Origin of the sequence: Sporosarcina sp. P17b (assembly GCF_002743115.1) — a bacterium.
GTDB classification, from domain to species: domain Bacteria; phylum Bacillota; class Bacilli; order Bacillales_A; family Planococcaceae; genus Sporosarcina; species Sporosarcina ureae_C.
This window is the reverse complement of sequence record NZ_PDYP01000014.1, coordinates 1-57,671: the sequence shown is the minus strand read 5'-3', so window position 1 is coordinate 57,671 and position 57,671 is coordinate 1. Positions and strand designations below refer to the sequence as shown.

Below are 57,671 nucleotides of genomic sequence, written 5' to 3'. Positions count from 1 at the left end.
AATCACGCGTGAAAACATGGCGGTTGTATTGGTTCGTGCGTATGATTCAGTGAACAAGACAAACCTACTAACATATGTTCAAGAACAAGAATTTGATAGAGATGTAGTGGATTTGAACAAAGCAAAGGCTGAGGCACGTACGGCAATTGATGTACTCGACTTCTTCGACATCACAAATCCAGCTGCGCCAAACTTCAGACCAAAAGAAACAACTACACGTGGACAGTTCGCTTCATTCCTATATAAAACTATTCAAGTTGAAGTACCTGGAACTGAAGAACCAGAAGCACCAGAAGTATCTGAAATCACTTCTGTAACAGCAACTGGCGAAAAAGAACTTGAATTAGTAGGTAAGAACTTACACACGTTGAAAGCAGAACAATTAAAGATTGAAGGAAATGAACTGGCTTCATTCAAAGCGAATGCAGACGGTACTAAAGCGACAATCGAATTAAAAAACGAACTAACGTCGGGTAAAGAAATGATTCTTAACTTGACGACTAAATCAGAAGTTGAAGGAGAAGACGATGTAGTCACTCCGTTCAAGTTCACGTATGAGTTGAAAGTAGAGAAAGTTACAGCTACTACTACTCAAGTGAATGCTAATACAGCTGACCAAAAATTAGCGTTCAACGTTGATGGCAAGCCGGTTGATATGAAGAAATTGACGGATGCTGGTTATAAGGTTGCGTTCCAATCTACTAATACTGATGTGTTCTCTGAGCAGGCAACTGGTACGTTGAAGAAATTGGCTACTACCGATAAATTCTCGTATAAAGTTATCGTGACAGATAAAGATGGAAAAACTATTGAATCAGAATTAGTAGACGTTAAGGTAGTAGACTTTGCTAACACACCTTCTGAGATTAGTAAGATTTCAGTTGAGCAAGATGGAGTAACTGTAGAGAGTGGAAAGATTTCACTTGAAAATGGTGTAACAACATTGAAAGTTGAAGAAGCTATTGCGTTAAGCGGAGCGACACTTACAAATCCGACTGCGACATTTACTTCTTCTAATCCAAGCGTAGCAACGGTTACTTCAGATGGTAAAGTAACACCAATCAGTACTGGAGAAGTTACGATTGTAGCTAAAGTAGGCGATGTTACGAAGAATGTAAAACTTACAGTAGGTGTTGGTAAACGAGTTGCAAGCAGTGCTACATTATCATCAACTGAGTCTAAATTAATCAAAGGTGCAACGCAGGGCACTAATGTAGTAGTTAAAGACCAATATGGTGACTTGTATGCTGGGGATGTAACAGTTGAGTCAAAAGACGCTGAAATTGCTACTGTTCCAGCAGCTACTTTAACAGTGGCAGATGGTAAAGCTACTGTGAATGTTAAAGGGATAAAAGCAGGAACTACAACTGTTCAAGTTAAATCTGGAGATACAGTTCTAGGTAATATTGCAGTTGCTGTATCGGATGATGAAACAGTAGCTACTAAAAAGCTAGAAACAGTATCTGCTTCAGACGATTTGACAATTGATGCAATTAAAGGTTCAAAAGACGGCACGGTAAAATTAGCTTGGAAACAGTACAATAGCCAAGGATTTTATGTGAACGACGATAAAATTGGTGCTGGATACGAAGTCACTTCGTCTAATCCAAGTGCTGCAACAGTTACAAAAGATGCAGCAACAGGAGTACTTACTGTTGTAGCTAAAGAAGCAGGAACTACGAATATCTTGATTAAACAAGGAGATATTACAAGAGCGACTGCTACAATTACTGTAGTGAACTCAACGCCTTCAATTTCTTCAGTAGAGTTTAAAGAAACTAAACCTGTCATTACTGCAGGAGAGTTTGATATTTCAGTAGTGACTGGTGATGGAATTAAATTGACATCTTCCGAGGCAACAGCACTTATTGCCCCTGATAACTCCATTTACATGTCTAATGAAGGACAAGCAATAACATTAGGTACGATTGCAACAAGTTATTCCGGAAACCTTTCTGAAGTCACGAACTTAAAAGTAGTTGGCGGAAAGATTACCGGTAAAGCTAATGCAGGTGCACAAGGTACAATCGTAGTAAGCGTGAAGAAAGCTGGACAATCAAGCGCGATTGCAACTAAGCAAATCGAAGTTAATGTTCCAGCCGCTAAATAATCAAACTTAAATAGCTATAAACTAGCAATCATGCAACATCAAGCCCTAATCCTTGGAGTTATTCAAGGATTAGGGCTTTTCTACGTTTAGTCAGCCACTTATCAAGGGTACAAGTAAAGTACAGATAATTAGGGAGGAGTGAGGCCATGAGTTGGTTAGAAGGTATTAATTTTACAACTTCGCTAGTAGTGCTCATCATATTAGCGATACCGATTAGCATTGGCATATTTCTATACTTTTTTGACCGTAGTCAAAAGCAACATGCGATTTTACGTAACTATCCGATTTTAGGTAGAGTGCGCTACATGTTTGAGAAGGCGGGTCCTGAGGTTAGACAGTATTTATTCAATGACGATAACAGCGGCAAACCGTTCAGCCGTGAAGAGTATTTACATATGGTGATGCCTGGCAAATATTTAAACAGTGTCATCGGTTTCGGTTCTAAACGGGATTTTCAGGAACCGGGTCATTATATTCGCAATGCGATGTTTACGAAGCAAAATGAAGAAATGCGTGTGGATAATGATAATCTATTGAGTACGATGCGCTATGAAGTCGACACGGATAATTTATTCTCGCGTAAAGAACATCGCGAAGAAGTAACAACATTACCTTGGCTATTACCTGAAGAAGACGCGATTGTACTAGGACCGAATTGTGAGAATCCATTTGTTGTGCGTAGCTTGCTTGGGCAGTCTGCCATGAGTTATGGAGCACTTGGCGATCATGCTATTACTGCACTTTCAAAAGGGATCGGGATGGCTAAAGGTGCTTGGATGAATACAGGGGAGGGGGGCGTATCCGATCATCACTTAGTTGGTGGAGCGGATATCGTTGCACAAATTGGTTCAGGTTTATTCGGATTCCGAACAGAAGATGGCCAGTTCGATATTGAAAAGGTGAAAGAAAAAGCAAGAATACCACAAATTAAAGCATTCGAAATCAAGTTGGCGCAAGGAGCGAAAATGCGCGGAGGACATGTTGAAGGGGAGAAGGTGACGGAAGAGATTGCGGCTATTCGTGGTGTGAAACCGTTTACTTCTATTAATAGTCCGAACCGCTTTAAACAGTTTCACGACTATCCGACGTTATTTTCTTTCATTGAGGATATCCGTCATGCGGGTGGTAAGCCTGTTGGTATTAAAGTAGTCATTGGTGGTAAGCAGGATGCAGAAGAATTAGCATCATATATAGCTGAAACCGGTATGGGTCCTGATTTTATCTCACTTGATGGAGCGGAAGGTGGATCAGGAGCAACTTATCAAGATTTAGCAGACAGTGTGGGCTTACCACTTCGTTCGTCTCTCATTCTACTTGATGATGCATTGCGTAAGTTTGAAGTGCGTGATCATGTAAAAATTATTGCTTCAGGTAAAATCATCACACCTGATAAAGCGGCCATCGCATTGGCTTTAGGGGCAGACTTAATACAAGTAGCACGTGGTTTCATGATTTCAGTAGGCTGTATCATGGCGGAACGATGTCATACGAATACATGCCCAGCTGGTGTTGCGACGACAGACAAAAGTTTACAGCGCGCTCTTGTTGTCGAAGAGAAGAAGTTCCGTGTGACGAACTACATTTTAACAATGAGAGAAGGATTATTTCGTGTAGCCGCGGCTGCTGGTCTAGATTCACCTACTAAATTCGAACGTCATCATGTGATTTATAAAGATGAGCGTGGCAAAATCCACTCTATCGAATAAAAAAACGACCTGATGAATTCTCATCGGGTCGTTTTGCTTATTATATTCTTCTGAAACTATTGAATTTAGATTTCCAGTATGGATTGTTCAAGTTGACAACTTCGGATTTCTTCCCGCCAGCATGAACAAATTTATTGTTACCAACATAAATACCTACATGCGAAATGCCTTTGCGGTATGTGTTATGGAAGAATACTAGATCTCCAGGTCTTGGTGATTTGATTTTTGAAGATTGTTTGAATTGCCCAGTTGTCGTTCTAGAAATAGACTTACCATTTTTCTTAAATGAATACTGAATGAATCCACTGCAGTCGAATCCTCTAGTTGAAGTGCCGCCGAAACGGTATGGAATTCCACGTAAATTCATTGCAGTTTTTACCACACCAGAACCTCCGCCCTTAGTAGGGGAAGCTGCTGCTACTGCTTTACCTGTAGATCTTTTCAACAGTGAACTAGACACATATCCTTTTTTACCGTTAATTTTCACCTTGTACCATAATTGCTTACCGACATATTTTTGATGTGTAAGTTGAACGCGAGTACCTTTTCGTAAAGTGAATACTCTTCTATGTTTTGTTCCTGCATCTGCACGGACGTTTGAATTATGTAACGTTATGTATGTACCGCTCTTTGCTGTTGCTTTACTAGCGGCATCGGCTGTTCCGCCTGTAAACCCCATAATCATGACTGACGCCATCAAAATTGAACACAAAAGCTTTTTCATGAATGACTCTCCTCCAGAATAATGTTTGTCGCTTTCTAGCTGCAAGTAATATCTTACACGACAGTTGAAGAGTGAAACATTACGTTCATATTAAGAAGGCATTACAGAAATGAAGTTTTGTAAAGGATTTGTAACAAAGCAAATAGCCCCCTTATATTTAAAGGAGGCTTGTCTTGAATATAATTAGTCTCTAGGAAATTCAGAAGGATCTTTTTCTGTAATTTGTTCGACACGTACTGCATCGTCCACTTCTGAAGTAAGATCATTCGTCTGAATAATAGGGTCTTGATTGTTTACAGACTGGACCTCTGGATGAGCGGCATTTTGCAAAGGCTCATACCCTCCGTAAGAAGGTTCAGAATTAATGTTTTCAATAAATGGATCTGCTGTTCTATTATGATTGTTAACAGGTTTAGTCGCACTAGGGGGTATTCCGTCTGTATTAAAAAGCTCATTTTTTGAATATACGCTGAATGCCCAGCCTTCATCCACATACAGCATCATGCCGCCATGCTGAACTTCTTCGTAGTAGCGGTCTACTTGAATCGTATCCATACCTATACCGTACATCATTTGTTTAATATGATTTTCACCGGTTAGGAAGTCCATAAAGCGGTCAGTCCACGTGTCGTATGCGGAGTACACATCCGCGCCTGTTCTACTGCGCAGCATGGATACATCGTTTTCATTTTTAGCGATAACATAAATGTTATCATCTAGATAACCTGTTTCTTTAAGTTCCTTGATCTTGTCTAGAAGGTCAGCATCGTTATAATATACACCAACAAATGTTTTGCTAATTAGTTCATCCATTGTATAGCCTCCTTCTTTATAGTTGCTATACATTACATACCCGTTTGGCGTTCTTCAAAAACATAGCAGACTTCGAGAATGTATTGAAGTGCAGAATAGTAATATGCTTTACATTAAAAAAATCGATCAAGAGTTAGATTCTCTTGATCGATTTTTGTATTATTCTATACGTACTTTCTGCTGTCCAATCTCTTTCCCATAGCTATCATATGCTATAAACGTTGCATCTGAACTTAATTGGAAGTCCTCTATTTCATACTGTTTTTTATTCAGCATATAAATCCCTTGTCTTCTATGTGTAAGTTCATAATCTAAGTTTCCGTCTTTTGAAGAGAATCGAACGATTACTTTGTTGATTGGGCCGCATGCAGTCAATAGTTCCGTTGACATACGGATGTCACTGGCTGTCAGTTTGACTGATGGAGATTGGAAAATGGACGCGCTGAGTGAACATGTTTCGATTGGTGTCCCACAATTAATTTCTTGTAAGATGGACTGATAGACAAGAGGTAGTTCGATACTATCTTTTATGAAGAAGTATTGACCACCTGTGTCACGAGCTATTTGCTCCAATAGCTCGGTGTCTAAGTTTTTTCCTAGGCCAATTGTGTAAATTTTGATGCCGAGTTCTTTCGCTCTTTCCACTTCTTTCAATATCGGTATTTTAGATGATTTGCCATCAGTTAAAAGAATAAGCGTTTTTGGCTGGGACAGTGTGAATTTACTGAAAGCGACTTTTAAACCATTTGCAATACTTGTACCGCCACTTTGTTTTACTCCAGGTGCCAAAGAGTCAATAACAGGTTTTGGTGCACCTTTGGCTAAAAACATACCGCTAGTGGTGAAGTGTGTAGCGATATTCATGTCTGCTTGTAAAGCTGTAATGAATTCCTCTGTTTTGGAAACACGCAAACGATCAGGATCATTCAGTTTCATACTACCTGAGGAATCTATTAGAAAACCGATTTCAGGTTTTTCATTCGTACACGTCATATCTGTAGTTAACGGAGGTGCATAAGAAACAGGTTCACTAAAGCTCTTTCCTAATATCGACAGCATCGCACTATCGGTAACTGAAGTATTTGCTATCGCTGTCGCAAAAATTTCATTCCGCATTAGAGTGGTCGGTGTTATGAAGGATGTATTCGCAACTCCATTACTGAACCTTATGAAAGAATTCTCAAAAGGCAAGCTGTAGAGGGAATCCAACTTTAAATAACCATTAAAGTCTGTAATGCGTGCTCCGCCTGGTCGTGCAAGTGTGGCAGTAATATAGGTAATCCCATTATTGAAACTCTTTCCCTCTTCAACTTTCAACTGAATTTCTGCTCTAGGTACATACGTAATGTTTTCTGAAGCTGTAGAAAGTGGGCAAGTTCCTACTTTACTTACAGGCGTAACAGTAATCGTATCCACTTTTTCAGAAGTTGTACGGGGGGCGATTACTTTTATCGTTACTTCAGGACCGTCTGAAATTGCATGTGGATACCAAGAGTTCGCAGCAGCGACTACAGCAGAAGCCGATGCCACTACAGTTTGGGCTTCTGCAAATTCACGGTCGGGATCTTCTGGATCCTGTGGCTTAAGTTCCGGTTTAGGCACAGGGTCAGGTGTTGGCGGAATTATTGGCTTATCTGACTGTTGAATAGGTGCATGCACTTCAATCCTTGCACCTTCTTTGGAAGTTACTTCGAATTCAAGTTCTTGTTCATAAGGAATCAGTTCGCCGTTACAATCACGGAATGTAAACGTAATGAACGTTTCATCTATGCCATTCGCAGTCAAAGTTGGTTTATCTATATCAACTGTTACGGTTCCTTGTGGTTTCCCCGTAGGATTGCCTGGAAGGGAAGGTTGATTAGGACGCTCGAATTCTATTTCATCTTCCTCCACGAACTTTAGAGGTTTTGCATATTGTGCATTGTCTTTACCGTTTGCTTTAGATGTGAGACCTTGCATATGCCGCCCTTGATCTTTGAACATGTTGTGCATGATATCGACGGCCTCAGCACGTGTTAGATTTCTCTTTGGTGCAAAGTCTTGGTAACCATTCTTACCTGTTAATCCATTGGCTAGATCATGTGTGTAAAGATAATACACTGCTTCTTGTGCAAACAAGTCTTTACCTTGATACGCAGCGAATATCTTCGCCGCATACGCTCGTTGTAAAGCGGAGTTTCTAGCAGTACCACTGTTTAATCCACGTAAGGGCAAGTGGTGTTTAGCCAAGTAACGATAATTCCCCATCGATTTATGTTCACCTTTTCTTGAAAGGAACGAATTGGGGGAGTTGAGGTCAAAGCGTACGAGCATCGTTACGAGTTGTGCTTCTGTAATAGCTTGTTCCGGCTTGAACGTCCCATTTGGATAACCGGATGTTAAACCGATTTCTGATGCCCATTCAATAGCATCCTTAGCCCAGTAGCGATCATTTACATCTGTAAAAGAAGTCTTTGCAGATGCTTGTTGCGGTAAAAGGGCAAATAGAACGAGCAGTAGACCCCATATATACGGATTGCGTGCTTTCAATAGAGTGGTCCTCCTTTCTTATTGGAAAAAGATATCGTCTCGATAATTTTGTTTCAAATCATTCTCCAAAAAATCAAGGAAACGAGAAGTTAGCAATGCTGCTTGCGCTCTAGTTAGAGGTTGCTTTGGATTGAAATAGTTTTGTTCATTACCTTTTACCAATCCAAGTTCAGTTGCTACATAGACACTGTCTTTTGCCCACGCAGAAATCTTATAGTCGTCGACATAATGTGTTTTGAATCCTGGACTTGGAGCTCGACCTTCCATCCCAAGGGCACGGACGAGAATAGCAATAGCTTGTACACGTGTGATAGGACTGTCAGGTTGGAATAAATCCGGTGTAACGCCAGTGATGATTCCTTGCTCCACTGCACTTTCGATATACATATAGTCTTGATCTTTTGTGGACAAATCTTTAAATATAGGAACGCGCGGAACTTTACTTTTTTTCGGCTCTTCCAAAACACGAAGATCGACTGCTTTTAAAATACCAGTAGTGTATTGATAACGCTGCATAGGTGTGTTTGGAGAGAAGAATTGAGAGTTCTCATCAAAAATACCGAGTGAATACAGTTTTTCAATCGAATCTTTTGCCTGATGTCGATCGAGGTCACGAAACTTTGGTACAATCAGGCGTTCAACTAATGGCAAGTTTTTCTTCTGTAATTCCATCTTACCTTTACCAATGCCAAATGGAATATTGTACGTATACTCACTTACCATATCGGATGAACTGATGACGGAGTGTCCACCTGTGAAGCTCGATATGGAAGGATCGAACGGTTCATATACCATGACTCGTGATTTGCTGTCAGACGATTTACTTGTAACAAAAGCAGAACCATTAGGTGTGATGATTTCCGAGTCCATCAATTGTGTCTCAGTAGCACCCCAAAAGTTCTTATAGCCCATATTACGCCCATTTAAATGAACAGTAATGATGTCTTCATTTTTGGTTGTACCGTCAACATATTTATAGATTTTTCGACCAACCATATTACCTGAATAAAAAGTGGAAGCGGGTAGGTTATCAGCAACCATTCCTTCTGAATATTGATAATCAGCAAGAGTATAGGTGTTTTTGCCAAAAGTTACTTTTTCAGAATAGCCTTTTACTTCAAACTGTGAAGTGGTTTGCCCTTTACCTTCGTGTTCATTAACATTGGCTACATAGTTCACGCTTCTTGTAAGTTTTGCATCTCGATACGTAGCATTTTCTTTATCACCAGACAATGTAAAACGATACGTGCGAGTAAGTGTATTTTTATTCGCTTTTTCCGTCACAACAGCTTTCCCGGTAAACGTAACGGGTTCACCTGTCAGGAAAAACACTTCGCTATACTCATATTCGTTCATGACACCACCGTTTACGTCAATTGGACTTGCTGATGCAGCAGTAGCATTCAGTGAAACGACTAGTAGAACAGAGAGGAATAGAATACTAGTACTTATTTTTGTAAAGAATTTCATGTATACAACACCTTCTTTTAGGCAGTAAGAGAATTCCCTCACTGCCTGATTTTAATCTACTAGAATGATTTTTCCTTTGACAACACTTTCAGCAATAATAAATAGTCTGTCGTTAATTTCTAAATCACTAGGTTGAATTACGACACCGTCTTTAATGAAAGTAGCTTGTTGAATATTCATTTCTTTAACTTCTGCTTGATCAGCCCATGCACCTTTCATCCATCTGCTTACATTACGCACACTGATTTTTGTAGGAGTGACCTTACCATACGGCGCAGGATCTAATTTAGATAAACGTCCAGCTAGTGTAATGTTGGCTGGGATCTTACTGCCATCTGTTAATTGAATAGCAGTCACTTGATTATCGTCAGAAATATAGAAGTATGCGTATCGGTTCATGTAGAATCGTAGATCCATTTGTGGAATAAGGGTAGTAAATTCTCCCTTATGTTCTTCCACCGCATACGTTTCATTATTGAAATTAAGATCTTTTTCCTTCATAGAAGACCAAACGTTGTTCTTTAGTTCGGATGCATCTGATAAGCGCAACTTATAACCGAGAACTCCAGAAATCTTACCGAAATAGATAGAGTGATCGGATAGATTGGGGCTGTTTAATCCATCATTACTAATATGTATGATGTTTGCGTACTGCGTTTTTATCGGACCGGACGCAGCTACAAAAGCTGTCCCGTAAGCACCTAATGATTCGGGTGAGACAAGGCGACCGTTACGGATCAAAATAGAACCGTCATGATAGCGGAAGCGCTGTGAGTCCATCAGTCTGATTTCTTTTGTTTTCCCATTAAAGCTTTGTAACGGTTCGTAAAAAGTTCGTTCTGCGTTCTTTTGTATAATGATACGTTCTACTTGCTCTTTGCCATTTTTATTTACTGTAGCTAAATAGACTTTCAAGTTTGCATACTTCCGCAACTGATTATGGGGAACGGGTTTGTTTTCAAAATAAATAGGTGTTTTTGTTGAATAATAATAGCTGGTAGTACTTTTAGGATTGTTTTCATACCAGTGCCAATTCTGGAATTTTGTTTCGTCACGAACAATAATTTTTCGATTGATTGGATCAATTTGGTGAAGAGTTCCTTTATATAAGCCTGCCACTTGAACACCAGGCTCTAAAATATCCAAAAGCGTAATATAGTTCGAATTATAGACCGAGAACTTTATATTTACGCGATCTCCTTCATATAAAGAGCTGCTAGTAGTTAGTTTGCCTTTCTTAAAGAACTGCGTTTCTGAATTAATATAAACATTTTTCACGCGTCCATCATCCAGTGTAATCGTCAAGCCTTTTCGATCTCGGTCCATATAGGTGACCATACCGCTATAAGCTTTAGCGTTTGGTTCAATAACAGCTCCTGGAGTATCCGTTTTAGCATGTAGAGTTTTAAAGTAGAGGTTTTGTATATCGGCTTCTACTTTCATACCTAACTTAAAGGCGTCGATTTTAACTGCTATCGTATCGACAGATAAGCGCGTGTACTTATCGACGGTATACGTTGCTGTGCGTCCTGCATCGTTTTTGATCGTGACGCTGCGTAATTCTTTCTTTGTAGTATCTTTATCTACTAGTACTTCCTCATAGTTCGCCTTGACAAATGTGCCGGTAATTCGTTCACTTGCTTCTGTTGAGTTTGCTGAACCAAAGAGGCATCCGATGATTATCGCAATGCTCCATGTATAAATAGCAAACCATCTCTTATTCACTATTTGTCCCACCTCCAAGATTTATCGCATCAATTCTATATCGGTTAAAGGATATAGAAATGAAGAAAAAAGACTCATATTCCCATCTAGTCTTTTCGCAATACAAGTGACTATAAGATACAACCCTATTATCGAATTCTTTGTCAACGTTTTACAAATATGATAGGATACACATTATAGTTAATAGAAGAAAGGGTCGGTTTATCATGAAAAAAAGACAGATGTTAGCGCCGCTGAGTCTATCACTTCTACTATTAGGAGCTTGTAATGCGGATACTGAAAAAGAAACAAATGTGGATAAAGAACAAACCGAACCAGCTAAAGATGTTGTTAAAGAACCAGTAGATAAATCTGATACAACAGCTAGTAATGATGAGTTAAAAGAGGAATTCGCCAAAGAAGAGGGCGTATCTGAAGTAAGTTTGATTATTACAGAAGATGCAGGTGGCTTTGTCTTGTTGGACTTTGAAGTAGCTGACGACATGAAAAAAGAAGATGCAGAAAAGGTTGTCAAAAAATACAACGAACGCCTTGAAAAAGAGTATCCAGAACATAGCATTGATATCCAAGCTCGTAAAAGCGGAGAAACCTTTGTGCAGGAAACGAAAGAAGTTAAATAATGAATATATGAATACCGTCCTATCTGAAGGGCGGTATTTTACATTTCAAAAATCCACAAATGTCGATAGTCCTGTTAAATATTGATAGAAATAAACACATTGCAAAGAAAAATCTCTGCAATGTGTTAAACTAGCTAATGCGTTCTGATAGGGCGCATATTCATGAGTAATCATCTGGCGCTGTACAGATGGTTACTTTTTTATTCTGCTGGATTAATTATTTGAATATCCGAATTTTGTCTAACAGCAACGGAATCCGTGATTTTTGTTGCAGTCGTATAGAATATGAATGCAATGACAATTCCAACGATCCATGCGATGTCTAGACCACCCAGTGCCTTGGAAAGGGGACCTTGATATATTTCAGTATTAATGAAAGGGACTTGGCAAAGGATGGTGAATAAATAGATACCCATCGTTTTATAATTCAGTTTCCCAAACACTCCGTCTTTCTTCATATACTCTTCACGATGGAACCGTCTTTTCAATACGTAGAAGTCCGTTAAATTAATAACGCTCCACGGGATGATAAAGAATAGTACAAAGCCAAGATAGATTTGGAAGTAGGACATGAAATCCTCTGCACCTGCAGTTGCGGCAAAAATAACGATCGTTCCGATAACCGCAGATACTATGACGCGTAAACGTCCGGAAGTCCGAAATGTCCAAAAGTTACTGGCGATAGATAACACGATTATACCTGCTCCATAGATGTTCAAGGAATTGATGACCAATACTCCTAATGAAAGTAAGATAACAATTACATAACCCATCACGCCCATGTCCTTGATTTCTGCCATAACATTCCCATTGACGACCATAGTTGCAATGGCTGCACCGATCAACATCAACCATGCAGAACTAAGAAAGCTTCCTCCAGCTGTATAGAAGAACGTTTTACGAGCGTCTTGTGAACGCATGAAACGTGAGTGATCGGATACATAAGGACCGTATGTGATCTGCCATGTAACGCAAATGGAAATAGCTAAGATAAATAATGTCCAGTTAAATGTACCTTGACTCAACAAGTTCATAGACAATTGACTGATGACTAATCCGGAAAGGACTATGAAAACGAGGGTATAGCCAATAGTGTAAAGCTTCATCGATTTTTGAATGATGTTTTGTCCGTAAATCGCAAGCAACACCATGGGAATCAGACTGACAATTACCGTGATATTGATATTAAAACCAAGTGTTTCTTCAATGCCTTGTGCAACCAATATAGTATTCATTGCACCATAACCCAAATACATCGTTAAAATGATAAGCATGGGCAAAATGACTCCAAAATAGCCAAATTGTGCACGGCTCTGCAATACTTGAGGAATTCCGAGCTTTGGTCCTTGTGCCGAATGCAGCCCCATGATGATAGCACCAATTGCATGTCCAATAAGGATTGCGAGTGCTGCCCACCAGAAACTTAGGCCGATAATGACAGCGAGTGCACCCGTAACGAGTGTAGTAGATACAGTACTTGCAGCGAACCAGGTGAAGAACAGCTCTTTTGGATTCCCCTTCCTTTCACTTTCAGGAATAAACTCGAAACCTACTTGTTCAATCGTCTTCTGCTTTGTACCCATTCAACCGCCTCCTTTGATAGTTGGTGAAATAGAAAATATGCATTAATTTATAGAATAAATAGAGAGATTATTAACTCATTTAATTATTGACGGTTGGACGAAGTGTTTTCCAATACTCTTGTTGAACATTAATCACTTCATCAATAGCTTCTTTCTGATTGGAATATAATTTATCAGGGTAGCCCTGTGTACCTGCTGCAAAAGGATCGGTAACATCTGTTTCAATTTGACTTAGGCGCTCAATGATTTTCAGTGTACAGAAGGGGACATATGCATTACTGTAGCCGCCCTCATGACAGAATACGATTTTACCGCCGCAATGTGCATTGGCTACACGTAACATAATATCCGTTAATTTGCCGAATCCATCAGCTGTCATCATCATGCGGCCGAGTGGATCGAACATACCTGGATCTTGGCCGGCAGAAATAATAATTAATTCAGGTTGAAATTCTGCTGCAATCGGTTCAATGATAGATTCGAATGCATGAACATATCCCGCATCGCCTGTTCCAGGGGGAAGTGGGATGTTGACGTTGTATCCACGGCCTTCTTCTATTCCAACATCTTCTTTTTGACCCGTGTTATTCGGGAAGCTTAAGTCTTGATGAATAGATAAGAAGAGAACATTTGAATCTTCATAGAATGCTTGCTCCGTTCCATTTCCGTGATGTACATCCCAATCGAGTACCAATACTCTTTTGAGACCATACTTTTCACGTGCGTACTTTGCGGCGATCGCTACATTATTGAAAATACAAAAGCCGATTCCTTTATCGCGTTCTGCGTGATGGCCAGGTGGTCGAGTCATTGCATAGACGTTATCTACTTCGCCTTCCATAACAGCATCTACTGCCCGCAACGCACCACCAGTAGATAATAGGGCGATTTCATAAGAACCTCTGCCTACGATTGCGTGGTCTCCTGCATCTCCACCAGTTGTGTCGCTTAAATGCTTCACTTTGGTTACATATTCAGGTGAGTGGAAAAATTCTATTTCATCTCTAGTGGCAGGACGTGGCTCGATTTGTTCCAGCTTCTTCATGAGTCCACAGCGTGAAAGCAAATTATTCACTCGTCTTTTAGTCTCGGGATGTTCCACGAATACATCGGTTTGCATATAACCACCTGATGGTAAATACAGTGTACCGCTACCGTTATCATGCCAAAAGTAGCTTTCATCGAAGATATATCCTGTTTTCATATAAATTCCCTCCAGATAAAATGATGTAGTGATTGAATAGTCATTTATGAATGATTATCAGTCATAAATAAGAATAATTAGAATACGGTAAGCGTTTTCATTTGAAAATCCAAGTAATTCGTTTCATGCTAGAATAACAAGTGACGACGAATTTATGTGATGTATGAATTGTGACGTATTCGTGACGTTCAATCTCTTGTGTACTCACATTAAATGAATATGAGTCATTTGTCAATGGTGTAAATAAATGTTTTTGAATTTTCCCTAAACTGTTTTATTTTGCAATGACAAGTCCAGGCGTCATAGTTAGGAGCGGTGATTCCACAATCATTTGTCAGAAAAGAATGATTGCGATACAATAATAGAATCTATAGATAGAGAGTGGGAAATTCATTGGGGAAAAAAACAGCGATTATACATTCAGCTATAGAAGTATTTCAAGAACAAGGAATTGAGAAGACCAAGATCTCTGATATCGTCAAGCGTGCAGGTATTGCGCAAGGTACATTTTATTTATATTTTCCATCGAAACTATCTCTTATGCCGGCAATTGCCGAAGTAATGGTAGCTAAAACGATGGACATAGTCAAACGAACAGTAAATGATCAGGATGCCTACCCAAAACAATTTGAGCAGATGGTAGATGCGATTTATGAAGTGAATAAAGAGTATTATGAGATATTAGCAGTCATATATTCCGGGCTCGCTTCAACAGAACATATCCGGGAGTGGGAGTCGGTCTATGCTCCATTTTATGAATGGATAAGCGAAAAGCTTGAAGCGGCAAAAAAAGAAGGGGCTGTCCGTCAATCGATCAAACCTGATCGGACGGCTAAAATCATTATCGGTCTAATTGAATCGACAGCAGAGCAAGTATTTCTTTATGCCCAACACGATGAAAGCGAAGCAGATCGTCAGAAAGAAGAAGTTCTTGATTTCATGTCCCATGCACTGCAATTTCAAAGAGTGAGAAGTTAACATAGTCAAATGTTAGCTTTTATGATAAAATGAATGACAGTCAGTCAAATAGATGAAATGAAGAAACTTGTAGGAGTGGATGATATGAATAAAGCATGGCTATATGTTGCTTTAACGAGCTTTTTTGAATTAGTATGGATTTTTGGATTTAACACAGCAACTCACTGGTGGCACTGGATTATCATAGTAGGTTTTATCTTTGTGGACTTTCATTACTTAACGAAAGCATGCGAAGGTTTGCCAACTGGGACCGTCTATGCGGTATTCGCTGGAATCGGTACAGTCGGTACATCTTTAATGGATGTCATGTTCTTCGGTGAACATATTAGTATAGGAAAGATTTTTTTCATCTTCATTCTAGTATTGGGCGTTGCAGGATTGAAGATAGCGGATGGACAGGATGAAAAGAAAGCGCTGAAAGGAGTGAAAGGCGATGGGTTGGATTCTAGTATTATTGGCAGCACTAAGTGAGTTTGCCGGTGTGATAGGGCTGAAGAAATTCAGTGAAAATAAGACATTGGGGAATGGGTTGTTATACTACGGAGGATTCGGTATCGCGTTCTTCTTTTTATATAACTCCTTTAAGTTTTTACAAGTCAGTACAGCGTATGCCGTGTGGATTGGTATAGGTACAGCAGGTGCGGTGCTCATCAACATGCTGTTCTTCGGGGAATCGAAGAGTACAGGTAGAGTGGTCAGTCTACTCCTGATTGTGTTTGGTGTAGTCGGGCTTAAAGCTTTATCATAAAATATGCCTCTTATATAGAAGAAGAGTAATTTACAGAATAAAAAAGGACGTGCCCAATTATAATGGGCATGTCCATTTTATTGTATCCGAAAGATTAGCTACTGAGTTTCATCGATTCTAAGGCACGTTTCCGTATCTCACGTTCTAACATTTGGATGAACTCCTGATTCAGTTGATACTTTTGAGCCTGCTGATACGAATAGAGCAACAATTGATCCGATAAATGTAGCACAGTAGAACCGCCTCCCTTTGGATGAATAGAATCTAATCAGTGTGCATACTTCTCTCTAGATGTTATCTATTACTTTACCAAAGGTTCTTTGAAAGAACAAGCGTTCGAATTATCCACAATGGGAGTGGGTAAGCTGTGGGTAATGTGTGAATTGTTTACAGAAACTGCTAAGATACGCGGTGGATAATGTGCATAGAGTTATAAACAAAAAGTAATTGTCGAAAGATGTCGAGCGAAACTTGACGTGGAACTATATGTTTTCTTTCAAATCATTGATAAAACAGCTGTTTTGCGAATAGAATAAATAGATTGTAGGAGGAATTCTACTAACCCTACTGATTACAGAAATTTAAACCAACAAAGCTACAATAAGTATTTACAACTCTAATTAAAAGTACAAGCATGGTTTTATTTGCAAATAATAGAAATCAATTTGTATTTCTCTTATCTAATGAAAGAAGCAAAATAAAAACAAAAATATTTTACAGTATTTCAATATGCAATATATCGCGCTATACTGCATGTGTAAGCGTATTCAGACGTTTTAAATTAGTCACAATTAACGAAAAACTTTAAAAATACGGTTGACCTTTATACACATACAAGATATGATTACAACAATCTAGTTCGCAGCTGTGAAAGTATTCACTAGTTGTTCAGAATATTCGACTGAATGAAATTAATGTAATTAGCAATTGATTCGTTCAATTAGTATAGGAGAGATTGCAAATGAGAAGTGACATGATTAAAAAAGGAATCGATCGCGCACCACATCGTAGCTTACTTTACGCAGCGGGCGTTAAAACGAAAGATATGCACAAACCATTTATTGGAGTGTGTAACTCATATATAGATATTATTCCCGGACATATGCATTTGAATAAATTCGCGGAAGTAGTAAAAGAAGCAATCTGGGAGGCAGGCGGGGTACCGTTCGAGTTCAATACAATTGGTGTTGATGACGGAATCGCAATGGGGCACATTGGTATGCGCTACTCATTGCCAAGCCGTGAGCTGATTGCTGACTCAGCCGAAACAGTCATTAATGCACATTGGTTTGACGGAGTCTTCTATATACCTAACTGTGACAAAATCACACCCGGTATGCTGATGGCAGCTGTTAGAACAAACGTCCCTTCAGTATTCGTTTCTGGTGGACCTATGGAAGCAGGGGTTTCCGCAACGGGTGATGTTCTTTCATTAACTTCAGTGTTTGAAGGTGTAGGAGCTTACAAGAGCGGTAAGATGTCAGCAGAAACATTACTCGACATCGAACAGAATGCTTGTCCTTCCTGTGGGTCATGTTCAGGAATGTTCACGGCAAACTCTATGAACTCTCTGATGGAAATGCTTGGTATGGCTCTTCCAGGAAATGCGACAATTCTTGCTACATCTGATGCTCGCCATACATTGATCAAAGATGCGGCTAAACATTTAATGAATTGTATTGAAAATGATATTAAACCACGTGACATTATTACAAAAGAAACAATCGACGATGCATTTGCACTTGATATGGCAATGGGAGGTTCGACAAATACAGTTCTCCATACATTAGCTATCGCTCACGAAGCGGAAATTGATTACAATATTGAAGATGTTAACGATGTAGCTAAACGAGTACCGTACTTATCGAAAATCATGCCAGCATCCGATTATTCAATGGATGATGTTCAACAAGCTGGTGGTGTCAGCGCAATTATCAATGAATTATGTAAAATTGATGGAGCGATGCATAATAATCGTAAGACGATTACTGGCAAGACAATTGAAGAAGATGTCGCTGGATATGAAATCACAAATACAGATGTCATTCGAACGAAAGATAATCCACATAGTCCAGTAGGTGGCCTGTCCATTCTATTTGGTAACATCGCTCCTGAAGGTTCCGTTATTAAAGTGGGAGCAGTTGATCCTTCTATCAAGGAATTCAGAGGAGAAGCAATTGTCTTTAATTCACAAGAAGAAGCTCAAGAAAATATTGATAATGACACAGTAAAAGCAGGCCATGTAGTCGTCATTCGATATGAAGGCCCTAAAGGTGGACCGGGAATGCCAGAAATGTTGGCCCCAACTTCTGCAATCATGGGTAAAGGGCTTGGTAAGGAAGTTGCTTTAATTACCGATGGTCGTTTCTCAGGAGCATCCCGCGGTATCTCTATTGGACACATATCACCAGAAGCTGCATCTGGCGGACCGATTGCACTTGTAGAGAATGGAGATATTATCGAAATTGATCTAACCAACCGTACGATTGAATTGGTAGTATCTGATGAAGTTCTTGCAGAGCGACGAAATGCACTAAAACCATTTGAACTTAAAATCAAAAAAGGCTATCTTGCAAGATATGCCCATCTCGTCACTTCAGCTAGTACAGGTGGAGTCATGAAAATTTAATATATAAAACGTTGATGAGGTTAAAGTAGATAGAAACTGTATTCACAGAGAGCCGGCGGTGCTGCGAGCCGGCAATACAACTATTTGCGACATCCCCTCGGAGTGGATTGCTTAAAGGTATACCGACTAGGCAATCCCGGGCTCGATATTCGGGCTCGTTAACAATGAAAAGGTATAGCTTAGGCTTACTTTTTCATAAGGTGACAATTGTCACGAACTAGGGTGGTACCATGAAAGCTTTTTCATCCCTATGTAAAGAGATCAGATTCTTTGCGTGGGATGAAAAGGCTTTTTTTTAGAGAAAAAAGTCACTGGCCAATATATAGTTGAAAATTGTAAGGAGGAGTTCAGTATGAGTGCTGAAGTACAAGAAAAACAGACTGCATCTACTATGCCAAAGGAACAAGCCGTAAATAAACCTACAGATGGTTCTGCCATCTTGATTCAATCGCTTAAAGAACAGAACGTGGAAATAATCTTTGGATATCCTGGAGGAGCAGTTCTCCCAATTTATGATGCGCTATATAATGACCCGATCCCACACGTATTAGCACGTCACGAACAAGGTGCAATCCACGCAGCTGAAGGATATGCAAGGGTATCTGGAAAAACTGGGGTAGTCATTGCCACATCAGGCCCTGGCGCAACGAACTTAGTAACGGGTATTACAGATGCCATGATGGACTCTCTTCCATTAGTAGTTATTACAGGCCAAGTAGCAAGTACAGTTATTGGATCGGATGCATTCCAGGAAGCGGATATCATTGGAATCACTCAACCTATTACAAAACATAACTATCAAGTGCAAAGTGTTGCTGACATTCCACGTATTATGCGTGAAGCATTCCACATTGCCTCTACCGGAAGACCAGGACCAGTCGTAGTCGACGTACCGAAAAATATCGCAACAGATCTCTTTGTACCTGTAGAAAAAGAAGATAAAGAAGTGAATTTGCCTGGTTATCAGCCAACTACTACACCGAATTATCTGCAAATTCAAAAAGCTTCAAAGGCTATCTCGGAAGCGAAAAAGCCGATGATCCTTGCAGGCGCAGGTGTACTTCATGCAGGCGGAACGGCCGAGCTGAAGAAACTTGTCGAAACGCATCGTATTCCGGTCGTTAATACATTACTCGGCTTGGGTACAATTCATGGAGAACATGAGTTATTCTACGGAATGGCTGGAATGCACGGAACGGCAACTGCCAACTATGCACTTAGCGAATGTGATTTATTGCTCAATGTGGGTGCACGTTTTGATGACCGTCTAACAGGAAACTTGGATGCATTCTTGCCGAATGCACGAGTCATTCATGTAGACATCGATCCAGCTGAAATTGGTAAAAACGTAGTGACCGAAATTCCAATTGTATCTGATGCGAAAGAAGCGTTAACAGCATTGCTAAAAGCAGACTTCAAATCACCGGACACAGTAGAGTGGGTAAGTTATTTGAATGGTTTAGCAGATAAATATCCGCTTTGGTATCAAACGGATGAGGAAGCTTTATTACCACAACAAGCACTTGAGATCATACATCGGATTACAAATGGTGATGCGATCGTCACGACAGATGTTGGCCAGCACCAAATGTGGACTGCTCAATATTACCGTTTCAATAATCCAGATAACTGGGTTACGTCAGGTGGATTAGGAACAATGGGCTTTGGTTTCCCAGCAGCAATCGGCGCACAACTTGCAAGACCGAAAGATCGTGTAATTGCAGTGGTTGGGGACGCAGGTTTCCAAATGACAGCACAAGAGCTTTCACTTCTTCAGGAAATGCGTATTCCGGTGAAAGTCATCATCTTGAATAACGGTGCACTTGGTATGGTACGTCAGTGGCAAGAGACATTCTATGAAGAACGTTACTCACAGTCACTAGTTCCAGTACAACCAGACTTCATTAAATTGGCGGAAGCATATGACCTGAAAGGGTATCGCATTCACAATTTAGAAGAAGCGGAAAAAGTATTTACAGAAGCGCTATTATCTGATGAGCCGGTCTTGATTGATTGCCGAGTGAAACAACGTGAAAACGTCTATCCGATGGTTGCTCCAGGTAAAGGATTACAAGACATGATTGGAGTGAGTCCTCAGTGAAACGAATTATTACAGTAACAGTAATTAATCAGAGCGGGGTATTAAACCGTGTAACGGGACTGCTGATGAAGCGTCAATTCAATATTGAAAGTATTACAGTAGGTGCTACTGAACAACCAAATAGATCCAAGATGACATTCCAAGTTCACGTAGAAGATGAAAACAAAATCGAACAACTTGTAAAACAGCTGCAAAAGCAGATTGATGTTATTACAGTGAAAGATATAACAGACAAAGCAATCGTGTTACGTGAGTTGGCGCTTGTAAAGGTGATCTCACCACCACAGATTCGCTCTGAGATGAACAGCATCGTTGAACCTTTCCGTCCGACAATTGTCGACTCCGGAAAGAATGTAGTAACGTACCAAGTAACGGGTGACCCAGACAAAATCGAAGCATTTATCGATTTGCTGAGACCATATGGCATTAAAGAATTAACACGAACTGGCGCAACCGGCTTTGCCCGCGATATGCAAAAGGTTCAAGCACCACAGCTATCGATTTTAAAACAGTAAAACACACACACTTAGGGGGAAATTAAAATGACAAAAATGTATTATAACCAGGATATCAATGAAGGACTATTAGAAGGTAAAACAGTTGCAATTATCGGATACGGTTCACAAGGTCACGCACACGCTCGTAACTTAAAAGATTCAGGCTTCAACGTAGTAGTAGGTGTTCGTGCTGGTAAATCATTCGACCAAGCAAAATCAGACGGACTTGAAGCACTATCTGTTAAAGAAGCTTCTGAAAAAGCAGACTTGATCATGATCCTACTTCCAGATGAAAACCAAAAAGCAGTATACGAAGCAGAGATTGAGCCAGCTCTTGCAAAAGGGAAATCTTTAGTATTTGCTCACGGTTTCAACGTACACTTCGGTGAAATCAAACCACCTGCTGACGTAGATGTATTCCTAGTAGCTCCAAAAGGACCAGGACATCTTGTACGTAGAACATTCGAAGCTGGCGGCGGAGTACCTGCACTATTCGCAGTGTATCAAGACGTATCTGGCCAAGCTAAAGACGTTGCTCTTGCGTATGCAAAAGGTATCGGTTCTGCTCGTGGTGGCGTTTTGGAAACAACATTCGAAGAAGAGACAGTTACGGATCTATTCGGAGAGCAAGCAGTACTATGTGGTGGCTTAACTTCACTAGTTAAAGCTGGATTCGAAACTCTAGTAGAAGCTGGATACCAGCCTGAACTTGCTTATTTCGAAACATTGCACGAAACGAAACTAATCGTTGACTTGATGTATGAAGGCGGAATGGCTGGAATGCGTTACTCAATCTCTGATACTGCAGAGTGGGGCGACTTTGTTTCTGGACCACGTGTAATCGATGCAGACACAAAAGCTCGTATGAAAGATATTCTTACTGACATCCAATCAGGTAAATTCGCAAAAGAATGGATCGAAGAAAACGAAAACGGACGTCCTAAGTTCAATGCAATCGAAGAAGCAGAATCTAAGCACCAAATCGAAGAAGTTGGACAGAAGCTTCGTTCTATGATGCCATTCATCAACGAAGGAGCTAAATCAAAAGAGGAAGAAGTGGTAGCGAGTGAGAAAAATTGATATTTTCGATACAACTCTTCGCGACGGTGAGCAATCTGCGGGTATTAATCTAAATACAGTAGAAAAATTGGAGATCGCTCGTCAGCTTGAAAAGCTTGGGGTAGCCGTTATTGAAGCAGGATTTCCTGCTTCATCCCCAGGTGATTTCGAAGCCGTTCGACGCATTGCTGATACAGTGAAAAACTCAACTGTTACAGGACTTGCTAGGGCGATGAAGAAAGACATTGATATATCATGGGAAGCATTACGCGGTGGTGTAAATCCACATATTCACGTGTTCTTGGCGACATCACCAATTCATATGGAGTATAAGCTAAAGAAATCTCCAGACCAGGTAGTCGAAATTGCAGCGGATACGGTTAAATATGCTAAACAATTTTTCCCTCTCGTTCAATGGTCTGCGGAAGATGCATTCCGTTCTGATAAGGAATTCCTTGTACGCATTATTAATAAAGTAATTGAAGCAGGGGCGACAACGATTAATGTTCCGGACACTGTAGGCTATGCAACTCCTGCAGAATACGGTGCTCTATTCAAGTACTTGAAAGAGAATGTAACGGGAATAGAAAAAGTTAAGCTTTCAGCTCATTGTCATGATGATCTTGGAATGGCTGTTGCAAACTCTATAGCAGCAGTTGAGAACGGTGCCGATCAAGTAGAATGTACGATTAATGGTATTGGAGAGCGTGCAGGCAATGCAGCATTAGAAGAAATTGCCGTCGCTATGCATATCCGTAAAGACTTCTATAACATGGAAACCGGAATTAACTTAAAAGAGATTAAAAAAGCTAGTCAGCTTGTTAGCCGATTGACAGGGGTAGTCATCCAGCCAAACAAAGCAGTCGTCGGAAAGAATGCATTCGCCCATGAATCTGGAATTCACCAGGATGGCATGCTGAAAAACCGTGAGACATACGAAATCATCACACCTGAATTGATTGGTGAAACGGATATGCCGTTAGCGTTGGGTAAACACTCCGGACGTGCCGCGTTTAAAGATCGGGCTATTACAATGGGGTTTGAACTGACGGATCACCAATTGAATGAGGCATTTGATGACTTCAAAAAGTTAGCAGACCGTAAAAAGGAAATCACGGAAGATGATTTGTTTGTTTTATTCACAGGCCAGCAATTGTCCGACACCGATACACCGATTTACGAATTGCATAATGTTCAAGTGCAATATGGAACGAATAATATTCCGACAGCTACCGTGACAGCCACTGTGCCAAGCGGAGAAACAGTTACTGTGGCAACTACTGGTGCAGGTTCTGTTGAATCGATCTTCAATGCACTGGAATTAGCCATTAAAGGTGAAGTACTCATTCTGGATTATCGTGTAACATCGATCGGTAAAGGCCGCGATGCACTGGGAGAGGCAGTAGTCAACTTAAGACATAACGGACTCGAGCTTACGGGCCGAGACGTAGCGCAAGACGTATTAGAAGCGTCTGCAAAAGCTTATTTGAATGCTATCAATCGTCAACTAGTTCGCGAACAATTGCGGAAAGAAGAGTTATTGAAATAAGCAACATACATCAAAGGGATAAAGTATTCGATCGAGTGATACGAGATTGATCAAGGAGGAGAAGTTCTATGGAAAAGAAAGTAGCAGTATTACCCGGTGACGGCATAGGACCCGAGGTAGTAGCAGAGGCAGTCAGAGTATTGGAAGTGATCGGCAGACGTTTTAACCATACATTCCATACAGAATATGGACTAATCGGTGGAGCGGCGATTGATGAAAAGAATAACCCACTTCCTAAAGAGACAATTGAGTTATGTGAGTCAAGCGACGCCATTCTTCTAGGAGCAGTGGGTGGCCCTAAATGGGATCAGAATCCATCTGAATTACGACCGGAAAAAGGGTTGCTTGCTATACGTAAACATTTTGATCTATTTGCAAACCTTCGTCCTGTTGCAGCTGTACCTTCTTTGATCCAGGCTTCTCCTTTAAAAGAAGACATCATCAAAGAGGTCGATATGATGATTGTTCGGGAATTAACTGGGGGTCTTTACTTCGGTAAACCGAGCCATCATACAGATCAATCAGCTGTTGATACGCTTGTATATACGCGCAAGGAGATCGAACGTATTGTCGACAAAGGTTTTGAGTTGGCTCGCCTGCGTAAAGGCAAAGTAACTTCTGTGGACAAAGCGAATGTGCTTGAATCCAGTAAGCTTTGGAGAAAGATTGTAGAAGAGAAGAAAGCACAGTATCCAGATGTAGAAGTAGAGCATCAGTTAGTGGATTCTGCAGCAATGAAATTAATAACGAACCCAGCACATTTTGATGTAATCGTTACTGAAAATATGTTTGGAGATATCTTAAGTGATGAAGCATCTGTTATTACGGGGTCACTTGGATTACTGCCTTCAGCGAGTGTGCGTTCAGACGGTTTAGGTTTGTATGAGCCAGTTCATGGTTCAGCACCCGATGTAGCTGGTCAGGGAATTGCAAATCCAGCAGCAACTATTCTTTCAGTTGCTATGATGCTAAAGTATTCATTTGGATTGGAAACGGAAGCAACTGCAATTGAAAAGGCTGTTAATACAGTATTTGAAGAAGGTCACTTCACAGCAGATTTAGCTGGTAAAGATCAACGTTCGTTAACGACAAAAGAGTGGACAGATAAGATTGTAGACGAGTTGGATCTTCAGTTCGTTTCCAATAGTATCATGTACTCGTATATTTAATAAAATACCGCTGTCTTAGTCTCGACATGCACATAAAGGGCATACCGAAACTGGTGCGCCCTTTATGTATAGCTAGAGAAAAGATTGACGAGTTGAATCACACGCCGCATATTACTATTGGCAATTGCTTGGAAGGGGAAACAATTATGGCTAAAACAATTATTGAGAAGATATGGGATCAGCATATTGTGTATGAAGAAGAGGGAAAACCGGATCTATTATATATTGATCTTCACTTGATTCATGAAGTGACATCACCGCAAGCATTTGAAGGTTTACGTCTAGCGAACCGTAAAGTGCGTCGTCCAGATCTTTGCTTTGCAACTATGGATCATAATGTTCCGACAAAAAACTTGCCGATTATCAACGATCCTATTGCTAAAAAACAAATTACTACACTTGAAAAGAACTGTGAAGAGTTCGGTGTTCAATTGGCTGATATGCAGCATCCAGATCAAGGTATCGTGCATATAATCGGTCCTGAGCTTGGATTGACACAGCCAGGAAAAACAATTGTTTGCGGTGACAGCCATACTTCTACACACGGTGCATTCGGAGCTATAGCGTTCGGTATCGGGACAAGTGAAGTAGAGCACGTGTTATCTACCCAGACACTTTGGCAAGGTAAACCAAAGACTATGGAAATCCGTGTAACAGGGAAAATTGGTTTTGGTGTAACAGCTAAAGATATCATTCTTGCAATCATTGCAAAGTTTGGAATAGGTGTCGGAACTGGACATATCGTCGAGTATACAGGAGAAGCGATTCGCGCACTTACAATGGAAGAACGTATGACAATTTGCAATATGTCCATTGAAGCGGGAGCAAAAGCAGGTTTGATTGGACCTGATGAAACAACAATTAATTATTTACGCGGACGTCGTTATGCACCTCAAGGTGAAGAGTTCGAAGCAGCAGCAGAGCGTTGGCTTGCATTGAATACTGATGAAGGTGCGGAATATGATCAAGTACTTGAAATCCATGCAGATGATATTGAACCATTCGTAACGTGGGGTACTAATCCATCGATGGGATCGGGTATCTCAGCTACTATACCTACAACTGCAGATTATACATCTGAAACAGATAAATCAGCACTTCGTAATGCGATGGAGTATATGGGACTTGAGGAAGGTATGGCGTTGACTGATATTGAAATTCAGCACGCATTCATCGGTTCATGTACGAATGCACGTCTAAGCGATTTGGAAGCTGCAGCGAACGTGGTAAAAGGTAAACACGTTCATCCTACAGTGACTGCGATTGTCGTGCCAGGTTCACGTACGGTGAAGAAACAGGCGGAAGATATTGGTTTGGATAAGATTTTCATAGAAGCTGGTTTTGAGTGGAGAGAGTCTGGATGCAGTATGTGTCTAGCTATGAATGATGACGTAGTACCAGCTGGGGAACGCTGTGCATCTACATCTAACCGTAACTTTGAAGGACGCCAAGGTGCAGGCTCACGTACACATCTAGTCAGCCCGTCCATGGCTGCAGCAGCTGCTCTACACGGACATTTCGTAGATGTTCGTAAAGTTGAAGCAACTGTGCAAAATTGAGGAGGGTATTTACATGGAACCAATTAATAAAATAGAGAGTGTACTCACTCCATTAGATAAAAATAACGTAGATACAGATCAGATTATTTCCAAAGAATTCTTGAAGCGTATTGAACGTACTGGATTCGGAAAATATCTATTTTACCACTGGCGTTTTAATGCAGATGGTACGAAAAATGAAGAGTTCGTATTGAATGACCCTCGTTATGACGGTTCGACTATCTTGGTTGCACATGAAAACTTTGGTTGTGGATCATCACGTGAACACGCACCATGGGCAATTTTAGATTATGGATTCCGTGTAGTGATTGCACCAAGCTTCGCAGATATCTTCCATAGTAACTGTTTCAAGAATGGAATCTTGCCTATTAAGCTATCTGTAGCAGAAATTGAAGAGTTTTTGCGTAAAGGCCAAGAAGCTCCGTATAAACTGACAGTGAGCCTAGAAGATCAAACTGTAGCAGGTGAAGACGGCTCTGTGTACAGTTTTGACGTGGATCCATACTACAAAAAGATGTTGTTGAACGGTTGGGATGAAATTTCTCTGACATTCCAATATGAAGATAAAATTACAGAATACGAACAAAAACATGCATAACCTAAAACGGTTCATCGCTTATTTAGCGTGAACCGTTTTCTTTTTACGAAAACTTGTCGAAATAGTAATAAATTTATATTTAATAGTTTGAAACCTTTTCTGTTATTCTCCGTCTGTACGGTGCGGTTACGAGAAATTATACTGGCCTAAGGCATGTTACCGCTATAAAGCATGGAACCTTCTTCATTTACAATGGAAGACCAAATGAAATAGGGGTTATGCTATAATTGTCGAAGGTAACTACATACTAAAGTGATAAAACACAGAGTGGAGTTGATTTCAAAGATGTTATGCGCTTCAAAAAAGAATGTATTCGCCATTTTTAATTCTTTTCTTATCGCGACGTTAATTTGCCTCATTGTACTGCCAGTAAGCGCGAAAGCAGAAACGGTAAACCAGCGTTTCTCTGACGTAAGTAATGATTTCTGGGCAAAGGATGAAGTAACACAACTAGTGGAAGAAGGAATTATTAACGGATACCAAGATTTACAGTTTCGTCCAGGAATCAGTATTAAACGTGGACAGGCGGCAAACTTGCTGACCGTCGCTTTGGAATTACCCGAGGCTTCCTACCGTCCGATCTTTAAGGATGTCAGCGCAAAATCTTCCAACTTGCGTGGTGCAATGTCTACTTATGAAGCAGGCATATTTAAAGGAAAACCCGATGGCAACTTCGGTGTAAGCGATGAATTAACACGTGAACAAATGGCGAGTGTGTTAGTCAATGCTTTCAAATTAAAAGATACAGGTGAAACAGTACGCTTTACGGATGAGAATAAAATAAGTGAATCTCACAGATACGGCGTAAAAGTACTTATGCAACACGGTATTACAACAGGTAAAGAGGACGGGTCATTTGCTCCGAAACTCCCTGTTAACCGTGGTTCATTCGCTGTATTTCTACATAGAGCAATGATTCAAGCAGGATTGCTCGAAAAACAGCAACCAATTGTTTTCAATAAAACACAGACAATGGGCAAATTCGATCCTATTCGATTTAATCAATTTATTACGGAAGTTCCACTGACACAAGAGGGACAAACATACTTGCGTTCCAATCACTACTTGTCTTTAGCGGCCAAGCGAGTGAAAGCACACGGACATGCGACGGATCATATCTATGTCTATGGTGTCAGTGAGAGAAAAAGCACAAGAGTTACTGTAACAAAACGTGAGTTGCCAAATGGCGACTACTTTACATTTGTTGAGTTGAGAAATCCGGATCGACTGCCGATTCGCGTCGATTTGGTACGAATTGATGGGAATATTAAAACGAATAAAATAGAACGATTTGACAAATATCCTATGAAAAAAGATGTGGATGATACATTTGGCTTTGATATTGCAACTTCTCCTGTAGGTGTCCTTGAAACCATTTCACAGCAGGGAACAGGTCAGCAAATGATTTCGAAAACATATCGTTCACGTGAACTCGAGCTGAAGTATAATAATGGCGCAGTTAGCCATACACGTGAATTGCAGGATGAGAAGGAATCTTACAGTAATATTCTGATGGGCGATACCCGAGTATCGATATATGAGTTGAACTCTAGAGGGTATGATGTAGTGGATCAATGGATTCTTTCATCCGATAAGAAGCTTTTTTCTTCAAATGAAAGATTAGATGCATGGCTTCGGGAATCGATTACCAACTATAAAAAGCGTAATAAATGGTATACAGCTGAAGGTCCTTACAACAAGATGGCGACTACCATTGAACCGATGCCAGCTTCGGGTCGCGGATATGGACGCAATTTACTTTTGGTAAAAGAAGATCGTGTCATGTTGTTATACAACCAAACGAAAGAACGTTATTATGAAGATATTTTGCATAACTCCTTTACAAACTTAGCTGTTTTCAGAGGAAGCAAGCCTTATTGGGAAACGGAAGTTACGAGTACGTATTTGAAGAATTTATATAACTTCACAGCACCATTCGTTGACACGCGTTTCAATGAACAGATTGCATTATTCCTTTATAATGGCGGTAGCGCATTCAATCATAAAGATTACAACGACGGTTTACGTAACTATGCAAACTTGCTCGTACAGCAGCATAGAAAAGGCAATGTGAACTTCTTGTCTCCAACTGCCTATTATATTCCGGATTACTTCCCGGCAAAATCACAAGTGAAGACCCATACGTCTATGAACCATTTACTTGGCGGCATGAACATTCTCTTGTTGGCATTCCAAGAGTTCAATGATCCAGTGTATTTGGAAAATGCCAGTGCAATTGAAAAAGCCATTCGCTTTGAAGAGAAGAACTGGACTCGTTCTAACGGTGACATCTGGTATAAACGTGCACCGAATGGTCAGTTTTCAGGTACGGATTATGTCCATTTGACGTTGGAAGACTTGATTCATTCTTATGAAAAATGGTCACAAATTGATCAATCAAAAGCCAAAGTATTCGAGCGCATGATTAAGTCGAAGGCGGGCTATTTGAATAGTACGAAGCAAGGGTATACTACGAAGATTAAAGAAGGCTTGAAACGAATCAATATGTCTAACTTGCTACCAGCAGGTAAAGAGTACACCGACGCATTATAATGAACAAACACCATCTCCTTTAGTTCAGGGGATGGTGTTTTGTTTTTAGTGTAGTAATAGAGTAAAGGGGAAGGCACCGTTGATTAGCACCGCCATTCCCATTGCAATCACTCTCCAAATGAAAAACCACCATCTTCTAAACTGCGAGATGGTGGTTTCGTTGATTGGTTAATTTACAAGTGTAGCTAAATCGGAACGGATCCAGCCGTATGGTTCGTTGATTTGTGCACCTGGGTTGATGTCCATGCGTACTTTGTACCAAACAAAGCCGTCTGCACCGGTTGTACGATCTGTCACAACTAGTGGATAGCCGAATGCTGCTAGATTACCTGGATGCTTAGGCTTATAAGAGAATAGAATATTATTCTTATTCGCTGCATCTGGACTTGTGCGGATATTAACTGCTGTATTGCCTGTATACGAAATCACAGCCAATTGTGCTTGGTTCGCGTCTTTGCTGCCTAGGAACTGATCGATGCGCCACATGTGACCTGCGATCTTACTTCCCCAGAAAGGATCGGATGCATACTTCATATTAAAGCCGACTGCCTTGTTGCCGGGAGCTGCGCCATTGGCATAAGCACCAAGTGGATTCGCATAGTTTAAGTTAATGTAGCGAGTAATGAATGCATCGACACTTCTTGTTGGATTACCATAGACTTCGCCTTTATCAGGTGAAGAGTCGAATACGCGGATACCGAAAATATTATTTTTCTGCTGTGCATTGCCGCTCATCCCGTAATCACTTTCATGAATCGCTGTCGCTAATATGAACATTGCATTGACGTTATGCTTTTTCTCCATCTGTTTCACATACGTTCCAAGTCCAATTAGCTTCGACTTCGACATAGCGTTTTTATAGCGGGCAATACCTGTTTTTTGTCTAGCAAGTAATGCATTGGAGATGAAACGATCCAGTTCCTGTCCAGTGTAAGTGGAAGGCTGGCGTACCGATTGGAATTGGAAGTACGGATAATACGTAATGGTTGCTGCACCGTTTAATTCTGTAAAGTGGACACCATCGTTACTCGTATACGTTTGTCCTTTTTTCATTGTCGGAGAAGCAGGACCGACTGTATACTCTGCGTAACTCCCTTTATATTGTTTTGTTTTAGAATCGTATGTACGATAATAAGGTTGGTGAATGAGTAAGCCGTCATTCGTTACTTTATACTGACTTGCGCCTGTAGATAGTTGAGAAGGAATTAGGTCGATTTCTGCGTGTTTCGCATAATATGTATAGCCGCCTACTTCTACTACTACACGTTCCGGGCTACTGCCTACATAATCCAGTTCATAACCTTTCTGGACATATGTGACTTCGTTTTTTAATGAAGTATCGCTATATAATGACGTATACTGCTTAGGGTTTTCTGAAGCAAACGCCTGACCTGACTTCATTTTGATAATTTTATTATTAACAGAAATCGTCTGAACGATCGAAGAAGCGTTATACGCTGCTAGCGCATCTTCAAATGTAATGTACGACTCATCCGTGACATTCAGTTGACTATTGGAAATTGAACTAACTTTATGCACTTTAGGATTTTCTGTACCGCCAACGTTTGTAGGAGGGCGAGTACTACCTTTTCCATCAGCGACTGCGAACATCCGGAATAGAAATGCAGAAGCATGTGCAATCGTTGCATTACTTGTTGGTTTGAAATATCCTTGATCACCTCGTATGATATTCAATGAAGAAGCTGCGGATACAGCGGGTACGAAGTTTGATGAAATTTTCTTGCTGTCTTTAAATTGAACCGTAGTGGATTTGATTGGAATTTCTAGGAAACGAAATGCCTTAAAAATCATTCCTGCCATTTGTTGACGTGTAATCTGTTGATTCGCTTTGAATGAACCGTCAGGATACCCAGCTAAAATTCCAGCACCTGCAGCATTTTGAATCTCAATTGTACGGGAGTGGTTTACTTTCAAGTCATTAAATGTATAGCGTGTCGAAGTAGGTAATTCCAATGAACGTGCGAGATAAGAAGCGAATTCCCCTCGTGTAACCGCTCGATTGGGATAGACATTCCCTTTTGCGTCCTTTTGGATTACGCCTTTATCTACCCAAAATGTCAGCTCTTGCTGCATCTGATGACCTGAGAAGTCATTTGCACTCGCTACCGGTGTGAAGACAGGAGAAGCTACCAAGAGCAATAGTGTCAGTAATGTTATCAAACGTTTCAAATCAAAACCTCCTATATAAATCTCCTACTATTGTAGCAGAAAGTACTATCATTGGTAAGTATCATTTGGTATATTAATAGACTATTATTACACTAGACTTCTATAAAGTGACAGAAGTATATAGACAGATAGCTGCAGAAATATGGAATAAAGTATGTAATATACCATCTCGATATAAAATGCTAAATATGGCAATAAGCGACAATCTATAATTATTCGAAAAGATGCAACGAATGCTTTCACTATTCCGTCCTAGATAGTGATATAATGCAACAAGGAACTAGCAAGCGTAGAAAGGGTTTTATAGACTAATGAATATATGGAAACAGCGATTGGAAGAACAATCCACAAGTACAATATTGGTTGCAGTAGCTGTGATGCTCATTGCATTATTGCTGCCTTCAAAAATAGCATTGCTCGGCACGACCTTATTTTTTGTCTTATTTTCGATTATTAAACCACAGCAGAGTATTCTGTTCCTGGTCATCTATGTTAATATCCGACCTTTTTTGCTGGAAGTGAACAGTGGCCTAAAGTTAATAGGGGATTTAGTAATCTTTGTCGTATTCGCATGGACATTGTTCCACTACCGACATAATATTCGTTCTCTATTTACATTCAAATGGTTTGAGTGGTCTTATTTTGCTTTTATTTTATTCGGCTCAATTATAGGATTCTTACATGATGTCACACCAACATCTATCATTTTCCAAGTTCGTACGTTTTTGATTATGTATTTGCTTTACTATACGATTTCAAGAATGACACTGACGAACAAATGGTTACAGCAGCTTGCATGGGTGACGGTCTGGTTGAACATTGTGATGTCGCTTCATGGCTTAGTAGAAAAGTTGTCATTGCGTCAGTTGCTGCTACCGGAAGAGTGGAAGTATAAAGTTTTATCTGCAACAAACGCTGTGCGTATTTACGGACTGACAGGCAATCCGAACTCTTTGGCATTATCCTTATTCTTCGGACTCATTGCGGTTGTCTATTTACAACACGTTTATCAGCAGACTAAATACAAATGGACATTCCGTGTATTACTCGTATTGTTCTTTGGTATTCTAGTTCTTACCTATTCAAGGGGGACTTGGATTTCGGCAATTATGTTTGGCGTCGTATTCATTCTCATGACGAGAAAATGGTATCTATTGAAACGACTAGTAATTGCCGGAGTTGCATCTATTATTTTAATTTATTATCCAGTAAACTTGGCTGTTCAATATATTACAGAGCTCGGTGTGACAGTAGACGAGAAGCCAAGTGGTGCGGGAAGTATCGGTGGGCGCTTCGGAGAAACATTTGATGAAAAGAACTTGGCACTCATGACAGAGAGTGGACGTTTCTACTATATCCGTAAAGGATTTGAGATCTTCGGAGATCACCCTATAACAGGTACAGGATTTGGATCGTTCGGGGGTTCCGCCACGTTATCTTATGGTTCACCGATTTATGATCACTATGGTATTAGCTCGGATATCTACGGTGGGAAGTACTTCTATTCCGATAACCAGTATATTCAAGTGATTGCGGAGACTGGTGTGATTGGCGTATTGATTTTCGCGGTCTTCTTGCTTAGCATGCTGTGGTTCTTCTGGAAATCACGCCATACGAATTTCGGTGTGTTTATGATTGCACTGTGGTTCTCGACCGGTGTTTCTGGAATGTATTATAATATTTGGGAACTGAAGATGTATACGTTGTTTTACTTTATCTTGCTTGGCGCGTTTGTTGCGTTTAGTAAGCATCAGCAGGAAATATCAAAACCTACGAATGGGTAATCCATTTGTAGGTTTTTTCTTTTGGGTTGAGTAATTGGGGGGAGTTGTTGCTTTGCGTTTCATTTATGGAGGCTTTAATTAAAGACTAGAAGGGTGTGGTGATCATAGAATCACGTTGAGCGCTCTATGTTGTCCGGTGACCGCTCATAGAAATGGCGTAACCGTTCTATACTGGTGGATGGCCGCTCATAGACTTGTGTTAATCGCTCTATCGCGCCTTGCAACCGCTCATAGACACCAAACGAATTTACCAAAAGTCATCATTAATTTGCAAATTCCCCCTTTCTTTCTACCTTTTTCGTCCAAACGGTGCATGAAAACGTAGGCATTATTTGATAGACTAGAGATTGATAAAGAGTAGAAAAGGTGGAGTTGTGTTATCGGACAAAATACTTTGCTGTCTCGCACGAAGCGGAATGTAGTCATTACCGCTATGTCGGCAGCTATGCTAATCTCGTTGCCATTCTCAGCGGCAGCCAGCACAAAGGTCGTTTCTAGTTACCCCGTGTCTTCTGGTGTTACTTATTCTCACTATACATATTCAGCAAGCAGTCACGTCAATCACATTGGCGTTGATTTAAGTGATCCGTTCACGAAATTGAAGGTGGGACTTCCTTCGCCTATTTCGAGGACAGCCCCTACATTAACTTTGGCGAATCGCGATTCAAAAGAAAGGCATAGAGTAGTCGGTGCAGTAAATACTTCTTTCTTCGATATGAAAACTGGCGTGCCAATGTATTTGCTATCTGAAGGCAATGAAATTGTAAACGGTGGTGTCATCTCGAGTTCGAACTCTTACTATGTCAGCCAGCCGATTGCATTTGGCGTGACGAAAGACGGTCTTTCGGAAATTGATTACTTTAATTTAGGAGTCGAAGTCGGCGTTCATGGCAGTGTTTTTCAAATGACAGGTCTTAACCGTGAACGACAAGCCGATGAAACGATGATCTTCACACCGCAGCATGTGAAAAACACGACAGGTTCGAATGAATTCGGCATTGAATTGGTCGTTGAAACGAATGAACCGATTACGTCTACACATTATGGTCAGCAAGTGCAAGGTAACGTTGTGAAGGTACGTGGCTATGGAGATAAGAACCCTGTCACGATTCCAAAGAATGGCTTTGTTGTTTCGATTCACGGCAAAAAAGGTTTGGAGCGCTTTAAATCAGTGACTGTAGGAGATTCTCTTTCATTGAAACTATCAATTGACGATAAATGGAAAGACTCCGAATTCATGATGGCGAGTGGTCCGATGCTTGTTAAAGACGGAAAGCGTCATATTACAATGGATACAAATAATCCGCGTGCTACAGCGAAGACAGCAAGAACTGCTATTGCTATTAGTAAAGACAAGAAGCAAGTTCAAATGGTGACGGTTGATTCGAGAGCTGGATACAGTAACGGCATGTCTTTAACGCAATTCGCCGATTATTTAGTGTCACAAGGTTATGATCGTGCGTTGAACTTTGATGGTGGCGGGTCCACTACGATGGGAATTCGCAATTATGGTAGTAACCAAGTAGTATTGGCTAATCGTACATCCAATTCCGCTCAACGTAGCACTTCAGCTATTCTTGAAGCGGTAAGTACCGCACCAACAGGGCAACCGGCCTATGTAAGTGTATCTCGCCCTCAAATGGGAGAAATGTTAGTAGGCGCAACTGCTGATTTGAAAATTAATCATGTATTGGATGCATATTATAACCCGATAGTACCGAATCCTTCCCAGTTGAAAACAACCTCTGCAAAGGGAACTGTTGAAGGAACGGGTCTGAAGTATAAAGCAGTTCAACCAGGAGTAGACCGCATAAGCGTCAACTATGGAGTAGCTGAACAATCCTTCCCGATTACGGTTGTTGATCAGCCAGCGAGACTTGACGTGAAAGCTTCGGCGACAAGCGTCAAGCCGAACGAGAAAATCACATTTACAGCTACTCCGACAGATGCATCTGGTCAACCGATCATTTATCAGCCAGAGCAATTAACGTGGAGTGTTGCAGGGAATATTGGTTCGATCACTACATCTGGAACATTTGCGGCAATAAAAGCTGGAAAAGGACAAGTTCAAGCGACTCTCGGTAAGAAAGTGATTTCTGTACCCGTTGAAGTGAAGTCAACTGAAGCTCCGCCTGTCATTGACCCACCGACACCTGTACCACCGATTGTGGAAAATCCAAGTACTGAGTTATTTAAAGATGTGCCATTGTCTTATGCGTACGCAACTGAAATCTACTTCTTACGCGATCGCGGTATAATTAATGGAGACACGGACGGGACATTCAACCCTGGTAATACGTTATCAAGAGAGCATGCGGCAGTCATTTTAAGTCGAGCTTTCAATTTACCACCCGTTGAACAAGCGCGTAGAGAGTTCAGCGATGTCCCCAAAACACATCGTTATTACAATGAAATCAGTGCGATTGCGAATGCCAATATTGTAGGCGGTCATTCCGATGGGACGTTTAATCCTACTGGACAACTGACTCGTTCACAAATGGCTATGATTTTAGTGAAAGCTTATAATTTAGAAGGAGAGTCTGCGCAGAAATTCATTGACGTATCTCCGCAACACGGTGCATACAAGCAGATTCATATTCTAGCCAATCACGGAATTACAACAGGAAATGAAAAAGGCGAGTTTATGCCTGGCCAACCGGTCAACCGTGCACAATTCAGTGCGTTCCTCTATAGAAGTATAGCGAAGTAATTATAGAAGCCTTTCAATCGTTGCATGTCAGCGGATTGAAAGGCTTCCTTGTCTTTTAAATACAATAAAAAAGTCTACTCTGCTATACTTGAAACAAATGACCTGTAGAGGATGGTTGAAATTGAAAATAGGAATAGTAGGAAACTATGGAAACGACAACAATGGCGATGAAGCCATTTTATTAAGCATTATATCTCAAGTCACATCTACTTTTAACGTACAGAGTGATGTGATTACCGTATTCAGCAATAATCCTGAGCAAACAGCAAAGCGCTATCAAGTGATGAGCGCACCTTTGTATTATAGAAAAGGAAGCTCAGTGAAAACGTTTGGCGCAACGTATCTTAAAAATAAAAAGATCGTGAAAACATTTGACTTACTCATTATCGGTGGTGGCGGTATTCTGATGGATCTGTATAAAACAGAAGCCCCGTTATACGGTTCTTATGCGATGATGGCAAAAAACTCTGGCGTTCCTTATGTTGTGTACGGCTGTGGAGCAGGACCACTCAATAGCGAATTAGGTAAATGGTTTATTCGTTATATGAGCAAACACGCAAACAGTATTTCAGTAAGGGATCCTGAATCAGCAGAACTACTGAAATCGATTGGTGTGAAAAAGTTTGTTGAAGTAATAGGAGATCCAGCATTTTCCCTAAAACAACAACGCAAAGTAATATCAGACAAGCCATTGAAAATTGGCGTAACCGCTGTCCCATATTACCACGCGGGCTACTGGCCGGAGAGTAAAGAGGAAATTTACCAACAGTATATAGAAGGAATGGCGAGAAATTTAGACGAATTAGCAGCGCAGCAACCCGTCGAAATCACATTCTTTGCTACCAAATTCCCTCAGGATGCCGATGTAACAAAAGATATTCAGGCTCTAATGAAAAAAGCGGAACAAACAACCATTATCGATCACAATCTTTTACCGAAAGATTTATTAGAAATTACTGCTGAACAAGACATATTAATTGGTACAAGACTACACTCACTGATTTTGGCGACATGTACATCAACACCTATCATCGCTGTCTGCTACCACCACAAAGTAACAGACTTCATGAAACTAGCAGACCTAACGGAAGTATCCATTCCAATTGGCGAAATGCATAAAGCAAACAACCACTTCTCCAAAGCCTTCGAATCTCTGGCTACAGACTGGAAAGAAACATGCGCCAAAACAGAAAAACTTTCTACTTCTTTATATGAAGAAGCAATGAAAGGCACAAAACAATTTACTGCAGCTATAAAAAAGACCAAATAAAAAAGCATATGAATGAATCATATGCCCTGACTGAAGACCAATCCCACAATAATAGGATTGGTCTTTAGTTTCTTTTTGAAGAATTTTCTATCCATAGAAGAATACACTAGTTGATCGTAAGTGCAAGGCGGCGACTCCCGGAGGATTAGCGTGCGCCTTGAGACCCCGCAGGAAGCGAAGCGTACGAGGAGGCTCAAGCCACGCCCTCGGGAAAGCGTCCGCCTGGAACGTCGATCAACGGTGCCATCCCACTCACTCTTTATTATTTAAACTAACTAAAATTAAAACCCTAAAAGCGCACGAACCTCATTCAAATATGTCTGACTAACCGGCAACTCCGTCCCATCTATCAGCTTAATCACAAGATTTGAAGAAAAGTCCCGCGAAATCTTCTCTATACAATTCATATTAATAATATATGATCGATGAATCCTCAAAAAACACCTAGGCAAACGAAGATGCAAATCCTTCAACGTAAAACTGATATTATAACTTTCACCTGCAGTGTAAAACCACGTCTTCTTATGCAAACTCTCTATATAACTAACTTGATCTAAAGGAATAGGGAACCACTCATCATCTTTCTTGCCTGTTAAGAACTGTAACTGATCTTTCTTTAGTACATGGAAGTTAGGCGGTAGAATAATGATTAATGCTCCTTTATCGCCTTGTACATCAATAGGATAACCAATACCGAAGTACGATGTACCATAAAGAGTGTTGTCCATAACGACTTCAACTTTGCGTTGTTCTTTGATGGTGATTTCAGCAATACTGCCTGTTTGGATGTGCTGACCTTCTTTTAAATGAATATCATGCATGCCCGGAACGTAGTAGATATAGTGATCAGAAACCGCGATCGCTATAGAGGCGTCTTTTGGCACCCAGTCCTCTAATAAAGCAGCGTATTGATTAAGAATATTTTTTGGGATAGCGGTATTTGACATGTTTTTCATATAAACCCCTTTTTATATAGTTAATTTCCAATGTATGCCCTTTCATCCATTCTACCATTCTTTCATCCATGAAAAAAGCCTTTTTGTCGAAATGAACTGACAATTCCGACGCACTGTTATATAGTAATGACTAACGAAGGAAGCTGTTATGAAACAGACTATAACAGTTACCAGTCGAAAAACCTGGAAGGTGTGAAGTTATAATGTCAACTAGACAAGAACAAATTGCACAATTAGAGAAAAGCTGGGCCGAGGATAGCCGTTGGAAAGGAATCAAACGTAACTACTCTGCTGAGGATGTAGTTAAACTAAGAGGTTCACTTCTAATTCAAAATACACTAGCTGAAAAGGGTGCTGCTCGCCTTTGGGAATCTCTTCATGAAGAAGATTTCATTAATGCACTAGGTGCACTAACGGGTAACCAAGCAGTTCAACAAGTTAAAGCTGGTCTACAAGCAATCTACCTAAGCGGATGGCAAGTTGCTGCTGATGCAAACCTTGCAGGACAAATGTATCCTGACCAAAGTTTATATCCAGCAAACTCTGTACCTGCAGTTGTTAAGCGCATCAACCAAGCACTTCAACGTGCTGACCAGATCGACCATGCAGAAGGCCGTGAAGACGGATTTAACTGGTTCGCTCCAATCGTTGCTGACATGGAAGCTGGTTTCGGTGGTCCATTGAACGTGTTCGAACTAATGAAGGGCATGATCGAAGCTGGAGCTGCTGGTGTTCACTTGGAAGACCAATTAGCATCAGAAAAGAAATGTGGACACTTGGGTGGTAAAGTACTTCTACCAACTCAAAACGCAGTTCGTAACCTAACAGCTGCACGTCTAGCTGCTGACGTACTTGGTGTTGATACAGTAATCATCGCTCGTACTGACGCTGACGCTGCTGACATGGTAACTAGCGACATCGATCCAATCGACGCTCCATTCATCACTGGAGAGCGCACGAACGAAGGATTCTTCAAAACTACTCCAGGTATCAAACAAGCAATCGCACGCGGACTTGCTTATGCTGAATACGCTGACCTAGTTTGGTGTGAAACTTCTCACCCATCACTTGAAGAAGCTCAAGAATTCGCTGATGCAATTCACGCGAAATTCCCTGAAAAAATGCTTGCGTATAACTGTTCACCATCATTCAACTGGAAAGCGAATCTTGATCAAGAAACAATCGCGAAGTACCAGGTTGAACTTGGTAAGATGGGTTACAAGTTCCAGTTCGTAACACTTGCTGGTTTCCACTCACTAAACCACAGCATGTTCGAATTGGCTCACGGTTACAAAACTCGCGGAATGGCTGCTTACTCAGAGCTTCAGCAAGCTGAGTTTGAAAACGAAGTAAAAGGATATACTGCTACTCGTCACCAACGTGAAGTTGGAACAGGTTACTTTGACGAAGTTACACAGGTTATCTCTGAAGGACAATCTTCAACAACTGCTATGTCTGGTTCAACTGAAACAGCACAGTTCTAATTGTACGAATGGTTTACCGAATGTGACTTTTGGGAGAAAGTCTCATTCGTTGAAGCAAAGGGGTATTAATATGATAACGGGGTCACAACATCTTCCAGTAGATGAAGTGAAAAGTGGGAGGGAATTGGGTGTATATCCAATTCCCTCTTTTTCTTTTATTTGAAAAATTTTGATAGTTTGTATAGTATTAAGGCGACGAACTTCATTTAGAGGAGGAATAATATGATGAGAAATAAAGAAATGTTGTTAATTCCTGGACCGACTCCAGTAGTAGATTCTATTTATGATGCGATGGCAAATGAAACGTGGTCACATACTGATCCGCGTTTCGTGAAAATCTATAAACATACTATTGATCAGACAAGAGAAATATTCAACACAGATGGAGAAGTATTTGTAGTTGCCGGTTCCGGAACGATCGGAATGGAAATGGCAATTGTCAATACGGTGGCGGAAGGTGAAAAAATTCTCGTCGTCAGCCAAGGATACTTTGGAGATCGTTTCATCAAACTGGGACAAGCGTTTGGAATTCAAGTTGATGTATTGCAATCTGAATGGGGGCAGCAAGTATCTCCTGAAGAGATCGATAAAAAGTTATCTGAAGGCAAATATAAAGCTGTTACTGTGACACATGCGGACACTTCGACAGGTGTGAAAATTGATTTGGAAGCTGTTGTACCTGTCATCAAGAAGCACGACGCTCTTGTTATTGTAGACGGTGTTTGTGCAACGACTGCGATGGACGAAGATATGAGTAAAGAATATGGCGGAGCAGGTAACACGATTGATATCGTACTGACTGGATCGCAGAAAGCTATTGGTGTGCCACCGGGCATTGCATTGGTCGCATTCAATCAAAAAGCTTTGGATGCACGCGCCGCTATGGAACGTGTACAAGCATACTACTGCGATATTTATAATTGGCTACCTGTCATGCATGATCCATCGAAATACTTCGCAACGCCTGCAGTCAATTTAATCTATGGGTTAGAAGAAGGATTGCGTATCGTATTGGAAGAGGGAATTGATGCACGCATTGCACGACATAAAGCGTTCGGTCGCGCTGTACGACAAAGTCTAGCAGTCTACGGAATGAAGGCCATCGCTTCAGAAGAAGTAGCAGCACCGACGTTGAGCTGCATTTTGTATCCTGAAGGTATCGATGACGCAAAGTTCCGTGCGGCAATGGCGGAGAAGGGGACGGTTCTATCCGGCTCACTCGCTCATTTAGCAGGGAAGGCATTCCGTATCGGACATATGGGGAATACTACGGCGGATATGTTGGAGAAAGCTGTTATGCAAATTGGAGAGACGTTGAGCGAAATGGGACGTGAAGTGGATATTTCTAAAGCGCAAGATGTTTTCGCTAAAGAGATTAGTCAGTTGGCTATATAATAAAAGGATCCGTCATGGGAAGCTAACTTCTCGTGGCGGATTTTTCTTTGTTTTGATTAAATAAGTAAAACACAGAGTGATGTCGAGGGCAAAGGGGTAGGGGGGGATTGGCGCTACGAAGGGGACGCTTTCCTGAGGGCGGGCGGTGAACCACACCCCTAGTGCAAAGATGTGCTCCTAACGCTACGCTTTTACTCGCAAAAGCCGTCCTTCGCTACGGCTCTCGCTTCGCTCGCAGGGTGTTTCACCTGTCCCGCTGATCCTCCAGGAGTCGCCCCTCCTACGCGCCAATCCCTTGCAATGCGAGTGGTTGATACTTTTTGTTGTGCATTGAAATAAGTGTTGTAATAGGTTTTGATCTTCAGTACTTGAATGTAAATAAGTTAAGACAAAAAAATAATTCACATACTACTTACAGTGAAGGATATAAGTACCTCCACTATAAAAGTAGGATGGAAGCGGAAGTTGGCGGCGACTCCCTCTTGAAAAGGTGATGATGACAAGGCTTGTCGCATTATTCTATTGACCCAAAAAGAATTTATATGACTAGTAAAGAGAATCGTCTACCTGAAAGTACATACTTTTGTAGATACTGTAAGTAAAGGATAACGCTGCGCTACCAGTTACAGAAACTGTTAATTTAATATGGCATGCACTATGGATCTCCAAGTACCTTATGATGACGAACCCTCCCACATCTCTTAGCGTCATGCGCTGACATTCCTTCGTTCGGTCTATCATAAGTTGGAGGCCGGCGAGATGCTCCCGATGAGGCTCGAGGCCTAATGTACGCCGCTGGTGCCAGCTTCTCCGTGTCATGAATAGAAGTTTCAGAATGCCAACCTCATGCTACTAATTGTAAACAGTGAAGGTCCGCAAGCATTTGCTCACCATCAAATTTCCGCTTTTTTGTACACATGGCATGAAGAACCTTTAGTAATTTGCTACATAACACGACCATCGACTCCTTCTTACGAAGGGGATTTTGAGGTCGTTGCGTATAATACTGATGAAGCTTCATAAAGGCAGGGTTGTTTCTAAGGATTGGATGCATTGCTCTGAATAAAATAGCCCGTAATCGTCTTCGTCCTCGTTTTGATATCTTCTTCATTCCCTTATGTTTACCAGAGGAATTCTCATGTAACGTAAGTCCCGCTAATTTAATTAATTGGCGTGGACTTTCAAAGTCAGTAAAACTTCCAATCTCCGCTAAGAGACCGGAAATAGTTCTACGGGAAATTCCCGGAAATGAAGCGAGATATTCATAATCAGCCGTTTGGACAATTAAGGATTGTATTTCCTCTTCAATCATCGCAAGTTCTTCCTCGAGTAGACGGTATTGGCGAATGAGACATTGTATCTCTCGTTTAGCTCCCCAAGGAGCCACGGTGATGCCAATGGATGTCTGAGCTACCTCAATGACTTTAGCTGCTATTTTGGGTCGCCTTTGCTTCATCTGACTCGCTTTCGCGCATTGATCCGCTAAATCAGCTGTTGTCATATTGACCAGCTCTGCAGGCAACGGGGTTGTCTCCAACACACCTAGAACCATGGCTCCAAAATCTGAGAATACCTCGAATAGCTCAGGGAAGTATTTATCTACCCATCGATGAATTCTGTTTTTCAGAATGGTGCGGTCGTCTATTAAAGTTTGCTCAAGCGTGAAACAGGAACGAATATTTGCTGCTTGATCCCGAAGAAGCTTCGGATATGAGAAACGACCATCTTTCATTAGCCGTGCGATCGTCAGAGCGTCTTTCTTATCGTTTTTGGTTTGCAGATTATCATCTAATTCCTTAACTTTCTTCACATGCATCGGATTGATAACGACCAGTGGTATACCGTAGTCCTCTAGGAAATATGCTAAATTCAACCAGTAATGTCCTGTAGGCTCCACGCCCACTATCACATGCGATTTATCGAATTCTTTCATACCCTCTAGTATTTCTTGATAGAACTGTTCAAACCCTTTACGCGTCTGTTTAACGAGAAATGCTTTTTTCAAAACACGTCCACGTTCATCGACAAAGGTTGCGTAATGATTATGTTTAGCAATGTCGATACCTATCACTAATGTTTGTCTGTGACTTGATTAATTTTAGTATTTTCTTTAGAATTCATGTGAGTCCTCCTTGGTTATAATTAGGGGTCAAGCCGTCGACGCCTTGACACCCCGAATCATACCAAGGGGACTTTTCTATTTCAATAGGGTTCCACTAACCAAACAGGAATGCTCCCGATGGATCAGCCTGATCAGGTGAGACAACCAAAAGAGAGCGTAGCGAACTGGTTGGCTCACCGCAGGCCCATGGGAAAGCGTCCGCCAACTGGAGCTTCCATCCCATCGTACACACTAACTCCCACACTATTCCTAAGTACTTGCTTTTGAACTTAAACAAGTCCAGTTCAAACAAAAAACCTCCCAAGTCATATGCTTGGGAGGGGGGATTATTGTTTGCTGTAATACTGGTGTAAACCTGTGTAGATGGCATCAGCATAAATATTCAAATACTGCTCGCTAGTCAACTTCGCGTAGTCCTGAGAGTTTGTAATAAAGCCTAATTCTACAAGCACAGCAGCTACGTTATTATTCTTGATTACATAAAAACCTCTATTCTTCACGCCACGATCAGACATATTGGCTTTTTGCACAATATTACGCTGAATGAATGAAGCTAAATCACGGCTTTCTGTTGCGTTTACGTTGGAAGAAGAATCATAGAAAACTTCTGTTCCTTTTGCTGCAAAACCTGCTGCGTTCACGTGAATGGAAACGAATGTTTCAGCAAAATTCTTCTTAGCGAAATCTGTGCGTGCTTGAAGTGAATGATAAGTATCATTAGAACGTGTCATGATCACTTTAGCGCCCGCATTCTTTAACTTCGCTTCCACTTTTTTTGCTACATTCAATGTGATATTTTTTTCAGATTGACCATTCTTACCTGCACCTGGATCATGTCCGCCGTGCCCTGCATCAACCACGATGATTCGGTCTTTCAGTGGATTACCTGTTTGATTCAATAACTTCAAATACGTCTTGTGAACATAACCTGTTGTACTGCCTGTGCGAATTTTTGCCCAGTAACCAGACGTAGACAAGACTTCTACTTTTTGACCGGCTTGTAGCTTACCAACAGTTGGTGCACTGGAATTACCTGCAGAACGCATATTTAAATTATTTACCGTCACTTTACCCATTGTTTTCGCAACAGGAGTCGGTGTTGGCGTCGGTTTTGGTGTTGTGACAGGTGGTGTTGGAGTCGGTTTATTCGGTGTTGCATCATTTAGATTCGTAGTCGTGAAATATTCATGAATATATCCTTCTACTCCGTTTATATTTACTTTCAGCCATATACCTGTACTGCCAGTTACTTCTACTAATGTACCGTTAGGCAACACGTGGATAATAGCAGAAGACTCGGAAGGTGCGCTGCGCACGTTCAGTGGATCTGTATCGTCACCAGTTGCTACGCGTACATACTTTACGCTAGATTGCTGGTCAGGAGTTTTAACAGTTAATGCAAATTGCTTGTCCATTGCACGTGCAACGAATAATGCGAATTGCTTACGTGTTAACTTATTATTAGGCAAGAACTTCTTATTGTCGCCTTGTGTAATACCTGCATAATACAAACCGTTGATACGGTCAGCGTATTTGTGGTTTTTCACATCATCCATGCCCAAAGGTTTTTGGCTCGTAACTTTTTCGGATAAATTGAACGCTACAGACATAGCATAGGCCATCTCATCACGTTTAATTTCTTCGTTCGGTTTAAAGTTATTTGCGTCAGTATTAGGGAAAAATCCTTTTTGAAGCGCAATATTAGCAAACTTGTATTGTTCACTAGATGGCTTCAAACCATTGATCTCCATATTTTTCAACTGTGTATCTTGTGTTCCTGTTGCGATGACAAGCATCTTGGCAACATGTGAACGACGTAAATTGTCTTGAGGATTAAATTTCGGAGTTTGATTAATAATGCCTTTTTCCGCTATGTAATGGACTTCTTTGAAATATTCACTGTTCGCTGGGACGTCGGAAAACTTGAAGCTTGCTAATGACTGGAGAGGTGAGAGAGCTAAGATGGTTAGCAGCAACAGACCAACTGTTGCCCATTTAAATTGTTTCATGAGATCCTCCTCGAGTATATTATTTGTTACTAGACTCATAGGTTCATTTTACCAGTAAAGAAAAATGATTACTAGATGTTTTTGTCATGGTTCGTAAAATAGTAATAACTCTTAGATGATTCTTCATTACTACTCATGGATAGTTAATACGTAGGGGGCATATATGTGAATTCAGAGAAAACCGAATGCTCTAGTTAGAACATTCGGTAGGGGAGTTAATTATTGATACGGTCGATGAATTTATGTAGTTGTCCAACTGATACTTTATCTGTCAAACCAAACGTTCCATCGCCATAGCCAGTTGTAATTTCATTGTAGAATAAGATGTTAATGTACTCAGTTGCCCAGTGACCGTTCGGAACATCAGAGAAGTTCGCGATAGCAGAGTGTCTAAGTTCAAATGCTTCGACTAAAACTTTTGCTAGTTGAGCACGAGTCAATTCTTTATTCGGATTAAATTTCCCTGCGTCGCCTGTGAAAATCTTCGCCTCAGCTACTGCAGCAATTGCTTTATAATGTTTATTGGATTCATCAACGTCATCGAATGTAACGTTAGCTGTTGTCATGTCGAGATCTAATTTCTCAGCCAATACTTGTGCTACTTCTGCACGTGATGCATAAACGATTTCTTTAACAGGTGCATCAGCAGCAACTTGTGATTCTTCTTTACTTACGTTATCACTAAAGTCTGCTACACGACGAGCACCGATGTAACGGCTTTTCCAGTAGTATGGATCGTCTAGTGATGATACCATTACGCCTTTACTGACTGAAGCGTGGATAAAGTTATTAGAACCTGAGTAGATTCCTACGTGTGATACACCGCGACCTGATGTATTGAAGAATACCAAATCTCCAACTTCTAGATTACTTTTGGAAACGGAAGTTCCAATAGCTATTTGTTGACCAGTCGTTCTTGGAATAGAAAGACCTTCTTTATTGAAAACGTATTGTGTGAATCCTGAACAATCAAAAGCGGTTGGGGTTGTCCCACCTAATCGATAAGGTGTTCCCATATATTTTTTCGAGGTATTAATTAATGACGTTGGTGAGTTTGCGGAAGCAAATTCTGGCACGAATGAAAAGAATAATAGACTTGCCATAACCAGAGTTAATAGACGTTTCATGCTGATCTCAAATTCCCCTTTCGCACAATCACTGTTGCGCTTTGTAATCTAGGAATATATTAGCACTTATAAACGTCTTAATTATTACAGTTACATTACAAGAGAATTACACGTCGACATATGAATGAAATGTTAGTACAAACGCCTAGTAAGGTAACTTGTTGATCAGAATAAATAAAATAGTCAGTTTATGGACGTTGCGACAATATACTCGTGTGGTATGTGGTATAATCATCAACGTATAAAAAACTAACTTGTATATGACAGTAAGTAATAAAGGATGAGTTATGAGTGACTAAAGTAGCAGTATTCAGCAATATGTATCCTTCCGCAGAGCATCCTACCTATGGAATCTTTGTTAAAAACCAAGTGGAACAATTAAAAAGTAATGGAGTAGATGTTAAAGTCATCGCCATTCATGATCCGGGTAAAGGAAAGATCGGGAAAGTAATCAACTATCTATCATGGGGAATGCGATCCCTTCTATATGTAATGCAACATAAACGCACGATTAATATCACGCATGCACATTACGCGTTTCCGACTGGAATGGTTTCATTAATCGCAAAGAAATTATGTAAAATACCTTATGTTGTCACAGTTCACGGTGGAGATCTAGATAAAATGGCTAAGAAGAGTACGAGAATCGCGAGTTTTACTAAACGTATTTTACAAGAATCCTCAGCCGTTATTACAGTAGGGGAGAAGTTGCGAAGTGACGTTATCAATGACTATGGCATTTCACCGGATAAAGTGGAAGTCATGAGCATGGGTGTCGATACGAGTATTTTTAAACCGATGGGTCAGGAAGAAGTTCGTCTTCTATTAGATGTACCATTGAATGAACGTGTAATACTGTTTGTTGGGAACGTCATCGAAGCGAAGGGTGTCGTGGAATTAATAGATGCATTTGAGAAATTACAAGAAACAAAGAATGATCTCCTTCTATATATAGTAGGTTCACAAAAGGATCAGCGCTTCGCGACGGAAGTGAAGAATAAAGTTATTAATAATGCGGATATCCGTTTTAAAGAACCAGTGAGTCAAACCGAGCTGGCGAAATGGATGTCAGCTGCAGATATACTTGTTCTACCGTCCTATCATGAAGGTTTTGGATTGGTAGCACTCGAAGCTCTTGCGTCAGGAGCCAAAGTCGTCGCAACAAATGTTGGCGGTCTTCCTTATTTATTGAAAGATGATGTGGGAACTCTCGTTGAACCGCATAATGCACAAGCTTTAGCTGCTGGACTCGAAGAAGCACTTGCGAATGAAGTGACAAGAGAGCAGCATGAAGTTACGCAACAAGTGATTCAGCAACATTCTTCAAAAGTAATCGTCAAAAGGTTGAACGATATCTATGAACAGAATGGAAAGGGACCTTCCAAATGAGTAAATTATTCAAGATCATCGGTGGGGTTGCCATTATCAATATTGTGGCAAGACTATTCGGTTTCGGTCGAGAAGTCGTCATCGGCAGACAGTATGGTACGTCTACAGTGGCGGACGCCATTGCGACAGCCTATACTATTCCGAACTTTATTTATCTAGTACTAGGTGGAGCATTGACGACTGCATTTATATCAGTCTATCATTCCTCCAAGATGGACAAGCCGTTATTTGTCCGCAAGGCGTTTACGACGGTTGTGTTAAGCGCTACGCTCGTCACGGTAGTTATTATCGCATTGACGAATCCAATTTTGCACCTATTCTTCAAGGAGTTAAGTGAAGAAGATTATACATTGGTACGAAATCTTTTCCTCTGGATGATGCCATCTTCCATCGTACTGGTCATGTCTACTTGGATGAGCGGATTATTGAACATCAATGATCGCTTTCAGTTGTCGAGTTTAGCGATCTTATTGTATAACGCGACGTTCGTCAGTATAGGTTTTGCCTTGACGAAATGGCTTGGGCCTGAATCATACGGTGTGGGAGCGATGGTGAGTGCCGTTTTGATGGGTTTATTCCTTTACTGGGGAATCAAACGTGCAGACCTGTCTTCACTGAAGCCTTCATTCGGCATGCCAACGGATATTAAGAGAATGTGGTGGCTGGCATTACCGATTTTATTTGGTGGCGCGTCACTGCAGTTCTATTTCGTCATTCATCGGATCGCGGCAGGTGGTCTGGGCGAAGGTGCGATTTCGTCCATTAACTATGCATCCAAATTAACAGGCTTCCCACAAGCAATCCTCATGACGGCTGTTACGACAGTTATCTATCCTATGCTCGCAAAGAAAGAAGGCGAAGGGGATACGGGTATGATTAAGAAGCTCTACAAAAAAGGTATGCTGTACATGGTCGTGCTGCTAGTACCTACTACCGTGTTCTGCTACATCTTTGCTGAGCCGTTGATCAAGTTGGTATTTGGTTTCGATGAAAAATCCATCATGCTAACGGTGCCGGTGTTTAAAGTATTTGCTTTGTCGATGTTCTTCTTGGCGGCCAATACGTACATCACTCGTTTCTACTATGCAAAGGGCAACTCAATTATGCCGATTATTTTTAGTTTGATTAGTGTGTTTGGTATTAATATCGGGATCATCTATGCATTCGTCGATCAGATCGGCGCACAGGCCATTGCCTATGGTACGGTAATTAGTGCCGCAGTCAACTTCCTGTTGCTTGCAAGCTATGCTCGATTTAAATGGAAATTGTAATGACAGAAAAAAGCTTCCGCTCAGTAAGTTGAGTGGAAGCTTTTTGTGGTTTATTGGATTGTGTTTCCGTGAAGTTTCCGTAAGAATCGGCATAGGAGTGTGGTTCTTGCACGTACTCTTACTGTTTCGTGTTTGATCACAGGATTGTTGTTTAGCTGGCAATGATCTTCTTCTTATTAGAACCACAAATTAGATAAATATTACTCAGTAGCACAGGCAATCCCCCACGTGCCTGTGCGGGTCCAGAAAGCAGATACGCACTATTTTCGATGCCAAAACTGACTCGAGCGACGAACCCAATGAAATGATTTACAGCATAAAGAAGTTATCTTCACCGATCTTTTCATACAAGCCACTTCGTTTGAACAGGCTGACTTTCTCTGGAGGCACTCTTTTGAAGATTAGGCGCTTTTTCTGTCGTTTCGCTTCGTCGAGCATGGCAGAAAGGGCTGCTTCGCCTGTTGCGTCAATGGCTGTTAGATTTTTCATGTCTAAAATGATCGTCTTCTGCTTAAGATTCAATAGTTCAGGATATCGATCCTCGAAATGTTTCGCTGTACCGAAGAACAGGGGACCCGAGATTTTGAATTTGATCAGCTCGGATTCATTTTCTGTAGACAACTTGAACTTTTCGACGTCGGTCAGTTTACTCTTTTTAATATCCAACGAACCACTCATCTTGCGTAAGAACGACAAGGCGGCGAGTAAGATTCCGACTTCGACTGCGATTGTTAGATTCACGAATATCGTCAACAAGAAAGTTGTCAGTAACACAATTGAATCTCCTGAGCGTAACGAAGCGATCTGGACGAATGCTTTACGTGAACTCATATTCCATGCGACAAACATCAAAATCGGTGCCATGGCGGCTAGCGGTATATAAGATGCGTAAGGTGCAAATAGTAATAAGAACGCTAATACAAATAAACTTTGTACGACGCCTGATATCGGACTGACTGCTCCTGAACCGATATTTGTGGCGGTACGAGCGATAGCACCTGTAGCTGGGATTCCACCGAATAACGGCGTAATAATATTCGCGATCCCTTGGCCGAATAATTCTTTCTTGGAATCATGCTTAGGAACTTTGCTTTTCATTCCATCTGCAACGACTGCGGAGAGCAAGGACTCAATCGCACCGAGTGCAGCAATGATTAAAGCGGGTTGCCATAGATTGACCAGTTTAGTAAATGTAATCTCGGGAAAATGAAAACTAGGCAAATGTTGCGGAATGCCGCCGTATGCTGTACCGATTGTTTCCACCTTACCTGGGAAGAACCATATCGAGCAGATCGTAGGAACTAGCAACGCAATGAGTAACAATGGAACCTTAGGAGCAATCTTCGGTAAAATGAAGATGACGACCAAACCAATTACGGCAGTCAAGATGCTAAATGTGTTGATGGTATGAAAATTATGAGCGATTTCCATCATGCTTTCATGGAAGAACTCTTTTTTCTCAACACCTGTTAATCCAAAGAAGTTTTGGAATTGGCCAGTGAATATAATGACTGCTATCCCAGCGGTGAATCCTATCGTCACTGATCGCGGAACGAAATGAATGAGATTACTGACACCGAGAAAGCTCATGATGACGAGGAGAATACCAGCGAGAAATCCAGCAATCAAAAGATCTTCATAACCATATTGCAGTACGATAGCTAGTAATATAGGAATGAATGCACCTGTAGGACCTGCAATTTGGTAACGTGAACCACCTAACAAGGCGACTAGAAGACCTGCGATGATCGTAGTATACAGTCCGTATTCAGGTTTTACACCGGAAGCAATAGCAAAAGCCATCCCAAGCGGAATGGCTACAATTCCAACAGTAATCCCTGCAATTAGATCCTGCCGGAAGCCCGCTGCATTATAATTAAGATAACGTTGATCTTTGAACATAATTGTTCACTTCTTCCATTTGTAGAGTATATATACATCTTCTATTATACCGTATGCATAGGGCCTATACAAGGTGTGCATAAAGTGAAAGCGTTAGAAACAACCAACGTCAGATGAAGATATTGGCAATCCGAATAATTGAACAGAATATAGTTTAATGTTAAACTATATAATAGTAACAACAATAAAGGAGAGATATAGTATGGGCAGATTACAAGACAAAGTAGCATTCATTACAGGTGGAGCATCCGGTATGGGTGAAATGATGGTAAAGCAATTCACGACAGAAGGTGCCAAAGTAATTGCAGCTGACATCAATACAGCAGCGCTCGAAGAAAAGTGGGGCGGTCAGGACAATATTTTCACTATCAAATTGAATGTAACTGAAGATGCAGAGTGGGAAGACGCAATGAAAAAAGCAGTCGATCACTTCGGCAAAATTGATATTCTTGTGAATAATGCTGGTATCTCAACTGAAAAAACTGTGGATCAGATCACGATTGAAGATTGGCGCAGACTTTCAGATATCAACAGCTTCGGTACATTCTTAGGTATGAAGCATGCGTCGAAATATATGACAGAAGCGAAAAAAGGTTCAATCGTTAATATTTCTTCATATACAGCTTTAATCGGTATGGGCTTGAATCCATACTCTGCTTCTAAAGGTGCAGTACGTGCGATCTCTAAAGCGGCGGCAGCGGAATATGGACATGCAGGTATCCGTGTGAACACAGTATTCCCAGGAGTTATCCAAACACCAATGGTTGCGAATCTTGAAGATTCTAAAGCACAGTTGGACATGTTGATTAAAATGACTCCATTGCAACGTTTGGGTCAACCGGAAGATGTGGGGAATGCAGTAATATTCTTGGCATCGGATGAAGCGTCTTATATTACGGGCGCAGAACTAGTAATTGATGGCGGATATTCTGCACGATAATTAAACAACAAAAACGGGTTGTCCTACAAGTCATTATGACTTACAGGACAACCCGTTTTTCATTGATTATTTCACATCTATAAAGCGTTTAAAGCCCATGAAGTGTGAGCTCCAATAAGAAGAATCTAGTGAAGCGATTTCAATTTCTTTCGTACCCGCATGAATGAACTTATTGTCTCCAAGATAAATACCGATATGTGAGATACCTGGTCGATATGTATTTTCAAAGAATAATAAATCGCCAACAACCGGATCTTTGATGAATACTGAACGGTTAAAGAAACCGATTGTATCTTGTCTTGGTACTTTCACGCCTGCTTGGTTGAATGCATAATAGATGAACCCGCTGCAATCGAATCCTGCTGGAGTAACGCCTGCCCATACATAAGGAGTTCCTAGTAACGGTTGCGTAAGATCTACTAATTTTTTGCCGAGTGCCTGGTTAGTAGCTGGTAAGCTAGGCTTAACTACAGGTAAGTTTGGCTTAACCACAGGGGCGCTTGGTTGAATTACAGGTTTGATTGATGATAGGGAACCATGTAATGAATTAGTAGAAGAAACAGCTTTTGATGAATTTACTTTATTTTCTACTATTAGTTTCTGTTTAACTTTGATATCATTAGAAGTGAGAGAATTCAGACGTTTTAGTTCAGTTACCGTAATCTTGTACTGATTGGAAATCTTGTAAAGAGTTTCTCCTGGTTGCACGATATGCGTTTTTGATGCAGCAGCAACGCTACCGACCGATATGCTTGTTGCAAGCATAAGAGAGGCGATCGCGGCTAGGGCAATTTTCTTCATTTCGGCGTATCTCCTTTTAGTATAATAGATTTGGTACTTTGTACTGCTGAGTATCATTTTGTTATTAATCCTATAAACCTATCATACAATACTCTTCTGGATATTAAACGTATCTTTAGACTTATTTTTGCGGTAAATGTTCAATAGATTGATAGATTTATTATATATGTAAGTACTACAAAAAATGGTTTCATTATACATTTATAGTATAATAGAACTGTTACTGTCTAATTGAAGTTCTAAGCAGTTTATAAAAAAAGCCCGTGAAAAATCCGCGACTATCCGGATTTTTCAGGGCTTTTCTGTTGTTTAAGAACGTCCGATTGGCCAGTCAAATGGAATGGATCCAGGAGGAGAGTGCTTAATGATATCGATCATCGGTATCGTATACGCGAATAGAATCAATGCGATCGTAATACCAATCCACAAATACCAGTTTTCCAAAATCTTTGGTGTCTTTTCTGCATCTATTTCTTCTTCAGCAATAGGGTATTCTTCATAACCACGTGGCGCGAAGAATGCTAACTGAATGAAGATGTAGAACATTAACAGGATACCGATGAATAGAATCGTTCCACCGACAGCTTGCCACATTTGATAACTAATCCATGTTGCAACTTGATCTCCACCTGCGTACTCAGAGAACGCTGAACGACGTGGTCCGCCGATTAAGCCTTGAATATGCATAGATCCTGACATGATCGTCATACCGATTACCCAAATGAATGTCTGGATAATTCCTAGTTTATTCAAGCTAGGAGTCAAGCGGCGACCTGTCAAGTGAGGAATCAACCAATAAGCAATACCAAAGAACGTCAGGATAACTGTTGTTGCCACTGTTAAATGGAAGTGACCTGTAATCCAAATCGTGTTGTGTACAAGAGAGTTTACTTGGTGAGAAGCGTTAATGATACCGCCTGCTCCACCTGGGATGAATGCTACCATACCAACGAATGGTGCTAAGAAACGAACATCTTTCCAAGGAAGCTTTTTGAACCAGCCGAATAAGGATTTATGACCTTTTCTTCTGCCTGTGATTTCAAAAGTAGCGAATAAAGAGAATGCAGTCATCAATGAAGGGATGACAACCATGAATGTTAAGACTACTTGAATGAACTTCCAAGTTGGATCAATACCTGGTTCAGTCAATTGGTGGTGGAATCCGACCGGAATCGAAAACATCAACAATAGAATGAAGGCAAGTCTTGCAAGTGAATCACTAAATAGCTTTCCGCCGATGATTTTCGGGATAATTGCGTACCAAGCCATATAAGCAGGCAATAACCAGAAATAAACTAGCGGGTGACCGAAATACCAGAATAATGTACGTGTCAATAATACGTTGACTGTTGCTACATAACCTAGAGACCAAGGTAAAATCAATACAATAACTGAGTACGCTACACCAAGTGTCGCAACGAACCACATAATCATGTTAATAACGACCATGAATGCAAGTAAAGGAGACTTTTCACCTTTATGCGCTTTCTTCCATACATATAATTGACGGAAGTTCGTGAACGCAGCAATCCAGCTTCCTACTATAACTAAAGTCAGACCAATGTAGAAAATAGGGTGTGCACGAAGTGGTGTATAGAATGTATACAACACAGAAGCTTGACCAGTTAAGATCATCCAAGCAGATAATACAGTACCAACCAACATGACCCAGAATGAAATCCAGCCCCACATTAATTGTTTGTCAGAGATCCCGACTGTTTTTCCCATAAGAGAAAACTGGAAACCGACGATGAAGAATGTTGTTAAAACTAACCCTAGAATGACGCCGTGCGTTGTTAAAATTGTGTAATAATCGATATTGAACGGTAATGTGTATTTACCTGAGCGAACTAATGTCTGAAGTAGTCCCATTAATCCACCGACTAAAAGTGATATGAACGTGACGTGCATGAAAGCCATATACAATCTGGACTCTTTTTTCGAGAAATTAAATATCTGCATGGTTTAGTACACCTCCACTGTGCCGAACATCAGATGGTGTCCGATGCCGCAATATTCGTTACAGACGACCGTGAATTCGCCGCCGTTTTTCATAACCGATTCGTAGCGACTGATATGTCCTGGCTCGACCATCATATTAACGTTTGTGCCCGCCACTTGGAATCCGTGGACAACGTCTTTACTTGTTACTTGGAATAGCACAGTGGAACCTTTTGGTACGCGGATCGTCTTAGTAGCTGTTCCGTCTTCTTCTTTACCGAAGTCGTAGTTAAATGCGGAAGCGACGATATTCACAACATATTTACCGTCAGCAACTTCTGTCAAACCAAGATTCTCGGGTTGGAATGATTCGTTAGCTTCGACATTTTGTGGATCGATCGTTTCAATGTGACTTTGTGGATGTGTTCCTTTCCAGAACGCTGCAAAGCCGATAATGAGTAAGAATAATAACAATGATGCGAGACCGAATACAAGCCATACTTTTTCATACTTATGCAAGTGCATAGTGTTTCCTCCTTAAGTGCTAGTTATTATCTGGATATGAATAAACCGTAAGCGCCAAACCACATGACAAGAATAATGATACCTAAGATTAAAACCATGATTAAGGTACCCTTTAAATTTGCCTCTTCTTTTGGTGGATTTGTAGAAGATACTTTTTTCTTGCTCAATACAGCCACCTCCTTGTCTTAAATTAATTCGTACTTTAATAATAATCCTAGAGAAGGAATAAAGAATTAGGGAAATCCCTATGAATAGGAAAATAGATTTAAAGTTCACAATATGTTCAATCACTTAACATGTATTTGACATACACATTTCACTGTTTTTGTGATTCGAATTGTTATGAAGCAACTAACGGAATAGTTCGTCAGTTGCATAGGGATGTAAAGGTGTAACATTGAGCTCAACAGGGAATGCTACGTAAGTAAAAAGGTATTTATTGTTGACCATATGTTAAATTGAAATTACAATATAATAAGGTAAAACCTAGGAAGCCGGTGTGAGAAATGGAAAACATTAAGTGGATTAAAGTTGAAAGTCCTGAAGAAGGCGCGAAGAAAGTATTTACATTGATTTCTGAAGAACTTCAAAATAATAGATTGCATGTGCTTGGATTAGCTACAGGCAGCACCATGATCCCGGTCTATAATGAATGGACAAATTCAACGCTAGACTTTTCAAACGTAACAGCGTTTAACTTAGATGAATACGTTGGCATCGCAGCTGACAACCCAAATAGCTATGCATACTTTATGAACGAGCATTTATTCAGCAAAAAGCCGTTCAAGGAGACGCATATTCCAAACGGTATGGCAGAAGATTTGGATGAAGAGTGTAAAGAGTATGAAAATCAATTAAACGCCCACCCGTTAGACATTCAACTTCTCGGAGTAGGGGAGAATGGTCATATCGCATTCAACGAACCAGGAACTCCGTTCGATTCTGTGACGCATGTTGCGACATTGACGGATTCAACGCTTGGTGTAAACAGTCAGTATTTCGAAAATGACGACAAAATCCCGAATATCGCATTAACGATGGGTATTTCATCTATTACGAATTCGAAGAAGCTGATCATGATCGCGTTTGGTGAGAAAAAACGTGCGGCTATGGAGAAGTTGAAAGCAGGCGAAGTAACAGCGGAGTGGCCGATTACGAAGTTGTTGCGCCATGACGATGTGGTAGTGATCACGGATTTACAGATTGATTGAGTAGTAAAGTTTCCTATTAAGGCTATCTCGAAGTTGCAAGACGACTTCTGAGATGGCCTTTTTTGTTTGGGCAGGGTTAGTAGGAAGTGGCGGTAGGTAGTGGTTTGACTGGCAATGTGAGTGGGGCGGGGATTGGCGCCACTTCGGCGGTGGTGGATGGCTTCCGCAATGAGCCAGACAGGAAGTGCGCCTGGCTGTCTCATTACTACGCCTACCACTGGTAGCCGCCTGCGTTGGATAAGGTGTAGGGCAGTTCTGGTACTGGTTTTGCAAGAATAGGAACTAGTACTACCCAGTCACTGGTTTTAACTACTATAAACCACAATCTAAATTGGTAAGTACTCAGTAGCGTAGGCACAACTGCGGGGTAGGCCGTGGCCATGAGACAACTGGCAAAAGCTCCACCGCCAGCTGGCTCATGGCTGTAGGCAATCCCCCACGTGCCTGCGCGAGTCCAAAGCATGACCTTCACTACTTTCAATGAACAAGCCAATGTCGAGCCACGATCCATTCTATCTCCTAATGACTTTACTAAGACCGAAAAATTGCCCCACCCAGTCACTGGTTTTATCTCCTATAAACCACAAACAAACTTGGTAAGTACTTAGTAGCGCAGGCACAACTGCGGGGTAGGCCGTGGCCATGAGACAACTGGCAGCTCCACCGCCAGCTGGCTCATGGCTGTAGGCAATCCCCCACGTGCCTGCGCGGGTCCAAAGC

Annotated in this window: 44 protein-coding genes, 1 pseudogene and 1 other annotated feature (1 of these 46 running past the window's edge); of the genes and pseudogenes, 24 read left to right on the top strand and 21 right to left on the bottom strand. The window is 40.9% G+C overall.

What is annotated here, in order from left to right:
- Positions 1-2,110, top strand: partial view of an S-layer homology domain-containing protein gene (locus CSV76_RS13760; RefSeq protein WP_099625938.1) — the 3' portion only. 413 nt of this gene lie to the left of the window's left edge; 2,110 of the gene's 2,523 nt are visible here — the last part of the coding sequence; its start codon lies beyond the left edge, outside the window; its stop codon occupies positions 2,108-2,110.
- A 146-nt stretch (positions 2,111-2,256) separates the two neighbouring features.
- Positions 2,257-3,816, top strand: a complete 1,560-nt coding sequence (locus CSV76_RS13755; RefSeq protein WP_099625937.1) for an FMN-binding glutamate synthase family protein — start codon at positions 2,257-2,259, stop codon at positions 3,814-3,816.
- Between the two features lie 40 nt (positions 3,817-3,856).
- Here the strand turns inward: CSV76_RS13755 and CSV76_RS13750 are convergent, their stop codons facing one another.
- The 5 genes from CSV76_RS13750 to CSV76_RS13730 all read right to left on the bottom strand — a co-directional run bounded on the left by CSV76_RS13750 (position 3,857) and on the right by CSV76_RS13730 (position 11,077).
- Positions 3,857-4,540 (bottom strand): C40 family peptidase, encoded by a 684-nt coding sequence (locus tag CSV76_RS13750; protein WP_099625936.1) that lies wholly within the window; start codon positions 4,538-4,540, stop codon positions 3,857-3,859.
- 183 nt (positions 4,541-4,723) lie between these two features.
- The gene (locus CSV76_RS13745) at positions 4,724-5,353 is read right to left on the bottom strand and encodes a YflT domain-containing protein (protein WP_158232638.1); all 630 of its coding nucleotides are present in this window, start codon (positions 5,351-5,353) and stop codon (positions 4,724-4,726) included.
- 159 nt (positions 5,354-5,512) lie between these two features.
- Positions 5,513-7,882 (bottom strand): S-layer homology domain-containing protein, encoded by a 2,370-nt coding sequence (locus CSV76_RS13740; protein WP_099625935.1) that lies wholly within the window; start codon positions 7,880-7,882, stop codon positions 5,513-5,515.
- 18 nt (positions 7,883-7,900) lie between these two features.
- Positions 7,901-9,352, bottom strand: a complete 1,452-nt coding sequence (locus CSV76_RS13735) for an S-layer homology domain-containing protein (protein WP_099625934.1) — start codon at positions 9,350-9,352, stop codon at positions 7,901-7,903.
- A 51-nt stretch (positions 9,353-9,403) separates the two neighbouring features.
- Positions 9,404-11,077: a hypothetical protein gene (locus CSV76_RS13730; protein WP_099625933.1), complete on the bottom strand. Its 1,674-nt coding sequence runs from the start codon at positions 11,075-11,077 to the stop codon at positions 9,404-9,406.
- 206 nt (positions 11,078-11,283) lie between these two features.
- Between CSV76_RS13730 and CSV76_RS13725 the strand changes: the two genes are divergently transcribed.
- On the top strand, positions 11,284-11,697 hold the full coding sequence (locus tag CSV76_RS13725) for a cation transporter dimerization domain-containing protein (RefSeq protein ID WP_085428322.1): 414 nt from the start codon (positions 11,284-11,286) through the stop codon (positions 11,695-11,697).
- 200 nt (positions 11,698-11,897) lie between these two features.
- Here the strand turns inward: CSV76_RS13725 and CSV76_RS13720 are convergent, their stop codons facing one another.
- Together CSV76_RS13720 and CSV76_RS13715 are read right to left on the bottom strand one after the other, a co-directional pair.
- Complete coding sequence (locus CSV76_RS13720; protein WP_099625932.1) at positions 11,898-13,280, bottom strand: purine-cytosine permease family protein; 1,383 nt, start codon at positions 13,278-13,280, stop codon at positions 11,898-11,900.
- A gap of 79 nt (positions 13,281-13,359) precedes the next feature.
- Positions 13,360-14,484: a class II histone deacetylase gene (locus CSV76_RS13715; protein ID WP_085428324.1), complete on the bottom strand. Its 1,125-nt coding sequence runs from the start codon at positions 14,482-14,484 to the stop codon at positions 13,360-13,362.
- Between the two features lie 393 nt (positions 14,485-14,877).
- Here CSV76_RS13715 and CSV76_RS13710 point away from each other — a divergent pair, with 393 nt between their 5' ends.
- From CSV76_RS13710 to CSV76_RS13700, 3 genes are all read left to right on the top strand, one after another.
- Entirely contained in the window at positions 14,878-15,462 is a 585-nt protein-coding gene (locus tag CSV76_RS13710) for a TetR/AcrR family transcriptional regulator (protein ID WP_085428325.1), read from the top strand.
- Positions 15,463-15,546: 84 nt separating this feature from the next.
- On the top strand, positions 15,547-15,933 hold the full coding sequence (locus tag CSV76_RS13705) for a DMT family transporter (protein ID WP_085428326.1): 387 nt from the start codon (positions 15,547-15,549) through the stop codon (positions 15,931-15,933).
- Entirely contained in the window at positions 15,896-16,210 is a 315-nt protein-coding gene (locus CSV76_RS13700; RefSeq protein WP_085428327.1) for a DMT family transporter, read from the top strand. Before CSV76_RS13705 ends, CSV76_RS13700 begins: the two co-directional genes overlap by 38 nt.
- 94 nt (positions 16,211-16,304) lie before the next feature.
- On the opposite strand, the gene sda is transcribed toward CSV76_RS13700, so the two are convergent.
- Positions 16,305-16,442 carry a sporulation histidine kinase inhibitor Sda gene (sda, locus tag CSV76_RS13695; protein ID WP_099625931.1) on the bottom strand — a complete coding sequence of 46 codons (138 nt, stop codon included), beginning with the start codon at positions 16,440-16,442 and terminating at the stop codon, positions 16,305-16,307.
- A 729-nt stretch (positions 16,443-17,171) separates the two neighbouring features.
- Between sda and ilvD the strand changes: the two genes are divergently transcribed.
- The 9 genes from ilvD to CSV76_RS13650 all read left to right on the top strand — a co-directional run bounded on the left by ilvD (position 17,172) and on the right by CSV76_RS13650 (position 29,924).
- Positions 17,172-18,839 carry a dihydroxy-acid dehydratase gene (ilvD, locus tag CSV76_RS13690; protein ID WP_085428329.1) on the top strand — a complete coding sequence of 556 codons (1,668 nt, stop codon included), beginning with the start codon at positions 17,172-17,174 and terminating at the stop codon, positions 18,837-18,839.
- A gap of 2 nt (positions 18,840-18,841) precedes the next feature.
- Positions 18,842-19,092 (top strand) — a binding site (T-box leader).
- Between the two features lie 99 nt (positions 19,093-19,191).
- Entirely contained in the window at positions 19,192-20,940 is a 1,749-nt protein-coding gene (gene ilvB, locus CSV76_RS13685; protein ID WP_099625930.1) for a biosynthetic-type acetolactate synthase large subunit, read from the top strand.
- Positions 20,937-21,455, top strand: a complete 519-nt coding sequence (ilvN, locus tag CSV76_RS13680; protein WP_085428331.1) for an acetolactate synthase small subunit — start codon at positions 20,937-20,939, stop codon at positions 21,453-21,455. Before ilvB ends, ilvN begins: the two co-directional genes overlap by 4 nt.
- Before the next feature lie 27 nt (positions 21,456-21,482).
- Positions 21,483-22,517 (top strand): ketol-acid reductoisomerase, encoded by a 1,035-nt coding sequence (ilvC, locus tag CSV76_RS13675; protein WP_085428332.1) that lies wholly within the window; start codon positions 21,483-21,485, stop codon positions 22,515-22,517.
- Complete coding sequence (locus CSV76_RS13670) at positions 22,504-24,045, top strand: 2-isopropylmalate synthase (protein WP_085428333.1); 1,542 nt, start codon at positions 22,504-22,506, stop codon at positions 24,043-24,045. Before ilvC ends, CSV76_RS13670 begins: the two co-directional genes overlap by 14 nt.
- A 68-nt stretch (positions 24,046-24,113) precedes the next feature.
- Positions 24,114-25,214 carry a 3-isopropylmalate dehydrogenase gene (leuB, locus tag CSV76_RS13665; protein WP_085428334.1) on the top strand — a complete coding sequence of 367 codons (1,101 nt, stop codon included), beginning with the start codon at positions 24,114-24,116 and terminating at the stop codon, positions 25,212-25,214.
- 146 nt (positions 25,215-25,360) lie between these two features.
- Entirely contained in the window at positions 25,361-26,773 is a 1,413-nt protein-coding gene (gene leuC / locus CSV76_RS13660) for a 3-isopropylmalate dehydratase large subunit (RefSeq protein WP_099625929.1), read from the top strand.
- 13 nt (positions 26,774-26,786) lie between these two features.
- Positions 26,787-27,371 carry a 3-isopropylmalate dehydratase small subunit gene (gene leuD / locus CSV76_RS13655; RefSeq protein WP_085428336.1) on the top strand — a complete coding sequence of 195 codons (585 nt, stop codon included), beginning with the start codon at positions 26,787-26,789 and terminating at the stop codon, positions 27,369-27,371.
- A gap of 285 nt (positions 27,372-27,656) precedes the next feature.
- Positions 27,657-29,924 (top strand): S-layer homology domain-containing protein, encoded by a 2,268-nt coding sequence (locus CSV76_RS13650; RefSeq protein ID WP_099625928.1) that lies wholly within the window; start codon positions 27,657-27,659, stop codon positions 29,922-29,924.
- A 168-nt stretch (positions 29,925-30,092) separates the two neighbouring features.
- Here CSV76_RS13650 and CSV76_RS13645 read toward each other — a convergent pair whose 3' ends face one another.
- Positions 30,093-32,114 (bottom strand): S-layer homology domain-containing protein, encoded by a 2,022-nt coding sequence (locus CSV76_RS13645; protein WP_099625927.1) that lies wholly within the window; start codon positions 32,112-32,114, stop codon positions 30,093-30,095.
- 311 nt (positions 32,115-32,425) lie between these two features.
- Between CSV76_RS13645 and CSV76_RS13640 the strand changes: the two genes are divergently transcribed.
- Complete coding sequence (locus CSV76_RS13640; protein WP_099625926.1) at positions 32,426-33,898, top strand: O-antigen ligase family protein; 1,473 nt, start codon at positions 32,426-32,428, stop codon at positions 33,896-33,898.
- A 110-nt stretch (positions 33,899-34,008) separates the two neighbouring features.
- Here CSV76_RS13640 and CSV76_RS17370 read toward each other — a convergent pair whose 3' ends face one another.
- Entirely contained in the window at positions 34,009-34,152 is a 144-nt protein-coding gene (locus tag CSV76_RS17370; RefSeq protein WP_158232813.1) for a hypothetical protein, read from the bottom strand.
- 140 nt (positions 34,153-34,292) lie between these two features.
- Here CSV76_RS17370 and CSV76_RS13635 point away from each other — a divergent pair, with 140 nt between their 5' ends.
- Together CSV76_RS13635 and CSV76_RS13630 are read left to right on the top strand one after the other, a co-directional pair.
- Positions 34,293-36,608 carry an S-layer homology domain-containing protein gene (locus CSV76_RS13635; RefSeq protein WP_099625925.1) on the top strand — a complete coding sequence of 772 codons (2,316 nt, stop codon included), beginning with the start codon at positions 34,293-34,295 and terminating at the stop codon, positions 36,606-36,608.
- Between the two features lie 121 nt (positions 36,609-36,729).
- Positions 36,730-37,878 (top strand): polysaccharide pyruvyl transferase family protein, encoded by a 1,149-nt coding sequence (locus CSV76_RS13630; protein WP_099625924.1) that lies wholly within the window; start codon positions 36,730-36,732, stop codon positions 37,876-37,878.
- Between the two features lie 281 nt (positions 37,879-38,159).
- Here the strand turns inward: CSV76_RS13630 and CSV76_RS13625 are convergent, their stop codons facing one another.
- A complete protein-coding gene (locus tag CSV76_RS13625) occupies positions 38,160-38,834 on the bottom strand; it encodes a LytTR family DNA-binding domain-containing protein (RefSeq protein ID WP_233204494.1) in 675 nt (224 codons plus the stop codon).
- A gap of 203 nt (positions 38,835-39,037) precedes the next feature.
- Here CSV76_RS13625 and aceA point away from each other — a divergent pair, with 203 nt between their 5' ends.
- Both aceA and CSV76_RS13615 read left to right on the top strand, forming a co-directional pair.
- Entirely contained in the window at positions 39,038-40,318 is a 1,281-nt protein-coding gene (gene aceA, locus CSV76_RS13620) for an isocitrate lyase (protein WP_085428342.1), read from the top strand.
- 225 nt (positions 40,319-40,543) lie between these two features.
- On the top strand, positions 40,544-41,713 hold the full coding sequence (locus CSV76_RS13615; RefSeq protein WP_099625950.1) for a pyridoxal-phosphate-dependent aminotransferase family protein: 1,170 nt from the start codon (positions 40,544-40,546) through the stop codon (positions 41,711-41,713).
- 844 nt (positions 41,714-42,557) lie between these two features.
- Here the strand turns inward: CSV76_RS13615 and CSV76_RS13610 are convergent.
- The 3 genes and pseudogenes from CSV76_RS13610 to CSV76_RS13595 form a co-directional block, all read right to left on the bottom strand.
- Positions 42,558-43,834 (bottom strand): annotated as a pseudogene (locus tag CSV76_RS13610) (IS110 family RNA-guided transposase).
- Positions 43,835-44,161: 327 nt separating this feature from the next.
- The gene (locus CSV76_RS13600; protein WP_158232639.1) at positions 44,162-45,844 is read right to left on the bottom strand and encodes an N-acetylmuramoyl-L-alanine amidase; all 1,683 of its coding nucleotides are present in this window, start codon (positions 45,842-45,844) and stop codon (positions 44,162-44,164) included.
- Between the two features lie 215 nt (positions 45,845-46,059).
- Complete coding sequence (locus tag CSV76_RS13595) at positions 46,060-46,971, bottom strand: C40 family peptidase (RefSeq protein WP_085428345.1); 912 nt, start codon at positions 46,969-46,971, stop codon at positions 46,060-46,062.
- A gap of 291 nt (positions 46,972-47,262) precedes the next feature.
- On the opposite strand from CSV76_RS13595, the gene CSV76_RS13590 reads away from it, so the two are divergent.
- Both CSV76_RS13590 and murJ read left to right on the top strand, forming a co-directional pair.
- On the top strand, positions 47,263-48,360 hold the full coding sequence (locus CSV76_RS13590; protein ID WP_099625922.1) for a glycosyltransferase: 1,098 nt from the start codon (positions 47,263-47,265) through the stop codon (positions 48,358-48,360).
- Entirely contained in the window at positions 48,357-49,631 is a 1,275-nt protein-coding gene (murJ, locus tag CSV76_RS13585) for a murein biosynthesis integral membrane protein MurJ (protein ID WP_085428347.1), read from the top strand. The genes CSV76_RS13590 and murJ overlap by 4 nt, the downstream gene beginning before the upstream one ends.
- A gap of 309 nt (positions 49,632-49,940) precedes the next feature.
- Here murJ and CSV76_RS13580 read toward each other — a convergent pair whose 3' ends face one another.
- Positions 49,941-51,533, bottom strand: coding sequence for a SulP family inorganic anion transporter (locus CSV76_RS13580; RefSeq protein ID WP_099625921.1), 1,593 nt, complete (start codon positions 51,531-51,533; stop codon positions 49,941-49,943).
- Positions 51,534-51,735: 202 nt separating this feature from the next.
- Between CSV76_RS13580 and CSV76_RS13575 the strand changes: the two genes are divergently transcribed.
- Positions 51,736-52,473, top strand: a complete 738-nt coding sequence (locus CSV76_RS13575) for an SDR family NAD(P)-dependent oxidoreductase (protein WP_099625920.1) — start codon at positions 51,736-51,738, stop codon at positions 52,471-52,473.
- Between the two features lie 66 nt (positions 52,474-52,539).
- On the opposite strand, the gene CSV76_RS13570 is transcribed toward CSV76_RS13575, so the two are convergent.
- The 4 genes from CSV76_RS13570 to CSV76_RS17745 all read right to left on the bottom strand — a co-directional run bounded on the left by CSV76_RS13570 (position 52,540) and on the right by CSV76_RS17745 (position 55,907).
- Positions 52,540-53,274 carry a C40 family peptidase gene (locus tag CSV76_RS13570; protein WP_158232812.1) on the bottom strand — a complete coding sequence of 245 codons (735 nt, stop codon included), beginning with the start codon at positions 53,272-53,274 and terminating at the stop codon, positions 52,540-52,542.
- Positions 53,275-53,583: 309 nt separating this feature from the next.
- Complete coding sequence (locus tag CSV76_RS13565; protein ID WP_099625918.1) at positions 53,584-55,236, bottom strand: b(o/a)3-type cytochrome-c oxidase subunit 1; 1,653 nt, start codon at positions 55,234-55,236, stop codon at positions 53,584-53,586.
- A 3-nt stretch (positions 55,237-55,239) separates the two neighbouring features.
- Positions 55,240-55,740 carry a cytochrome c oxidase subunit II gene (locus CSV76_RS13560; RefSeq protein WP_085428352.1) on the bottom strand — a complete coding sequence of 167 codons (501 nt, stop codon included), beginning with the start codon at positions 55,738-55,740 and terminating at the stop codon, positions 55,240-55,242.
- Positions 55,741-55,766: 26 nt separating this feature from the next.
- Positions 55,767-55,907, bottom strand: a complete 141-nt coding sequence (locus tag CSV76_RS17745; protein ID WP_232319539.1) for a cytochrome c oxidase subunit 2A — start codon at positions 55,905-55,907, stop codon at positions 55,767-55,769.
- 339 nt (positions 55,908-56,246) lie between these two features.
- Between CSV76_RS17745 and CSV76_RS13550 the strand changes: the two genes are divergently transcribed.
- Complete coding sequence (locus CSV76_RS13550; RefSeq protein WP_233204492.1) at positions 56,247-56,951, top strand: glucosamine-6-phosphate deaminase; 705 nt, start codon at positions 56,247-56,249, stop codon at positions 56,949-56,951.
- Positions 56,952-57,162: 211 nt separating this feature from the next.
- On the opposite strand, the gene CSV76_RS13545 is transcribed toward CSV76_RS13550, so the two are convergent.
- Together CSV76_RS13545 and CSV76_RS17740 are read right to left on the bottom strand one after the other, a co-directional pair.
- On the bottom strand, positions 57,163-57,462 hold the full coding sequence (locus CSV76_RS13545; protein WP_099625917.1) for a hypothetical protein: 300 nt from the start codon (positions 57,460-57,462) through the stop codon (positions 57,163-57,165).
- A 1-nt stretch (position 57,463) separates the two neighbouring features.
- On the bottom strand, positions 57,464-57,671 hold a 208-nt coding region (locus CSV76_RS17740), incomplete at its 5' end, for a hypothetical protein (RefSeq protein WP_233204491.1).

What these genes read in the sequence shown, in the direction of transcription:
- CSV76_RS13755 (WP_099625937.1), top strand. Translation starts at nt 2,257, where the DNA reads ATGAGTTGGTTAGAAGGTATTAATTTTACAACTTCGCTAGTAGTGCTC.
- CSV76_RS13750 (WP_099625936.1), bottom strand. Translation starts at nt 4,540, where the DNA reads ATGAAAAAGCTTTTGTGTTCAATTTTGATGGCGTCAGTCATGATTATG.
- CSV76_RS13745 (WP_158232638.1), bottom strand. Translation starts at nt 5,353, where the DNA reads ATGGATGAACTAATTAGCAAAACATTTGTTGGTGTATATTATAACGAT.
- CSV76_RS13735 (WP_099625934.1), bottom strand. Translation starts at nt 9,352, where the DNA reads ATGAAATTCTTTACAAAAATAAGTACTAGTATTCTATTCCTCTCTGTT.
- CSV76_RS13725 (WP_085428322.1), top strand. Translation starts at nt 11,284, where the DNA reads ATGAAAAAAAGACAGATGTTAGCGCCGCTGAGTCTATCACTTCTACTA.
- CSV76_RS13720 (WP_099625932.1), bottom strand. Translation starts at nt 13,280, where the DNA reads ATGGGTACAAAGCAGAAGACGATTGAACAAGTAGGTTTCGAGTTTATT.
- CSV76_RS13715 (WP_085428324.1), bottom strand. Translation starts at nt 14,484, where the DNA reads ATGAAAACAGGATATATCTTCGATGAAAGCTACTTTTGGCATGATAAC.
- CSV76_RS13705 (WP_085428326.1), top strand. Translation starts at nt 15,547, where the DNA reads ATGAATAAAGCATGGCTATATGTTGCTTTAACGAGCTTTTTTGAATTA.
- CSV76_RS13700 (WP_085428327.1), top strand. Translation starts at nt 15,896, where the DNA reads ATGGGTTGGATTCTAGTATTATTGGCAGCACTAAGTGAGTTTGCCGGT.
- ilvD (WP_085428329.1), top strand. Translation starts at nt 17,172, where the DNA reads ATGAGAAGTGACATGATTAAAAAAGGAATCGATCGCGCACCACATCGT.
- ilvB (WP_099625930.1), top strand. Translation starts at nt 19,192, where the DNA reads ATGAGTGCTGAAGTACAAGAAAAACAGACTGCATCTACTATGCCAAAG.
- ilvC (WP_085428332.1), top strand. Translation starts at nt 21,483, where the DNA reads ATGACAAAAATGTATTATAACCAGGATATCAATGAAGGACTATTAGAA.
- leuB (WP_085428334.1), top strand. Translation starts at nt 24,114, where the DNA reads ATGGAAAAGAAAGTAGCAGTATTACCCGGTGACGGCATAGGACCCGAG.
- leuC (WP_099625929.1), top strand. Translation starts at nt 25,361, where the DNA reads ATGGCTAAAACAATTATTGAGAAGATATGGGATCAGCATATTGTGTAT.
- leuD (WP_085428336.1), top strand. Translation starts at nt 26,787, where the DNA reads ATGGAACCAATTAATAAAATAGAGAGTGTACTCACTCCATTAGATAAA.
- CSV76_RS13650 (WP_099625928.1), top strand. Translation starts at nt 27,657, where the DNA reads ATGTTATGCGCTTCAAAAAAGAATGTATTCGCCATTTTTAATTCTTTT.
- CSV76_RS13640 (WP_099625926.1), top strand. Translation starts at nt 32,426, where the DNA reads ATGAATATATGGAAACAGCGATTGGAAGAACAATCCACAAGTACAATA.
- CSV76_RS13625 (WP_233204494.1), bottom strand. Translation starts at nt 38,834, where the DNA reads ATGAAAAACATGTCAAATACCGCTATCCCAAAAAATATTCTTAATCAA.
- aceA (WP_085428342.1), top strand. Translation starts at nt 39,038, where the DNA reads ATGTCAACTAGACAAGAACAAATTGCACAATTAGAGAAAAGCTGGGCC.
- CSV76_RS13615 (WP_099625950.1), top strand. Translation starts at nt 40,544, where the DNA reads ATGAGAAATAAAGAAATGTTGTTAATTCCTGGACCGACTCCAGTAGTA.
- CSV76_RS13600 (WP_158232639.1), bottom strand. Translation starts at nt 45,844, where the DNA reads ATGAAACAATTTAAATGGGCAACAGTTGGTCTGTTGCTGCTAACCATC.
- CSV76_RS13595 (WP_085428345.1), bottom strand. Translation starts at nt 46,971, where the DNA reads ATGAAACGTCTATTAACTCTGGTTATGGCAAGTCTATTATTCTTTTCA.
- murJ (WP_085428347.1), top strand. Translation starts at nt 48,357, where the DNA reads ATGAGTAAATTATTCAAGATCATCGGTGGGGTTGCCATTATCAATATT.
- CSV76_RS13580 (WP_099625921.1), bottom strand. Translation starts at nt 51,533, where the DNA reads ATGTTCAAAGATCAACGTTATCTTAATTATAATGCAGCGGGCTTCCGG.
- CSV76_RS13575 (WP_099625920.1), top strand. Translation starts at nt 51,736, where the DNA reads ATGGGCAGATTACAAGACAAAGTAGCATTCATTACAGGTGGAGCATCC.
- CSV76_RS13570 (WP_158232812.1), bottom strand. Translation starts at nt 53,274, where the DNA reads ATGAAGAAAATTGCCCTAGCCGCGATCGCCTCTCTTATGCTTGCAACA.
- CSV76_RS13565 (WP_099625918.1), bottom strand. Translation starts at nt 55,236, where the DNA reads ATGCAGATATTTAATTTCTCGAAAAAAGAGTCCAGATTGTATATGGCT.
- CSV76_RS13560 (WP_085428352.1), bottom strand. Translation starts at nt 55,740, where the DNA reads ATGCACTTGCATAAGTATGAAAAAGTATGGCTTGTATTCGGTCTCGCA.
- CSV76_RS13550 (WP_233204492.1), top strand. Translation starts at nt 56,247, where the DNA reads ATGGAAAACATTAAGTGGATTAAAGTTGAAAGTCCTGAAGAAGGCGCG.
- CSV76_RS13545 (WP_099625917.1), bottom strand. Translation starts at nt 57,462, where the DNA reads ATGGATCGTGGCTCGACATTGGCTTGTTCATTGAAAGTAGTGAAGGTC.